This is a genomic window from Pseudomonas palmensis (assembly GCF_017848315.1).
GTDB classification, from domain to species: domain Bacteria; phylum Pseudomonadota; class Gammaproteobacteria; order Pseudomonadales; family Pseudomonadaceae; genus Aquipseudomonas; species Aquipseudomonas palmensis.
This window is the reverse complement of record NZ_JAFKEC010000039.1, coordinates 1-49140: the sequence shown is the minus strand read 5'-3', so window position 1 is coordinate 49140 and position 49140 is coordinate 1. Positions and strand designations below refer to the sequence as shown.

At 66.2% G+C, this 49140-nt stretch carries 35 protein-coding genes, 1 tRNA gene, 2 rRNA genes and 1 pseudogene; 28 read left to right on the top strand and 11 right to left on the bottom strand.

The genetic code is table 11. From position 1 onward, the window contains the following. Nucleotides 1-192: 192 nt before the first annotated feature. Nucleotides 193-308: ribosomal RNA gene (gene rrf / locus JZZ72_RS18970) — 5S ribosomal RNA — on the top strand. A 110-nt stretch (nucleotides 309-418) separates the two neighbouring features. Further along, nucleotides 419-534 (top strand): 5S ribosomal RNA (gene rrf, locus JZZ72_RS18965). A 140-nt stretch (nucleotides 535-674) separates the two neighbouring features. Here the strand turns inward: rrf (JZZ72_RS18965) and JZZ72_RS18960 are convergent. The 5 genes from JZZ72_RS18960 to JZZ72_RS18940 all read right to left on the bottom strand — a co-directional run bounded on the left by JZZ72_RS18960 (nucleotide 675) and on the right by JZZ72_RS18940 (nucleotide 6777). Continuing rightward, on the bottom strand, nucleotides 675-1853 hold the full coding sequence (locus JZZ72_RS18960) for a PepSY-associated TM helix domain-containing protein (protein WP_043861335.1): 1179 nt from the start codon (nucleotides 1851-1853) through the stop codon (nucleotides 675-677). Nucleotides 1854-1939: 86 nt separating this feature from the next. Further along, nucleotides 1940-4444: a TonB-dependent siderophore receptor gene (locus tag JZZ72_RS18955; RefSeq protein WP_054915877.1), complete on the bottom strand. Its 2505-nt coding sequence runs from the start codon at nucleotides 4442-4444 to the stop codon at nucleotides 1940-1942. A gap of 92 nt (nucleotides 4445-4536) precedes the next feature. Then, nucleotides 4537-5505, bottom strand: coding sequence for a FecR domain-containing protein (locus JZZ72_RS18950; protein ID WP_210014896.1), 969 nt, complete (start codon nucleotides 5503-5505; stop codon nucleotides 4537-4539). Next, nucleotides 5495-5992, bottom strand: coding sequence for a sigma-70 family RNA polymerase sigma factor (locus tag JZZ72_RS18945; RefSeq protein ID WP_054915945.1), 498 nt, complete (start codon nucleotides 5990-5992; stop codon nucleotides 5495-5497). The genes JZZ72_RS18950 and JZZ72_RS18945 overlap by 11 nt, the downstream gene beginning before the upstream one ends. Before the next feature lie 95 nt (nucleotides 5993-6087). Beyond that, nucleotides 6088-6777, bottom strand: a complete 690-nt coding sequence (locus tag JZZ72_RS18940; RefSeq protein ID WP_043861332.1) for a GntR family transcriptional regulator — start codon at nucleotides 6775-6777, stop codon at nucleotides 6088-6090. Between the two features lie 211 nt (nucleotides 6778-6988). Between JZZ72_RS18940 and lapG the strand changes: the two genes are divergently transcribed. Together lapG and lapD are read left to right on the top strand one after the other, a co-directional pair. Beyond that, the gene (gene lapG, locus JZZ72_RS18935) at nucleotides 6989-7681 is read left to right on the top strand and encodes a cysteine protease LapG (RefSeq protein ID WP_043861331.1); all 693 of its coding nucleotides are present in this window, start codon (nucleotides 6989-6991) and stop codon (nucleotides 7679-7681) included. Between the two features lie 9 nt (nucleotides 7682-7690). Then, a complete protein-coding gene (gene lapD, locus JZZ72_RS18930; RefSeq protein WP_210014895.1) occupies nucleotides 7691-9628 on the top strand; it encodes a cyclic di-GMP receptor LapD in 1938 nt (645 codons plus the stop codon). A gap of 75 nt (nucleotides 9629-9703) precedes the next feature. Here the strand turns inward: lapD and JZZ72_RS18925 are convergent. After that, nucleotides 9704-10014, bottom strand: a pseudogene (locus JZZ72_RS18925) (tryptophan synthase subunit beta). A gap of 168 nt (nucleotides 10015-10182) precedes the next feature. On the opposite strand from JZZ72_RS18925, the gene JZZ72_RS18920 reads away from it, so the two are divergent. The 12 genes from JZZ72_RS18920 to JZZ72_RS18865 all read left to right on the top strand — a co-directional run bounded on the left by JZZ72_RS18920 (nucleotide 10183) and on the right by JZZ72_RS18865 (nucleotide 21122). Beyond that, nucleotides 10183-11082, top strand: a complete 900-nt coding sequence (locus JZZ72_RS18920; RefSeq protein WP_043861328.1) for a TauD/TfdA dioxygenase family protein — start codon at nucleotides 10183-10185, stop codon at nucleotides 11080-11082. A 20-nt stretch (nucleotides 11083-11102) separates the two neighbouring features. Next, nucleotides 11103-12122, top strand: a complete 1020-nt coding sequence (locus JZZ72_RS18915; RefSeq protein ID WP_078481728.1) for an ABC transporter substrate-binding protein — start codon at nucleotides 11103-11105, stop codon at nucleotides 12120-12122. Nucleotides 12123-12126: 4 nt separating this feature from the next. Next, on the top strand, nucleotides 12127-12990 hold the full coding sequence (locus JZZ72_RS18910; RefSeq protein WP_043861326.1) for an ABC transporter ATP-binding protein: 864 nt from the start codon (nucleotides 12127-12129) through the stop codon (nucleotides 12988-12990). 15 nt (nucleotides 12991-13005) lie between these two features. Further along, nucleotides 13006-13875 carry an ABC transporter permease gene (locus JZZ72_RS18905; protein WP_054915880.1) on the top strand — a complete coding sequence of 290 codons (870 nt, stop codon included), beginning with the start codon at nucleotides 13006-13008 and terminating at the stop codon, nucleotides 13873-13875. 90 nt (nucleotides 13876-13965) lie between these two features. After that, complete coding sequence (locus JZZ72_RS18900) at nucleotides 13966-14778, top strand: tetratricopeptide repeat protein (protein ID WP_088513902.1); 813 nt, start codon at nucleotides 13966-13968, stop codon at nucleotides 14776-14778. 97 nt (nucleotides 14779-14875) lie between these two features. After that, entirely contained in the window at nucleotides 14876-15328 is a 453-nt protein-coding gene (locus JZZ72_RS18895) for a MarR family winged helix-turn-helix transcriptional regulator (protein WP_043861339.1), read from the top strand. Then, nucleotides 15325-17415, top strand: a complete 2091-nt coding sequence (locus JZZ72_RS18890) for an FUSC family protein (RefSeq protein ID WP_210014894.1) — start codon at nucleotides 15325-15327, stop codon at nucleotides 17413-17415. Before JZZ72_RS18895 ends, JZZ72_RS18890 begins: the two co-directional genes overlap by 4 nt. Then, nucleotides 17412-17624, top strand: coding sequence for a DUF1656 domain-containing protein (locus JZZ72_RS18885; RefSeq protein ID WP_043861322.1), 213 nt, complete (start codon nucleotides 17412-17414; stop codon nucleotides 17622-17624). Before JZZ72_RS18890 ends, JZZ72_RS18885 begins: the two co-directional genes overlap by 4 nt. Continuing rightward, on the top strand, nucleotides 17621-18496 hold the full coding sequence (locus tag JZZ72_RS18880; RefSeq protein ID WP_054915882.1) for an efflux RND transporter periplasmic adaptor subunit: 876 nt from the start codon (nucleotides 17621-17623) through the stop codon (nucleotides 18494-18496). The genes JZZ72_RS18885 and JZZ72_RS18880 overlap by 4 nt, the downstream gene beginning before the upstream one ends. Beyond that, nucleotides 18493-19893: an efflux transporter outer membrane subunit gene (locus JZZ72_RS18875; RefSeq protein WP_043861320.1), complete on the top strand. Its 1401-nt coding sequence runs from the start codon at nucleotides 18493-18495 to the stop codon at nucleotides 19891-19893. The genes JZZ72_RS18880 and JZZ72_RS18875 overlap by 4 nt, the downstream gene beginning before the upstream one ends. A 278-nt stretch (nucleotides 19894-20171) precedes the next feature. After that, nucleotides 20172-20414, top strand: a complete 243-nt coding sequence (locus JZZ72_RS18870; RefSeq protein ID WP_043861319.1) for a DUF2789 domain-containing protein — start codon at nucleotides 20172-20174, stop codon at nucleotides 20412-20414. A gap of 69 nt (nucleotides 20415-20483) precedes the next feature. Continuing rightward, the gene (locus JZZ72_RS18865) at nucleotides 20484-21122 is read left to right on the top strand and encodes a hypothetical protein (RefSeq protein ID WP_054915884.1); all 639 of its coding nucleotides are present in this window, start codon (nucleotides 20484-20486) and stop codon (nucleotides 21120-21122) included. A gap of 3 nt (nucleotides 21123-21125) precedes the next feature. Here the strand turns inward: JZZ72_RS18865 and JZZ72_RS18860 are convergent, their stop codons facing one another. Both JZZ72_RS18860 and JZZ72_RS18855 read right to left on the bottom strand, forming a co-directional pair. Beyond that, nucleotides 21126-21566 carry a CBS domain-containing protein gene (locus JZZ72_RS18860; RefSeq protein WP_043861317.1) on the bottom strand — a complete coding sequence of 147 codons (441 nt, stop codon included), beginning with the start codon at nucleotides 21564-21566 and terminating at the stop codon, nucleotides 21126-21128. A 104-nt stretch (nucleotides 21567-21670) separates the two neighbouring features. Next, entirely contained in the window at nucleotides 21671-22297 is a 627-nt protein-coding gene (locus tag JZZ72_RS18855; protein WP_043861316.1) for a LysE family translocator, read from the bottom strand. A 124-nt stretch (nucleotides 22298-22421) separates the two neighbouring features. On the opposite strand from JZZ72_RS18855, the gene JZZ72_RS18850 reads away from it, so the two are divergent. From JZZ72_RS18850 to JZZ72_RS18815, 8 genes are all read left to right on the top strand, one after another. Further along, a complete protein-coding gene (locus JZZ72_RS18850; RefSeq protein ID WP_043861315.1) occupies nucleotides 22422-23840 on the top strand; it encodes an aminotransferase-like domain-containing protein in 1419 nt (472 codons plus the stop codon). A gap of 58 nt (nucleotides 23841-23898) precedes the next feature. Continuing rightward, complete coding sequence (locus JZZ72_RS18845) at nucleotides 23899-25896, top strand: TonB-dependent receptor family protein (RefSeq protein ID WP_078481732.1); 1998 nt, start codon at nucleotides 23899-23901, stop codon at nucleotides 25894-25896. 330 nt (nucleotides 25897-26226) lie between these two features. Then, nucleotides 26227-27996 (top strand): ShlB/FhaC/HecB family hemolysin secretion/activation protein, encoded by a 1770-nt coding sequence (locus tag JZZ72_RS18840; protein ID WP_210014893.1) that lies wholly within the window; start codon nucleotides 26227-26229, stop codon nucleotides 27994-27996. Nucleotides 27997-28004: 8 nt separating this feature from the next. After that, nucleotides 28005-28523, top strand: a complete 519-nt coding sequence (locus tag JZZ72_RS18835; protein WP_210014892.1) for a toxin-activating lysine-acyltransferase — start codon at nucleotides 28005-28007, stop codon at nucleotides 28521-28523. A gap of 40 nt (nucleotides 28524-28563) precedes the next feature. Further along, a complete protein-coding gene (locus JZZ72_RS18830) occupies nucleotides 28564-37644 on the top strand; it encodes a hemagglutinin repeat-containing protein (protein ID WP_210014891.1) in 9081 nt (3026 codons plus the stop codon). Further along, complete coding sequence (locus JZZ72_RS18825) at nucleotides 37644-38258, top strand: GAD-like domain-containing protein (RefSeq protein WP_043861310.1); 615 nt, start codon at nucleotides 37644-37646, stop codon at nucleotides 38256-38258. The genes JZZ72_RS18830 and JZZ72_RS18825 overlap by 1 nt, the downstream gene beginning before the upstream one ends. Nucleotides 38259-38262: 4 nt before the next feature. Further along, nucleotides 38263-38880 carry a hypothetical protein gene (locus JZZ72_RS18820; RefSeq protein WP_043861309.1) on the top strand — a complete coding sequence of 206 codons (618 nt, stop codon included), beginning with the start codon at nucleotides 38263-38265 and terminating at the stop codon, nucleotides 38878-38880. Nucleotides 38881-39011: 131 nt separating this feature from the next. After that, a complete protein-coding gene (locus JZZ72_RS18815; RefSeq protein ID WP_210014890.1) occupies nucleotides 39012-39917 on the top strand; it encodes a hypothetical protein in 906 nt (301 codons plus the stop codon). A 69-nt stretch (nucleotides 39918-39986) separates the two neighbouring features. Here the strand turns inward: JZZ72_RS18815 and JZZ72_RS18810 are convergent. Continuing rightward, a tRNA-Arg gene (locus JZZ72_RS18810) sits at nucleotides 39987-40063 on the bottom strand. A gap of 262 nt (nucleotides 40064-40325) precedes the next feature. Here JZZ72_RS18810 and gabD point away from each other — a divergent pair. From gabD to JZZ72_RS18795, 3 genes are all read left to right on the top strand, one after another. After that, nucleotides 40326-41768, top strand: coding sequence for an NADP-dependent succinate-semialdehyde dehydrogenase (gene gabD / locus JZZ72_RS18805; RefSeq protein WP_043861307.1), 1443 nt, complete (start codon nucleotides 40326-40328; stop codon nucleotides 41766-41768). Between the two features lie 182 nt (nucleotides 41769-41950). Next, a complete protein-coding gene (gene gabT, locus JZZ72_RS18800) occupies nucleotides 41951-43231 on the top strand; it encodes a 4-aminobutyrate--2-oxoglutarate transaminase (RefSeq protein ID WP_054915891.1) in 1281 nt (426 codons plus the stop codon). 136 nt (nucleotides 43232-43367) lie between these two features. Then, nucleotides 43368-44570: a response regulator gene (locus tag JZZ72_RS18795; protein ID WP_043861305.1), complete on the top strand. Its 1203-nt coding sequence runs from the start codon at nucleotides 43368-43370 to the stop codon at nucleotides 44568-44570. A gap of 97 nt (nucleotides 44571-44667) precedes the next feature. Here the strand turns inward: JZZ72_RS18795 and JZZ72_RS18790 are convergent, their stop codons facing one another. Beyond that, the gene (locus JZZ72_RS18790) at nucleotides 44668-45657 is read right to left on the bottom strand and encodes a sensor domain-containing diguanylate cyclase (protein ID WP_058541701.1); all 990 of its coding nucleotides are present in this window, start codon (nucleotides 45655-45657) and stop codon (nucleotides 44668-44670) included. 150 nt (nucleotides 45658-45807) lie between these two features. Next, nucleotides 45808-46992, bottom strand: coding sequence for a delta-9 fatty acid desaturase DesA (gene desA, locus JZZ72_RS18785; RefSeq protein WP_043861303.1), 1185 nt, complete (start codon nucleotides 46990-46992; stop codon nucleotides 45808-45810). A 150-nt stretch (nucleotides 46993-47142) separates the two neighbouring features. Between desA and dibA the strand changes: the two genes are divergently transcribed. Beyond that, complete coding sequence (gene dibA, locus JZZ72_RS18780; protein ID WP_043861302.1) at nucleotides 47143-49038, top strand: phosphodiesterase DibA; 1896 nt, start codon at nucleotides 47143-47145, stop codon at nucleotides 49036-49038. The last annotated feature ends 102 nt before the right edge of the window (nucleotides 49039-49140 follow it).

The following is a 49140-nucleotide window of genomic DNA, read 5'->3' as shown; positions in this document are numbered from 1 at the left end:
AGCGCTGTGAGGCGTTGAGCTAACCAATACTAATTGCCCGTGAGGCTTGACCATATAACACCCAAGCAATTTGCGTCGAACGACCAGATTGCGGTGTTGTGAAGACACAGTAAGCCGAAGATTTGTACCTCACGAACATCACATACCCGATTCGCTGGAGTGTCTGAACAAGACCTTCTGGCAACAGAATTTCTTGACGACCATAGAGCATTGGAACCACCTGATCCCATCCCGAACTCAGTAGTGAAACGATGCATCGCCGATGGTAGTGTGGGGTTTCCCCATGTGAGAGTAGGTCATCGTCAAGATTAAATTCCGAAACCCCTATCTGCATCTGCAGGTAGGGGTTTTGTCTTTAGAGTAGAAGCATCAAGAATTCGCCGGCACGTCGCAATGTACGGGCCAGCACACAGAATTTCTTGACGACCATAGAGCATTGGAACCACCTGATCCCATCCCGAACTCAGCAGTGAAACGATGCATCGCCGATGGTAGTGTGGGGTTTCCCCATGTGAGAGTAGGTCATCGTCAAGATTCAATTCCAGAACCCCTGTCTGCGTTGCAGACAGGGGTTTTGTCTTTTCAGGGGCTAGGGTAGCGGGTTGTTCCTGCCACCCTCTGCACCGGCCAGGCCGGCCCCTGCACACAATGGGCTGCAGGAGCCGACCTTCAGTCTATGCAGTGCGCCGAGCCCGGCTACTGCGCCGCGCCAGCAACTTGCGCCACCAGATATACACCCCTGTCACCGACAGCACCGCAATCACTACCCCCAGCACCGCGATCATCACCTGGCCTGTAGTGCCGAGGATCCTGCCGCCATGTATGGGTAGTTGCAGCCGGTAGAAGCGTTCCCCCAGGGTGCCCTGGCCAGCGATCTCCTGCCCCAGCAGGCGCCCGTCGGTGCCATGGAAGAACAACCACGACTTGCCCTGGGCATCGGTGTCGTGCTGTCCGAAACCGGCGCCATAGAAGTTGTACTCGAAGCTGTAGTACAACTCGCCGATCGGCGCCGTCAGCCCCAGCCGCTGGCCCTCCTGCTGCGCCAGCTGATGGGCTTGATGCCATGTCAGCTGGGTCTGCCCCAGTTCTTCTCTGGGCAGCCTGCCACGGGCCTCATAGACGCTTGGTTCCACCGGCGAGAACAGCGACACCGCCGGCTTGAACACCTGGCTGGGCAGGTTCATCGCCACACTGCTGACGGCCACCGGCAACAGCAGCAGCCACAGCCACAAGCCCCCAGCCCTGTGGATATCCATGTTCAGTCGATACGCATGCCCGCCCTTGATCTTCCAGGCCGTGCTCCATTTGCGCCAGAACGGACGACCACGGGGCAGGGTCAGCAGCAGGGCGATGAAGCAGTCGAGCACCCACAGGATCGCCACCACGCCCATCAGCCACAGCCCCCAGTTGCCCGGCAGGGTCAGGTTGTAGTGCAGCTCGAGGACGAACGGCATGAAGTTCTCCCGCGAGAAACAGCACTCGCCCCAGTAGCGCTGGCCCAACGTCTGGCCGCTGACCGGGTCGAGGTAGAACACCGTGTTCTTCTCGGCATACGGCTTGTCGGTGGCCGGGTCGTTGCGCGGCACCATCGCCAGCAACGCCGAATGGCCGGGCTCGTCGGGGTATTCCATGTACCACACCTGCAGGCGCGGGTGTTCGGCCTGCACCTTGTCCACCAGGTTGCCGGGGTCCTGGCGGGGGCCTTGCGCCGGGGCTTCATAGAACGAAGGGTTCAGCCATTCGTCGATCTCGTGGTTGAACGCCAGCACGCTCCCGGTGAGCCCTGCCAGGGCAAGGAACAGCGCGGTGGCCAGGCCGATATAGCGGTGCAGCAATACGTAGAGGTGGCGCATATAAAGGGATTCCAGATCAGGTCGCCAGATGCGACAAAGCCAGCGCCTGGAATCAGGCACTGGCTTTGCGGCTCACGGGGGTGTGGTCAGAACTGATAGCTGACCGTGGCGCTGACATTGCGCTCTTCACCCATGTAGCAGTAGTTCAGGCTCGCGCACGAGGCGATGTAGCTCTCGTTGGTGAGGTTGTTGGCATTGAGCCGCACATCCACGCCCTTGAGCCCGACCTTGCCCAGGTCGTAGCCCACCGACGCATCGAACAGGGTGTACGACGGTACCTTCATGGTGTTTTCCGCATCCACCCAGCTGTAGCCCACGTAACGCACGCCACCGCCTACGCGCACACCGTCCAGCACCCCCTGGCGGAAGTTGTAGTCCGCCCACAGCGAGGCCATGTGCTTTGGCGCCTGGGTTGGCGAGTTGCCCTTGTTGTCGAGTGTGCTGCCAGCCAGGGTGCTCGGCATCGTCTTGCTGTACTCGATGTCGGTGAAGGTGTAGCTGCCCAGCACCTTGAGGTTCTCGCTCAACTGCATGTGCGCTTCCAGCTCCAGACCCTGGGAGCGTACCTGCCCGACCGGGTAGTAGAAGTCGTCCTGCGGCTGTTTGGTGGCCAGGTTCTCCTGCTCGATGCGGAACACCGAGGCGGTGAACAGGTTGTCGGTGCCCGGCGGCTGGTACTTGATACCGGCCTCCCACTGGGTGCCTTCGGTCGGTGCCAGCGGGTTGCCGGCGGCATCGGCGTAGGAGTTGGGGTTAAACGACTCCGAATAGCTCAGGTAAGGCGCAATACCGTTGTCGAACAGGTACAGCACGCCCGCGCGGCCGGTGAGCTTGGTGCGGTCATCGCTGATCTTGGTGCCCAGTGGGCGGGTAGGCTCGGCGATACGATTCTCATCCGAGGTCTTCACCCAGTCCTGCCGCAGCCCCAGCGAGAAGCGCCACTTGTCCAGCTCGATCAGGTCCTGGGCGTAGATGCCGGTCTGCTGCAGGCGCCGGGTGTAGCTGGTCGGTGCGTAATAGGTGATCTGCGAATTGCCGTACTGCGGGTTGAACGCATCGATCGACGCCAGGCCGCCGCTGCTCCAGTCCACCACGGTCTTGCGTCGCTGGTAGTCCAGGCCCACCAGCGTGGTGTGCTTGGCCGCGCCGGTGAAGTACTCGGCCTGCAGCATGTTGTCGATGATGTAGGAGTGCAGTTTCTCGTCGGCACCGGTGTAGTAGCGGTTCAGCTTGTTGCTGGTGGGCGACTCGTAGCCCCAGGCGTACACCTGGTCCATCTTCACCGTCGAGTCCAGGTAGCGGAAGTTCTGGCGTGCGGTGAACACGTCGTTGAAGCGATGCTCGAACTGGTAGCCGAACGATTGCTGATTGCGCTCGTAGCTGTCGATGCCCGGCTCGCCCTCGAAGAAGTGTTCCGAGATACGCTGGCCGTTGCGTTTGTGCAGCGCGCCATCGGCGGGCACGCCGGCGTGGTAGCCGCCTTCCGGATCGTTCTGCAGGTAGGCCTGCAAGGTCAGCGAGGTGTCCTCGGTGAAGTCGATGCTCAGGGTCGGCGCCAGCGCATAGCGCTTTTCTTCGTTGTGATCGAACTGGGTGTCGGACTGATGCGTCAGGCCGGTCAGGCGGTAGGCGATACGCTTGTCGTCGTCCAGCGGGCCGCTGAAGTCGAAGCCCACCCCACGCTGGCCCTGGGTGCCGACGGTAGCCTGCACCTGGCGGAAGGTCTCGTACAGTGGCTTCTTGGTGGTCAGTGCCACCAGGCCACCTGGCGAACTGCGGCCATACAGCACCGACGACGGACCTTTGAGAATATCCACGCGCTCGAGGAAGTACGGGTCGATCTGCATGGTGCTGAAGGTGCCGCTGTCACCCATCGACTTCAGGCCGTCGATGTAGATGTTGTCCACCGAGCCATCGTTGAAGCCGCGCATGGCCACATAGTCATAGCGGTGGGTCGCGCCATACGGGTTGGTCAGCACGCCCGGGGTGTAGCGCATGGTCTGCGAGACCGTCTGCGCGCCCTGGTCGTCCATCTGCTGGCGGGTTACCACAGACACCGACTGCGACGTCTCCAGCAGCGCGGTACTGGTCTTGGTCGCGATCTGGCTGTGGGTGGCGTTGTAGCCCTCCATGCTGCCCAGCGCGTTGCCCAGGGCAAAGCCACGCACGTCGGTGGTAGGCAATGCCAGTGCGGCGTCCTGCGGGGCCGCATGCAGCACATAACTGGTGCCATCCTGGCTCACCGCCTCCAGCCCCGTGCCATTGAGCAACTGGCGCAGCGCCTGGTCGGTGGCGTAGCTGCCCTGCAGGCCGGGCGACTGCGCGCCCTGGGTCATCTGCGGGGTGCTCGACAGCGTGATGCCGGCCTGGCGTGCGAACTGGTTCAGCACCTCGTCCAGCGAGCCGGCGGGGATGTTGTACTGCTGGCTGGCGCTGCCCGCAGGTTCGGCCATCACTACCATCGGCACGCTGGCCAGGCCCAGCGCGGTACCGAACAGTGCGGCGCGCACCGCCTTGCCCAGGCGTGAATCTAAGAGAGGTTGAAACTCATTACTGTCAGTGAGCCGCGGCTGGGCCAGGGTATCGCGCATGAAGAGCATCCGTAGGGTCGGTAAGGGCAGAAGGGAGTCGCTTACTGTCCTAGCCGGACGTGCCGACAAAACCCGCCAAAAAAATCAGCGCATCACGCCTGGCGTTCCAGGCGTACCCACCAGCGCGTGCGATAGCTGACATGCACCGGCAGGGTCTGCGGCAGCAGGTGCAGCAGCTTGTCGGTGTCTTCCAGGCGGAACACCCCGGACAGGCGCAGGTTGGCGATATCGTCGGAGCAGCTCAGGTAGCCGTGGCGGTAGCGCGCCACCTCGTCGATGAAGTCCCCCAGGCGCATGTTGCGCGTGACGATCAGGCCATCGGCCCAGGCACCGGGGTCCATGTTCTGCTGCGCCACGGGCGTGGCGCCCTGGGCATTCACCAGAAAGGCTTCGCCAGCAGCCACCCATTGCAGCCCGGCGGGGCCGGGGTGATGGATCGCCACCTTGCCCTGGCTGACCGTGACGCGGGTGCAGTCGCGCTCCTGACGCACCACGAAGCGCCCATCGAAGCCTTCGAGCAGCGCATCGCGGCTCTGCACCAGCAACGGCCGCCCAGCCGGGCCGAGCGGGTGTTCGGCGCAGGTCAGCATCAACTCCCCGTGCTTGAGGCGCACCAGGCGCTGGCGGCTGTCGAAGGCCAGGTCCGCGGCGGTATGGGTATTGAGATCGAGCAGGCTGCCATCGGGCAGGCGGATGCTGCGCCGCTCGCCGGTGGCCGTGGCGAAATCCGAGGTCCACGGGTCGAGCAGGCCAATGTCCTTGCTGACCCAGGCCGCTGAGCCAAGCATCACCACGCCGCCCAGCAGCTTCATGGCCTGGCGCCGGTGCAGCCGCTGCTGGCTGTTCTCCAGGGTCTGCAGGGCGACGACACCGGCGCCCGGCACCGCACGCAGGTTCATTTCCTGCTGCAGGCTGTGCACCCGTTGCCAGGCCAGTTCGTGCTCGTGGCTGGCGCTGCGCCACTGCTCGCACTGGGCCTGCAACTGCGGGCTGGCGCCGTTCTCGCGCACCCGCAGCATCCAGTGAATGGCCTGCTTGACCACGCGCGGGCTAGGGTTCATAGCGCAGCAGGTAGCAGTGATAGAGGGCGTCGGCCACATACCGCTCCACCGAGCGCAGCGAGATACCCATCTGCTCGGCGATCTGCTTGTGGCTCAACCCTTCGCACTGGGCCAGCAGGAACGCGGTGCGCACCTTGGGCCTGAGGCCGTCGAGCAGGCACGCAATGCGTTCCAGCAGTTCCAGCAGCAGCTCGCGGGTTTCCGCTGATGGCACCTCGGCCTCGGGCAGCTGCGCCAGGGCTTCGAGGTAGGCACGCTGCAGCTCTTCGCGGCGCCAGTGATCGATCACCAGCCCCCGTGCGATGGTACGCAGGAATGCGCGTGGTGCATTCAGCTCCAGTTGTTCGCGCCGCTGCAGCAGGCGCACGAAGGTGTCCTGGGCCAGGTCCGCGGCATCGGCCGCATTGCCCAGGCGGCAGCGCAGCCAGGTGTTCAGCCAGCTGTGGTGTTGCTGATAGAGCCTGTGCACAGAGTCGTGGGAGGACATGAAGGCGCGCTGCAACCAAGGTCATAAATGATAATTAGTCTCATTGTTATGGGGCCTTGCGCAATTTGCAACCACTGACCGACCCGGCGGCGCGTTCAGCCCTGCGGCTGGCTGGCCAGGTACTGCCTGATGGCCTGCATGCCCTTGTCCAGGTGCTGGGTCAGAAGCTGTACAGCTTCGTCCACCTGGCCGGCCTGGGCTGCGTCCACCAGCGCGATGTGATCGTCCTGGGTCAGCTTGCCCAGCCCCATCGACGACAGATGAAACCGCAGGAAGCGCGCCTCTTCGCTCAACTCGTTGTCGATCAGGCGCAGCAACTTCTGATTGGGCGCCTTGCGGTACAGGGCCATGTGCAACAGGCGGTTGAGCTGGCCCATTTCGGCGTGCCGGGTCTCGTTCTGCAGTTGCTCGATGTAGCCCCGGGCCAGGGCGATGTCCTCGGCGTCCAGCAGCGGGATCGACTGGCGCAGCGCCTCGCTCTCCAGGATCACCCGCAGCCCGTAGGAGTCCATCGCATCTTCGCTGATCAGCGGGGCCACCACCGCGCCCTTGTGCGCAACCACCTGCAGCAGCGACTGCGCCTCCAGCTGACGCAGGGCCTCGCGCACCGGCATGCGGCTGACCCCGAACAGCGTCGCCAGCTCCTGTTGGCGCAACGCCATGCCGGGTGCCAGGCGCCCGTCGAGGATGGCGCTGCGCAGGCGCTCTTCGATCACGCTGCGCGCCAGGTGAGCAGGCACCTGCTCGTCACCCAGAATGCTCAGGAGTTTGATTTTTTCGGCCACGCTGACTGCCCTGCTAGCAAAGATTGGATCCAATGACCCTAGTGATGACGGTTGCGCCTGTCAAATTCAGGCCGGCGCGGGCCTGCGGGCGTTCGCGGCGGCTATCCTGAATGAAGTCGCAGCGCTTTGGAAGCTTGCCGCCGTGCGCCATTGTCTTTTGCCCGCCCAGCCTGCACCATCGCGATTCCACGATCTGCATGGACCGCCGGCCTTGGCGATACGTTGGGCTTTGCCTCTGACCCCGCGCCGGGCTGGCCTGGCGCTGTTGCTCGGCTGCGTATTGCTGGGCAACCTGCGCGCGGACTGGGACTTTTCCCAGATCAGCCGCAAGGCCCAGGCCCTGTACGGCCCCCTTGGTGCCGGCCAGCAGCGTATCGATGCCTGGCAGCAGTTGCTTGCCACCCAGCGCCAGGGCAGCGAAGCCGAGCGCCTGCAGGTGGTCAACCAGTTCTTCAATCGCCAGTTGCGCTACGTCGAAGACCCCGAACTGTGGCAGCAGGCCGACTACTGGTCCACCCCGATCCAGTCACTGATCAAGGGCGCCGGCGACTGCGAAGACTACGCCATCGCCAAGTATTTCAGCCTGCGCCGCCTGGGTATCCCCAGCGAGAAACTGCGCATTACCTACGTCAAGGCGCTGCGCCAGAATCGCGCGCACATGGTCCTGACCTACTATTCCACTCCAGAGGCGATGCCGCTGGTGCTCGACAGCCTGATCGACACCATCGAGCCGGCCAGCCAGCGCACCGACCTGCTGCCGGTGTATGCCTTCAATGGCGAGGGCCTGTGGCTGACCGGGGCGGGTGGCAATCGCAAGGTCGGCGACAGCAAGCGCCTGTCGCGCTGGCAGGATCTGTTGAAGAAGATGCAGGCCGAGGGGTTTCCCACCGAGCCGGCTTACTGAGGATTGCGGATGTCACTGTTCAAGCAATTGTTGCTCGCCATCTGCCTGTTTCTGGTGGTCGCCTTCAGCGGCAGCTTCATGGTCGGCCTGGAAAGCTCGCGCAGCCAGTACGTCAATCAGCTGCGCGCGCATGCGCAGGACGCCGCCACCGCGCTGGCGCTGTCGCTCACGCCGAACATCGACGACCCGGCAATGGTCGAGCTGATGGTCAGCTCCATCTTCGACAGCGGCTACTACGCCAGCATCCGCGTGATCGACCTGGGCCCCAATGCCCTGCTGGTGGAGCGTCACGCCGAGCCGGACAGCAGCGGTGTGCCGGCCTGGTTCATCCGCCTGATCAACCTGGAGCCGGCCGGCGGCGATGCCATCGTCAGCCGCGGCTGGCAGCAGGCGGCGCGGGTCGAGGTGGTCAGCCACCCGATGTTCGCCCTGGCCAAGCTGTGGCGCAGCGCGCTCGGCAGCCTGGCCTGGCTGCTGGCCTGCGGGGTGGTCAGTGCACTGCTGGGGGCGCTGCTGCTGCGCCGTCAGCTGCGACCGCTGGACTACCTGGTGGCGCAGTCCCAGGCCATTGCGCGTCGCGAGTTCCTCAGTGCGCCGCGCCTGCCGCGCACCCCGGAGCTGCGCCGGGTGGTGCAGGCCATGAACCAGATGGTCGAGAAACTCAAGGCGCTGTTTCTCGAGGAGGCCCAGCGCAGTGAAGCCCTGCGCGCCGAGGCCTGGCAGGACAGCCTGACCGGCCTGGGCAACCGGCGCTTCTTCGAGATGCAGCTGTCTGCCCGGCTCAGCGCCCAGGACGAAAGCCCCGGCTACCTGATGCTGGTGCACGTGCAGGACCTGGCCGGGCTCAACCTGCGCCTGGGCGGCCAGCGCACCGATGCCCTGCTGCAGGCTCTTGCGCAGCAGGTGCAGCGGGTGTGCGCGCACTATCCCAAAACCCTCGATCTGATCGCCCGTAGCCGTGGCGGCGAGTTCGCCGTGCTGGCACCGGGGCTGGTGCATGACGAGGCCGTGCACCTGGCCCAGGAACTGGAGCAGACCCTGCACAGCCTGTACGACACCGGCGCTTCCGACCGTAACCCGGTGGCCTGGATCGGCCTGGCCCCCTACAGCCCGGGCGACGCCCCGCAGGCCCTGCTCGAGCGCTGCGACGAAGCCCTGGCCCAGGCGCAGAGCCAGCAGCTGCCGACGTGGGTCTGCCTGCCCGCGCACGCCCCGGCGCTGCTGGACCACGACTGGCATGCCCTGCTGCAACACGCCCTCGACCAGCGCCGCTTCGAGCTGTTCTTCCAGCCGGTGGTGGCGACGCACGAGCTGGGCCGCGTATTGCAGTACAAGGTGCTGTCGCGCCTGCCCGACGGGCATGGGCAAACCCTCCCCGCCGGGCGCTTCCTGCCCTGGCTCGAGCGTTTCGGCTGGTCGATCCGGCATGACCTGCTGATGCTCGAACAGGTGCTGGCCCACCTGCAGCGCCATGACCAGGCGCTGGCGCTGAACCTGTCGGCGGCCACCCTGGCCGCCCCCCAGGCGTTGCAGGCGGTGTACGAGCTGCTGGGGCGTCACGCGGTGCTGGGCCCGCGCCTGACCCTGGAGATCGGCGAAGAGCAGTTGCCCGACCAGGCCGCGCTCGAGCAGCTGGCACGGCAACTGGGCGCGTTGGGCTTCAAGCTGAGCCTGCAGCACTTTGGCGGGCGCTTCAGCATGATCGGCAACCTGGCGCACCTGGGCCTGGCGTACCTCAAGGTCGACGGCAGCTTCATCCGCGCCATCGATCAGGAGCCGCACAAGCGCCTGTTCATCGAGGCGATCCAGCGCGCAGCGCACAGCATCGACCTGCCATTGATTGCCGAGCGGGTGGAAACCGAAGGCGAACTGGAGGTGCTGCGCGACATGGGGATTTTCGGGGTGCAGGGGCGTTTGATCGGCGAGCCCCGGCCCTGGGCGCCGTAGTGGCTTCTTCGCCGGCCACGCCGGCGCCTGCAGGCGACGGTGACCCCGCAGGCGCCGGCCTGGCGGGCGAAGCTGCTAGATCAACGGCCGCTCCTCATCGATCAGCTTGTTCAAACCCCCATGGTCTGGCGCGCGCTCGAACGGCTGAGCAGCTTGGCCTGTGCGCTCGCCGGCAGGTCGGTGATGCTGATCACGCCCTTGCTGGTCAGTACCTCGATCAAGTCCTCCAGCACCCGGATCATGTCCAGGTCGCTCTGCTGCAGCTTCTTGGCAAACCAGGCCTGGGCCTCCGGCGAATCGTTGGGCAGCGCTTCGTTCTCCTCGGCAAAGGGCGTCGACTCCAACCGCACGATCTGCCCACGGGTGTCGCGTTGCACATAGAACATGGCTTTTCCCCCTGATGACATCTGCTTGATGGCCTCAGCAGCATAGGCCACGCGAGGCGGACAACCCTCTCTATGCTTATTCTCTAAAGGTATTTAAATTATTTTTCTTATGCATTTATATTTATTTCCACGCGCAGTTACCGACCCGACACGTGGGAGTGAAAAGATATGTCAGCGGCCCCTGGCGCCTTGTCGTACACCGACAGCGCCCAACCCCAAGCCTTCGAGATTCGTCCGTTTGCCGGTGCCGTGGGCGCCGAGATCATCGGCCTGGACCTGAGCCGTCCGGTCAACGCTGGCGATTTTGCGCGCATCCACCGCGCGCACCTGGACCACCATGTGGTGGTGTTCCGCGACCAGCGCATCACCCCCCAGCAGCAGATCGACTTCAGCCGCCGTTTCGGCGTGTTGCAGATCCACGTGCTCAAGCAGTTCCTGCTCGGCGGCCACCCCGAGATCCTGATCGTCTCCAACATCATCGAGAACGGCCAGAACATCGGCCTGGGCGATGCCGGCAAGTTCTGGCACTCGGACCTCTCCTACAAGGAACTGCCCAGCCTGGGCTCGATGCTGCATGCCCAGGAGCTGCCCAGCGAGGGCGGCGATACCCTGTTCGCCGACATGCACAAGGCCTGGGACCAGTTGCCCGCCCACCTGCGCGCCGCCGTCGAAGGCCGCAGCGCCGCGCACTCCTACACCGCGCGCTACAGCGAAACCAAGTTCGAAGGCAACTGGCGCCCCACGCTCACCGCCGAGCAACTGGCCCAGGTGCAGGAAGTGATCCACCCGGTGGTGCGTACCCACCCGGAAAACGGGCGCAAGGCGCTGTTCGTCAGCGAGGGCTTCACCACCCGCATCGTCGGCCTGCCCGAGGACGAAAGCCGCCAGATCCTGGCCGAGCTGTACGCCCACAGCGTGCTCGAACACAACATCTACCGCCACCAGTGGCAACCCCACGACCTGGTGTTCTGGGACAACCGCTCGCTGATCCACCTGGCCGCCGGCTGCCCCGCGCACCTGCGCCGCAAGCTGTACCGCACCACCATCCAGGGCGACGCCCCTTTCTGACCCGTCTTCAGGAGTACCGCATGCGCAACTCAATCAGCCGCCTGGCGGCCAGCATCGGCCTGGGCGTCAGCCTGCTCGCCGGCAGCCTCGTCGCCCCCGCCACGGCCCAGGCCGAAGGTGAAATCCGCATCGCCGAACAGTTCGGCATCGTCTACCTGCTGCTCAACGTGGTGCGCGACCAGCACCTGATCGAGAAGCACGGCAAGGCCCAGGGCATCGACATCAAGGTCGACTGGACCCAGCTCTCGGGCGGCGCCGCGATCAACGACGCGCTGCTGTCCGGCTCGGTGGACATCGCCGGTGCCGGCGTCGGCCCGCTGCTGACCATCTGGGACCGCACCTACGGCCGCCAGAACGTCAAGGCCGTGGCCTCGCTGGGCAACTTCCCGTACTACCTGGTCAGCAGCAACCCCAACGTCAAGACCATCGCCGACTTCACCGAAAAGGACCGCATCGCCCTGCCGGCGGTTGGCGTCTCGGTGCAGTCGCGCTTCCTGCAGTACGCCGCCGCCCAGCAGTGGGGCGACAAGGACTACGCGCGCCTGGACAAGTACACCCTGGCGGTCCCGCACCCCGACGCCACCGCCGCGCTGCTGGCCGGCGGCACCGAGCTCAATGCGCACTTCTCCAACCCGCCGTTCCAGGACCAGGCGCTGGCCAACAAGAATGTGCACGTGGTGCTCGACACCTACGACCTGCTCGGCCCCAACTCGCCCACCGTGCTGTTCGCCACCGAAAAATTCCGCAACGACAACCCCAAAACCTACCAGGCCTTCGTCGACGCCCTGGCCGAGGCGGCCGACTTCGCCCAGCACGACAAGGGCGCGGCGGCCGATACCTACATTCGCGTGACCAAGGCCAAGATCGACCGCGAGGCATTGCTCAAGATCATCGACAACCCGCAATACGAATTCAGCGTCACGCCGAAGAACACCTACAAGCTGGCCGACTTCATGTACCGCATCGGCGCGATCAAGCACAAACCCGAATCGTGGAAGGACTACTTCTTCCAGGACGCCAAGCCACTGCAGGGGAGCTGAGCGCATGACCGCCCGCTTGCCAGGCCACACGGCCAGCAACCTGAGCCCCGTGAGCGCACCGGCGCTGCTGCAGGTGGACAACCTCAGCCTCGAATACCGCACCGCCCAGCGCGTGGTGCGGGCCACCCACCAGGTCAGCTTCGAAGTGGACAAGGCCGACCGTTTCGTCCTGCTCGGCCCCTCAGGTTGCGGCAAGTCGACCTTGCTCAAGGCCGTGGCCGGCTTCATCGAGCCCCGTGAGGGCGCGATCCGCCTGCAGGGCCAGCCGGTGCACGGGCCGGGCCCGGACCGCATCGTGGTGTTCCAGGAGTTCGACCAGCTGCCGCCGTGGAAAACCGTCAGGCAGAACGTGATGTTCCCGCTGCTGGCCTCCGGCACGCTCAAGCGCGCCGAGGCCGAACAGCGCGCCCTGCATTACCTGGACAAGGTCGGCCTGGCGGCATTTGCCGATGCGTACCCGCACACCCTCTCCGGCGGCATGAAGGCGCGCGTGGCCATCGCCAGGGCGCTGGCCATGCAGCCCAAGATCCTGCTCATGGACGAACCCTTTGCCGCCCTCGACGCGTTGACCCGGCGCAAGATGCAGGAAGAACTGCTGCTGTTGTGGGAGGAGGTGCGCTTCACCCTGCTGTTCGTCACCCACTCCATCGAGGAGGCGCTGGTGGTGGGCAACCGCATCCTGCTGCTGTCGCCGCACCCGGGGCGCGTGCGCGCCGAGATCCACAGCCACCAGTACGACCTGCACAGCCTGGGCGCTGCCGACTTCCAGGCCAGCGCGCGGCGCATCCATCGTCTGCTGTTCGACGATGATGCCGCCGCCGAGCAGGACGCCGCCCTGGATTTCACCGACATCCGCATCGCCTACTGACCGGGAGCCCCACCGATGACCACCTCTGCACCGGCTCCGCGTCAGGAGTACGAAGTCACCCTTGAACCCCTGCTCAGCGTACCGCTGGAACGCGAGCTGCCCCTGGGCCAGCGCCTGTGGCAACAGGGCTGGCTGCGCAAGAGCCTGATCCTGATCCTGCTGGCGCTGGCCTGGGAAGCCGTGGCGCGCTATCAGGGCAACGACCTGTTGCTGCCCAGCTTCCTGCAAACCGCCGCGGCGCTGTACGACGGCCTGCTCAGCGGCGAACTGCCGGCCAAGGTCGGGGTGTCGCTGGTGGTGCTGCTCAAGGGCTACCTGCTGGGCATCGTGCTGGCCTTCGGGCTCACCAGCCTGGCCGTGTCGACCCAGATCGGCCGCGACCTGCTCAGCAGCCTGACCTCGATGTTCAACCCGCTGCCGGCCATTGCCCTGCTGCCGCTGGCGCTGCTGTGGTTCGGTCTGGGCGACAACAGCCTGATCTTCGTGCTGGTGCACTCGGTGCTGTGGGCGCTGGCGCTCAACACCTATGCCGGCTTCATGGGTGTGTCCGAAACCCTGCGCATGGCCGGGCGCAACTACGGGCTGCGCGGCTTGCGTCTGGTGGTGCACATCCTGATTCCGGCGGCGCTGCCGTCGATCCTGTCGGGGCTCAAGATCGGCTGGGCGTTCGCCTGGCGCACCCTGATCGCCGCCGAACTGGTGTTCGGTGCCACCAGCGGCAAGGGCGGGCTGGGCTGGTACATCTTCCAGAACCGCAACGAGCTGTACACCGACAAGGTGTTCGCCGGCCTGGCCGTGGTGATCCTCATCGGCCTGCTGGTCGAGAGCCTGGTGTTCAATACCCTCGAGCGCGTCACAGTACGGCGCTGGGGCATGCAGCGCTGAGCGCATCGGGGCGACAAAAGTGCGCGTCCTTGTCTAGGCTTGCCTCACAGGGTGGCATGGGCCACCCACCGGTCAGTCAGGGATGAACCGTTGTCTGCTGCCAGCACCATCTACCCACTGCTCGCGCGGCTGTTGCCCAGGGTGATCGCCCCCGATCCGGGCGGGCAGACCCAGCGCCACACGGCCGGCATCGGCATGCCGGCCCAGCGTGCGGTGCTCGGCAGGGGCTTCTGCCTGGTCAACCGCCTGGACGAAGCCGTCGACCTGCAGGCGGTGTATGCCGACCTGCGCCAGCAGGCCCTGGATGGCAGCGTGGTGGCTCTCAACGACCTCGGCTGGGTATGGCTCAACGGCAAGTACTGGCGTGCCGAACCGGCCCTGGCCGGGCGCCTGCTGCGCATGGCGGCGCTGCAGGGCAGTGCGGTGGCCTGGTACAACCTGGGCCAGCAGCACTATTTCGGCAAGGGCGTGACCATCGCCTACGCCAGCGCCGCCGAGTGCTACCGGCAGGCCTTCGAGCGCGGCCTGGACGAAGCCGCCGCGGCGCTGGGCGACCTCTACGAAGAAGAGATCTGCGATACCCACCTGCAAACCTGGCAGGTCGATCCGCAGCGCGCCTACGACTGGTTCATGCAGGGCGCCCAGCGCGGCGATGGGCGCTGCCGGTTCGAGATCGGCTACCGCCTCCTGCATGGCCAGCAGGTGCGGGCCGATGCCAGGCTCGCCGTGTACTGGCTGGAGCTGGCGGCCGCAGCGGGGGTGATGCCGGCGGCCGAGGAACTGGCCATGCATTTCAGCGTGGCCGGCAACCCCATGCGCTATCTGTTCTGGCGCGACCGGGCGATCAGCCTGGGCAGCCCGCGGGCGCTGACCCTGAAACACGAAGACCAGTACCGGCGCTGACCTCGGCCGACGGATGCCGCATTGCCGCTATTGACGCCCGGGGCGTTGATCGAAGAACATTGATAGTTAGCAAACTATGAATCTCGACACCTTGCCCATGAATCTTGATGCACTGCAACTGAACATCAGCAGCGGCATGGTCGCGGCCAGCCGTCACTGGCGGCGCATCTGCCAGGCCACGCTGGTCGGCTACGGCATCTCCGAAGCCTGCGCGGTACCACTGCTGATGATCGTGCGCCTGGGCGACGGCGTGCACCAGGTGGCGGTGGCCCAGGCCGCAGGGCTTGAAAGCCCGTCGCTGGTACGCCTGCTCGACCAGCTGTGCAGCGCCGGTTTCGTATGCCGCAGCGAAGCCCCCGGTGACCGCCGCGCCAAGGCCCTGAGCCTGACCCCGCGCGGGCGCGAGCTGGCCGAGGCGATCGAGGCCGAGCTGGTGCGCCTGCGCCGCCAGGTGCTGCACGACATCCCGCCCGCCGACCTCGAAGCGGCGCTGCGTGTGGTGCGCGCCTTCGAAGACGCCGCGCAGCGCTCGCCGGGCGTGCCTTCATGAAGGACTTCTTCAGCTCCATGCCGCCGGCGCGGGACTGGTTCTACGGCGTGCGCACCTTCGCCGCGTCGATGATCGCCCTGTACATCGCCCTGCTCATGCAACTGCCGCGCCCCTACTGGGCGATGGCCACGGTCTACATCGTCTCCAGCCCGTTCGTCGGGCCCACCAGCTCCAAGGCCCTGTACCGCGCCCTGGGTACACTGCTGGGCGCGGCGGGGGCGGTGTTCCTGGTGCCGCTGCTGGTACAGACCCCGTTGCTGCTCACCTGCGCCATCGCCCTGTGGACCGGCACCCTGCTGTTTCTCTCGCTGCACCTGCGCACCGCCAACAGCTACGCGCTGATGCTGGCCGGCTACACCCTGCCGATGATCGCCCTGCCGGTGGTGGACAACCCGCTGGCGGTATTCGACATCGCCTCCTCGCGGGCCCAGGAAATCTGCCTGGGCATCGTCTGCGCGGCGGTGGTCGGGGCGATCTTCTGGCCGCGCCGGCTCACCCCGGTGGTGGTCGGCGCCACCGGCAACTGGTTCGCCGAGGCGATCCGCTACTGCGACACCTTTCTTGCCCGCCAGGCCACGCCCGAAACCGTGGGCGGGCTGCGCGCCTCGATGGTCACCACCTTCAACTCGCTGGAGATGATGATCGGCCAGCTGTCCCACGAGGGCGCGCGGCCGCAGACGGTCAAGAATGCCCGCGAGCTGCGCGGGCGCATGATCCACCTGTTCCCGGTGATCGACGCCCTCGACGACGCGCTGCTGGCCCTCGAAGGCCGCGCCCCGGCCCAGGCGGCGCAACTGCAAGGCTTGCTGGAGCAGGCCCGCAGCTGGTTGCAGGCCAGCGCCGAAGACGCCTCGGTGGCGCGCTGGACGGCCCTGCGCGAGCAGCTCGAACGCCTGCAACCGAGTGTCGCCGCCCTCGACGAGCGCCCCGGCCTGCTGCTGTCCAATGCCCTCTACCGGCTAGGCGAATGGATCGACCTGTGGCAGGACTGCTGCAGCCTGCAGCACGCCATCCGCGACGAAGACCTGTCGCCCTGGCGCGCGGTGTACCGGCACTGGCGCCTGGGCCGCCTGACGCCGTTCTTCGACCGTGGGCTGATGCTCTACTCGGTGTTCTCCACCTTCACCGCGATCCTCGCCGCCACCGCGCTGTGGATACTGCTCGGCTGGCCCGACGGCGCCAGCGCCGTGATCCTCGCGGCGGTGGCGTGCAGTTTCTTCGCGGCCATGGACGATCCCGCGCCGCAGATCTACCGGTTCTTCTTCTGGACCACCCTGTCGGTGGTGTTCGCCAGCCTCTACCTGTTCCTGGTGCTGCCCAACCTGCATGACTTCCCGATGCTGGTACTGGCGTTCGCCGTGCCGTTCATCTGCGTCGGCACCCTCACCGTGCAGCCGCGCTTCTACCTGGGCACCTTGCTCACCATCGTCAACACCGCCTCGTTCATCAGCATCCAGGGCGCCTACGACGCGGACTTCCTGACCTTTGCCAACGCCAACCTGGCCGGCCCGGTGGGGTTGCTGTTCGCCTTCATCTGGACCCTGGTGGTGCGCCCGTTCGGCGTGGAGCTGGCGGCCAAGCGCCTGACCCGCTTCAGCTGGCACGACATCGTCGGCATGACCCGCCCGGCCAGCCTGGCCGAACACCGGCGCCTCGGCGTGCAGATGCTCGACCGCCTGATGCAGCACCTGCCGCGCCTGACCCAGACCGGCCAGGACACCAACAGCGCGCTGCGCGACCTGCGCGTGGGGCTCAACCTGCTCGACCTGCTGGCCTACATGCCACGGGCCACGCCGCCGGCACAGGCGGCGCTGGCGCAGGTGATCGCTGAGGTGGGTGCGCACTTTCAGGCGTGCCTCAAGGCCCGCCGCCGCCTGCATGCGCCGGCCGACCTGCTGCGCAGCATGGAGCGTGCGCGGCATGCCCTGAACCTTGAGGCCATGGCCGACTGCGGGGAAACCCGCGTGCACCTGCTGCATGCCCTGAGCGGCCTGCGCCTGGCGCTGCTGCCGGGGGTGGAGGTGGTGCTGGAACCGTCCGACGATCAACCGCAACTGCCCTACGGCATCGATGGAGCCCCCCTGTGATCGGTGAACTGGATATCAGCGGGGTATTTCTGCCCACGCTGCTGGTGATGATGGTCTTCACCTATGTGCTGTTCCTGGGGGTGCACGCGGTACTCACGCGCCTGCACTTCTACCGCCTGGTCTGGCACCGGGCGCTGTTCAACGTTGCTCTCTACGCCGTGCTGCTGGGCACGGTCGACCACTTTTGCCGAAGCCTGATGCTGCCATGAAAAAACCTTTACTGACCCTGGGCCGCGTGGTCCTGACCCTGCTGGTGGTATCGCTGGCAACCGTGCTGGTGTGGCAGATGGTGCTGTACTACATGTTCGCCCCCTGGACCCGCGACGGCCACATCCGCGCCGACGTGATCCAGATCGCCCCCGATGTGTCCGGGCTGATCCAGCAGGTGTCGGTACGCGACAACCAGGTGGTCAAGCGCGGCGACGTGCTGTTCAGCATCGACCAGGACCGCTTTCACCTGGCCCTGCGCCAGGCCCAGGCGACCCTGGCCGAACGCCGTGAAACCCTGGCCCAGGCGCAGCGCGAGGCGCGCCGCAACCGTGGCCTGGGCAACCTGGTGGCGCAGGAGCAGCTCGAAGAAAGCCAGTCGCGCCAGGCCCGCGCGCAATCGGCCCTGGCCGAGGCGCAGGTGGCGGTGGACGCGGCGCAGCTGAACCTCGACCGTTCGGTGGTACGCAGCCCGGTCGACGGCTACCTCAACGACCGCGCCCCGCGCGCCCACGAGTTCGTCAGCGCCGGGCGCCCGGTGCTGTCGGTGGTCGACAGCAACTCCTACCACGTCGATGGCTATTTCGAAGAGACCAAGCTGGGCGGCATCCATATCGGCCAGGCCGTGGATATCCGCGTGATGGGCGACGACGCGCGCCTGCGCGGTCGCGTGCAGAGCATCGCCGCAGGCATCGAGGACCGTGACCGCAGCAGTGGCGCCAACCTGCTGCCCAACGTCAACCCGGCCTTCAGCTGGGTGCGCCTGGCACAGCGCATACCGGTGCGCATCGCATTCGACGAGGTGCCGGAAAACTTTCGCATGATCGCCGGGCGTACTGCCACGGTGTCGATCATCGAGGATGCCGCCCGATGAAACGCTTTGCGCTGCTGGGCGCAGGGTTGCTGCTGTCGGCCTGCCAGATGGTCGGGCCCGACTACAGCGTGCCCAAGGAGGCGGCGGTCAATCGCGGCGACCTGCAGGGCGCGCTGCGCAGCGACGCCGACAGCGTGGTCTCGGCACCGGTGCCCGCCAACTGGTGGCACCTCTACCAGGACCCGCGCCTCGACGCGCTGGTCAACCAGGCGCTGGCCGCCAACACCGAACTGCGCGTGGCCGCGGCGAACATCGCGCGGGCGCGGGCACAGGTCGAGGAGGCCGAGGCCCAGGGCGGGTTCAATGGCGGGGTCAAGCTGGGTGCGCAGCGCCTGCAGGAGTCCGGCGAAGCCTTTCTGCAACCCGACAAGGTGCCGGTGGCCAACATCGGCGAGGCGATCCTCAGCGCCTCGTACCAGTTCGACCTGTGGGGCACGCTCAAGCGCGGCGTCGAGGCCGCCCAGGCCCACGCCGACGCCACCCAGGCTGCCGCCGACACCGCCCGCATCACCCTGGTGGCGGATGTGGTGCGGGCCTACACCCAGGTGTGCGCGGCCAACGAGGAATACCACATCGCACGGGCCTCGCTGGACCTGCAGGAGCAGAGCGTGACCCTCACCCAGCGCCTGCGCGATGCCGGGCGCGGTGACGAAACCCAGGTGACGCGCACCGAGACCCAGTTCAAGTCGCTGCGCGCCGAACTGCCGCGTTACCAGGCCATGCGCGAGGCGGGCCTGTACACCTTGTCGATGCTGCTGGCCAAGCCGGTCGAGCAACTGCCGGCGGGTACCGCGCACTGCGCCGAGCTGCCGCACATCGCGCAACGTGTGCCGGTGGGCGATGGCGCCGCGCTGCTCAAGCGCCGCCCCGACATCCGCCAGGCCGAACGCAGCCTGGCGGCGGCCACTGCCGGCATCGGCGTGGCCACCGGGCAACTGTACCCGGACATCAGCATCGGCGCGCAGGTGGGCACCATCGGCATCCTCGAGAACCTGGGCAAGCCGGCGACCAACCGCTGGGGCTTTGGTCCGCTGCTGACCTGGACCGTGCCCACCAATGGTTCGCGGGCACGCATTCGCCAGGCCGAGGCCTCGACCCAGGCGGCGCTGGCGCATTTCGACGGGGTGGTGCTCAACGCCATCCGCGAGACCCAGACCAGCCTGGCGCAGTACAGCGCGCTGCTTGACCGGCGCGACGCGCTGGCCGAGGCCGAGCGCTCGGCGCAACTGGCGGCCGACCAGACCCACCGGTTCTTCAAGGCCGGGCGTGAATCGTTCCTGGCCGACCTGCAGGCCACGCGCACCTACACCGACATGCGTGCGCAGCTGGCGGCGGCCAATACCCAGGTCGCGATGGGGCAGATCGGCTTGTTCCTGGCGCTGGGCGGCGGCTGGTAGCAACCGCTATCTTGCAAGGCCATTCTGGCCCGCTCCCACATGGGCAGCGGTGATCCTTGTGGGAGCGGGCTTGACCCGCGATTGGGCCGCAAAGCGGCCCCCACCCACCCTTGAGCGACGCCATCGGCATCGGAACGTCTGCATGTACCGCAACTGCAGCGACTAAACTCCAGCGGTCGGGACCGGCGGTGAAATTAAACGCCAACCCGACTGACCTCGAACGACCTGTGCGCTGTCTACCCCATTCAACCCGGCCTGACGTCCAGAAGGAGTGACCCATGGAAGCACCTACCCACAGCTTTAGCGCCCTGTTCAAGCAGCTTGGCCTGCCCGATGATCCCAAAGGCATCGACCAGTTCATCACCAGCCACTCGCCGCTCAAGGGCGACATCAAGCTGGTGGATGCGCCGTTCTGGACGCCGGCACAGCGCGAATTCCTCAAGGAGGCGATTCTGGAGGATGCCGACTGGGCCGTTCAGTTCGACCAGCTCAACGAGGCGCTGCGCAATCCCCGCAAATAAGCGCTGAGCGGCACCTGTACCTGCAGTTGGCGTTGCTATGCTCAGAAAAACAATAAGGGGATGGCGCCAATGAAAGATCCCTACGCACCCGGCTTCTGGGCGGCCGTGACCGCCCTGGGCCTGCTGAGCACCGGCTATTTCTACGGCGTTCGCCAGCTCTACCAGCTGGTGGAGGCCATGCACTTCATGTACGCGGCCGCCGCCGTGATTGCGGCGCTGGCCCTCACGGCCCTGGCCTGGAGCAGCTGGCAGCAGCTCAAGGTGCGCAAGCGCCAGCTAGAGCAGGGCCGCACCCTGGTGGCCATCTGGAACACCAAGGTTGCCCTGCGCCGGGTCGAAACCGTATTCGACCGCTACTTCTGGGGCAGCTACTGGCAGCCGGGGCGCACTTTTCAGGAAGTGATGGGCGAGCTTGAAGGCACCCCGCTCGAACAGAGCCTCGAAGCCCTCAAGCGCCAGTGCCAGCAGCTCGACCAGCAGACCCGCGGGCGCCACCGCTACTGGCTGAACAACGCCCGCGAACTTTCCAGCGTGGCCACGGCCATGGCCCGCGAACGCTACCAGCTCGACCTGTGCGACTCGCAGCAGAGTGCCGGGCGCGGCAGCGCCGTGCTCAACCGCGATCTCGAAGTGCTGGTGTACACCTGGTCGGCGCGCCTGCGCAGCTTCGACCACCAGCTCGACGAGCTGGAGGGCGAATACCGCTGAGGTTCATTCGCCGCGGATGTACTGCTCCAGTTGCAGGATCAGGTTGGCCTGTTCGGCAATCGCCGCCTTGACCAGGTCGCCAATCGACAGCAGACCGATCAGTTGGCCGTTCTCCACCACCGGCAGATGGCGCAGATGGCTGTTGGTCATCAGGTTCATGCACACCTCCACGCTCTGGTGCGGGTCTACCGTGACCACCGGTGCGCTCATGATGTCGCGTACCGGCGTGCCCACCGACGAACGCCCCTTGAGCACCATCTTGCGGGCGTAGTCACGCTCGCTGATGATCCCGACCACCTGGCCGTCATCGACCACCGGCAAGGCGCCGACGTTCTTCTCGCCCATCACCATCAGCGCCTCGAGCACCGTCTGGTGCGACCTGATGGTGTGTACCGCATGGTGTTTTTCTTCTTTGGTATTGAGCAGCTCTTTCACGGTTTTCATGTGCAGCCTCGGCGGTGGATAAGCGGCGATGCCTATCCCCTAAGAATCGTGCACGGATGCCCACTCGGCAAGGTTGAAAACGCCATGGGGCCGATTGAAAAACGTCATGCTCCGTCGAAACCGCGCATCAGCATCAACGCCACGCCTGTCAGCAGCACCGCCGTGGCCCGTTGCAGCAGGCGCCGACGCGCCGGCTGCTGCAGCACATGACGGATGCGCTGGCCGAAATAGCAGTACAGGCAGCCGCTGGCAAACTGCAGCAGCAGGAAGGTCAGGCCGAGCACGGCGATGTCGCGGGTGTGGCTGGCAAACTGCGGGAACACCGCGCTGAACATCAGGATGCTCTTGGGGTTGGACAGCCCGGTCAGCAGGCCCCTGGCGAACAGCGCCCGGAAACCCTCCAGCGCCGGCCCGCCGCTATCGCCCAGCGCCAGCCCGGTACTGGTCCACTGCCGCCAGGCCAGGTACAGCACATACGCGACCCCCAGGGCCTGGATCAGCTGGCGCACCAGCGGGTAGCCCTGGATCAGCGCCGAAAAGCCCAGTGCAAACACCAGAATCGACAGCAGGTAGGCCACGCTGGCGCCCAGTTGCGCCGGCAGCGACTGGCGCAGGCCGGCCTTGAGGCCCAGGCTCAGCAACAGCAGGGTCATCGGCCCGGGGCTGAAGGTCATGCTGGCGCAGAACACCACGAAGTAACCGAAAGAGGAGGGCGTCAGGCCGAGGCTCATGGGGCAGTGCTCACAGTGCAAAGGCCGCAGTCTAGAGCGCGGGCCACGCTGCGGGCAGGCCAAGCAGCGGGCAATCGCGCCCGACTTTACTGGTAGGATTACCGGTAAACCTGTGGAGACCTGCATGCTGCCCGTCATCGAGTTCTGCCCCGGAACACCCAAGGTCCAGCAGATCGCCGAAGCCTGGGCGCGTGCCATCGAGGCCGGCGAGCTGCCGGCGGGCAGTCGCCTGCCGCCGGTGCGCGAACTGACCGCGCAACTGGGCGTGAGCAAGTTCACCGTGATCGAAGCGCTGGACCGCCTGCGTGCCCGCAACCTGATCACCTCCAGCCAGGGCCGCGGGCACTTTGTCGCCAGCCGTCACGCGCCGAGGGTGCCGGGGGGCGACACCGACTGGCTGCCGCAGGACCTGGCCAGCGTGCTGCGCCGCTCACTGCTGGCCGATGACAACAGCCTGCGCCCCGGCAGCGGGCACCTGCCGCCCGACTGGCTGGAGCCCGGCAACCTGCGCCAGGCATTGCGCGCCGTGGCCCGCTCCACGCGCCTGCGCATTGGCGGCTACGGTACGCCGGCCGGTTACCTGGCGCTGCGCCAGACCCTGCAGACGCGCCTGCTCGGCCAGGGCATCGCCGCGCCGCTGGAGCAGATCGTCACCACCAGCAACACCGTGCAGGCGCTGGACATGCTGCTGCGGGTGATGCTGCGCCCGGGCGATTGCGTGGTGCTCGACAGCCCGTGCTATTTCAACTTCCACGCCAACCTGGCCCTGCACGGCGCGCGCATCGTCACCGTGCAGCGCACCGCCGAGGGCCTCGACCTGGCGCGTTTCGAACAGCTGCTGGCGCAGCACCGGCCCAGGCTGTACCTGACCACCAGCGTGCTGCACAACCCCACCGGGCACTCGTTCACTGCGGGCCAGGCGTTCGCGCTGTTGCAGCTGGCGCGTCAGTACGACTGCCATGTCATCGAGGATGACCTCTACGCCGACCTGCACCCGCAGGCGCCGGCCCGCCTGGCGGCGCTGGCGGGCCTGGAGCAGGTGACGTACCTGTCCGGGTTCTCCAAGACCCTCAGTGCCAACGCCCGGGTCAGCTATGTGGTGGCCGCGCCGCAACTGGCCGCCAGCCTCACCCACATGAAGCTGATGAGCGGCGGCATTACCTCCGAACTGCTGGAGCAGGTGGTCGACCAGCTGCTCACCGATGGCAGTTACGACAAGCACCGCAAGCGCCTGCAACTGCGCCTGCAGGAGGCGGCCGGGCGCGTCGAGCAGCGCCTGCGGGCGCTGGGCTGCGAGCCGCTGCAGGGGTATGCCGGCGGCCTGTTCATCTGGGTGCGGCTGCCCCCCGGTTGCGACGCCCAGGCCCTGGCCCGTGCAGGCCTGGCGCGGGATGTGCTGCTGGGGCCGGGCAGCCTGTTCGGCCCCGAGCCCGGCCTGTTGCAGTGCATGCGCTTCAACGTCGCCTGCAGCGACGACCCGCAGCTATGGTCGGAGCTGGCGGTACTATTGGACAGTTTTGCCGACCCGGCATCTGCGTTATAACGAACCCCCAAAAACGTCGGCACAGTGTGTAGCCGGCGGCCACCTTCAAGGAGTCACCATGTTGCCAAGGCGGCCCACCGTCCTCACCTTCCTGTTGCTTGGCGCGGGCTCCGCGAGCGCCGACAGTGTCGACCTGGCGCCGCTGGAAGTTACCTCCACCCGCGTGACCTCCGAATGGTTGCAGACCCCGGCCGCCGTCAGCTCGGTGAGCGTCGCCGACAAGCCCGGCGAACAGATGCTGACCCTCGACAGCCTGCTGATGGCGGTGCCCGGTGCGGTGCCGCAAAGCCGCTACAACATGGCCCAGGGCATGCGCCTGTCGATTCGCGGCTTTGGTGCCCGCTCCAGCTTCGGCATGCGCGGCATCCGCGTACTGGTCGACGGCGTGCCGTTGACCATGCCCGATGGCCAGACCGAGATGGACGGTGTCGACTTGAGCCTGGTGGAAAACATCGAAGTGATCCGCGGCTCGGCTTCCACCCTGTACGGCAACGGTGCCGGCGGCGTACTGGCGATCACCACCCGCGAGCCCTCGCTGGAGCCGCGCACCCTCGTGGACGTGGGTGGCGGTGCCGACGGCTATCGCCGCGTGCGTGCCGAAACCAGTGGCACCTCCGGCAACCTTGGCGGGTTGCTGGCGCTCAACGTCACCAACATGGACGGCTACCGCGATCACGCCGCCTCCGAAGCGCGCAATCTCACCGGCAAGCTGCGCTGGCAGGCCGATGCCGGCGTGCTGGGGGTAACCTTCCAGGCCCTCGACAACCGCTCCGAAGACCCTGGCGCCCTGACCCTCGCGCAGGTGCGCGACAAGCGCAGCCAGGCGCGCCCGCAGAGCCTGCTGTTCGACTCCGACGAACAGATGAACCAGCAACGCCTGGCGGTCAACTGGACCAGCCAGCTGAGCGACACCGACAGCTACCAGCTGCGTACCTGGCTGGGCCGGCGTGACTTCGGCAACCGGCTGCCGCTGCGCGCGGGCGGGCAGACCACCTACGAACGCCTGTTTGCCGGTGTCGGCGGGCAGTACACGCACCTGGCCAACTGGTTCGGCCTGGGTCATCAGCTCACCACCGGCATCGACATCGAGCAGCAGCGCGACGACCGCGAGCGGCACAACAACGAAGTCGGTGGTCACACCGGCAACCTCACCCTGCGCCAACGCGAAAAGGCCGGTGGCTATGGGCTGTACGTGCAGGACAGCATCGACCTCACCGAGCGTCTGCAACTGACCCTGGGCGGACGCTATGACGCCACGCGCCAGTCGGTCGACGACCGCTTCCCGAGCGACGGCGACGCCTCCGATGCGCAGCGTTTCGAAGACTTCAACTACAGTGCCGGCCTGAGCTACCGCCTTACCGAGCACACCATGGCGTATGCGCGGGTGGCCACCTCGTTCGAGACCCCCACCCTCAACGAACTGAGCAACCCGACCGCAGGCGGCTTCAACACCGGGCTGCAACCGGCGCGGGCGCTGACCCGCGAGCTGGGTGTGAAGGGCGAGTGGGACGACCTGCGCCTGGAGGCGGTGGTGTACAGCATCCTGCTCAAGGACGAACTGGTGGCGCAGAGCACCGACCGCGGCAACACCTACAGCAACGCCGGCAAATCGCGGCGTGACGGCTTCGAGTTGAGTGGCGAATACCGCCCTGTGGATAACTGGCGCCTGTCGATGGCCTACAGCTACAACGACTACCACTACACCCGTTTCGAGGGCTATGACGACAACCGTCTGCCGGGCATTCCCCGGCAGACCTTGTTCACCGAGGTGGGCTACGAGTCGGATGCGTTCTATGCACGGGTCAACATGAACGCCTATGGCCCGCAGTATGCGGACAACGCCAATGAGGCGCGGGTGGCGGGCAATGCCTTGTTCAACCTGCGCGTGGGCACGGTACTCAAGCTTCAGGGCCAGGAGCTGGAACCGTACGTGGGTGTGGATAACCTGACTGACCGGCGTTACTACGACAACCTGCGCATCAACGACACAGGCGCCCGTTACTACGAGCCGGGCCCAGGTCGGACCTTGTACGCGGGCATCCGCGCGAGCTTCTGAAGACCTGACACCGAGCGAACAAGGCTGGCAACGCCGATCCTGCAGGCCATGGCGCGTTGCAATCGATGCAGGAGCCGGCCTTGCCGGCGAAGCGCCGCGCGGCTGGCACCTTGTGAGGTCGCATCTGTTGCCATCCCCTGCAAAACCTTGAACCCCATCACGTTTCCCACACCCCGTTGCAACTTTCTCGCGATATCCCCGTCAGAGCGGTGCGGAAGAGGTTGTAGGACAAATCACCGTCCCTCACAGCAGGCTTGAACATTCAGCCGCGCACAACGCTCCGCCCCCCGATAACACTCCCCCTAGAATTCCGGCCCACAAGGATGTGCCATGCTGCCGATCGCCCATTGCCGGGCGTTGACGACACGTGTTGCCCACTGCTTCGTCAGCACCTCGCGCCCCACTCCCGCTGCACTGCTGCTGGCCCTCGCTGCCTGGGCCGCCGGTGCCGGCACCGCCGCACACGCCGCCGACCCGAATGCCGAGCTGCTGCGCCAGCGCGACCGCGAGCGGGTGCAGCGCGAGCAGCTCGAAGCACGCCCCGACGTGCGCCTCGAAGCACCGCTGGCCGATGAAGGCGACGGCCGCCTGCCCGCCAACGAAACCCCGTGCTTCCCCATCCGCCAACTGCGCCTGGTGGGTGATGCGGCCGAGCGCTTCCAGTGGGCGCTGCGCGCCGCCAACCCCAAGAATGACCCGGCCACCGGGCGCTGCCTGGGCAGCGCCGGCATCAACCTGACCATGAAGCGCATCCAGAACGCGATCATCGAAAAAGGCTACGTCACCACCCGCGTGCTGGCCCAGGCCCAGGACCTCAACAGCGGCGAACTGACCCTGACCCTGATTCCCGGGCGTATCCGCGACATCCGCTTCGCCGAAGGCACCAGCTCGCGCGCCAATGCCTGGAACGCGCTGCCGGCGCACTCGGGCGACCTGCTCAACCTGCGCGACATCGAACAGGCCCTGGAGAACTTCAAGCGCGTACCCACCGCCGAAGCCGACATCCAGATCGCCCCGGCCCAGGCCCGCGACGCCGGCCCCGGCGAGAGCGACATCGTGATCGCCTGGCGCCAGGCCTTCCCGGCGCGGCTCAGCCTGTCTGTGGATAACTCCGGCAGCAAGACCACCGGCAAGTACCAGGGCAACCTGGCGTTGTCGCTGGACAACATCCTCTCGCTCAACGACCTGTTCTACGCCAGCGCCACCCACGACCTGGGCGGCGGCGAGTCGGGCAATCGCGGCTCCAAGGGCAACACGCTGCACTACTCGCTGCCGTTCGGCTACTGGCTGCTGGGCTTCACCACCAGCGAGTACGACTACCACCAGCAGGTGGCCGGCGAGAACGAGACCTACCAGTACCGCGGCGAAACCCGCAACAACGAGCTGCGCCTGTCGCGCCTGCTGTACCGCGATGCGGTGCGCAAGACCACGGCCTGGGGCAGCCTGTGGACGCGTACCTCGGAAAACTTCATCGACGACACTGAAATCCAGCTGCAGCGCCGGCGCATGGCCGGCTGGGAAGCCGGCCTGAGCCACCGCGAATTCATCGGCGCCTCCACCCTCGACCTGAGCGCGGGCTACCGCCGCGGCACCGGTGCCCACGGCGCACTGCAGGCGCCAGAAGAACTCACCGGCGAAGGCACCTCGCGCTCCAAGATCATCAGTGCCGATGCCCAGCTGCAGGTGCCCTTCATCGCCTACAACCAGCGTATGCGCTACATCGGTGGCTGGCGCGCGCAGTGGAACCGCTCGGCGCTGGTGCCGCAGGACCGCTTCTCCATCGGCGGGCGCTACACCGTGCGCGGCTTCGACGGCGAGAACATCCTCTCGGCCGAACGCGGCTGGACCCTGCGCAACGAGATCGGCCTGGCCCTGGGCGATACCGGCCAGGAGCTGTACACCGGCGTCGACTACGGCGAAGTCAGTGGCCACTCCAGCGAGTACCTGGTGGGCAAGCGCCTGGCCGGTGCCGTGGTAGGGGTGCGCGGCGGCTACAAGGCGCTGTCGTATGACTGGTCCTGGGGTACGCCGCTGAAGAAGCCCGACGGTTTCGAAACGGCCAACATCACCAGTGCCTTCACTGTCTCTTTGTCGTTCTGAGGCCCGCCATGCGTATCGATCGCTTCGACATCATCGCCCCCGGGCTCTTCGACGAGCCCTGGAACGAGGCCACCGTGCTGGGCTCGGCCACCTGGCTGTGGATGCACTCCACAGCTCACCGCGACGCACCGCTGCACAGCCTGGCCACCCTGTTGCTGCCGGCGCTCAAGCACCGCCAGTTCGTGCTCGGCAGCGAGGCCGGCAAGCCGGTGTTCTACCTGTCCTGGCTCAACCTCGACGGCGCCGCCGAGCAGCGCTACATCGAGCGCTCGCCTGTCGAGATGGCCGATGCCGACTGGAACAGCGGCGAACGCCTGTGGATAAACGACTTCGTCGCCCCGTTCGGGCATGCGGCAACGCTGGCGCGCCTGGTGCAGCGCCAGCTGTTCCCCAACAGCTGCATGCGCGCCCTCGACCACCAGGGCGAAGTGCGCGGCCTGCGGGTCAAGACGCACCTGGGGATCGGCGTGATTCCCGAACAGGCCAAGGCCTGGTTTGCCGCTCACCCGCTGGAACTCACAGCGTAACCCTGACTTCTGGCGGTCTGGCACCGCAAATGGAATTGCAATGAACAAGCATCTCTACCGTATCGTTTTCAACAAGGCTCGCGGGCTGCTGATGGTGGTCGCCGAGAACGTCGCCAGCCAGGGCAAGGCGCCGGGCACCACCACCGGGCCCGTGGCCGGCTCGGCCGGCACACTGGCCGAACTGGGCCGCCTGCGTTTCGCAATGATGCTCGCCCTCGGCCTGGTGGCGCTGGACGCTGCACCTTCCTGGGCCGCCGGGGTGGTTGCCGATGGACGTGCGCCAGCAGCCCAGCGCCCGAACGTGGGCCAGAGTGCCAACGGCACGCCGCAGGTGAACATCACCGCCCCCAGCGCCGCCGGCGTGTCGCGCAATACCTACAGCCAGTTCGACGTGGACAAGCGCGGGGTCATCCTCAACAACGGCGTCAAGGCCAGCCAGACCCAGCTGGGTGGCTGGATCCAGGGCAACGGCAACCTGAGCAAGGGCAGTGCGCGGGTGATCCTCAACGAGGTCAACGCCAGCAACCCCAGCCAGTTGCGCGGCTATGTGGAGGTGGCCGGTCAACGCGCCCAGGTGGTGATCGCCAACCCGGCCGGCGTCACCTGCGACGGCTGCGGCTTCATCAACGCCAACCGTGCCACCCTGACCACCGGCCAGGCGCAGCTTGAGAACGGCCGCATCACCGGCTACCAGGTCAAGGGCGGTACCCTCAGCATCCAGGGCAAGGGCCTGGACAGCGCCGACGCCGACTACACCGACCTGATCGCGCAGAGCGTGCAGGTCAACGCCGGCATCTGGGCCAAGGACCTGAAAGTCACCGCCGGGCGCAACCAGGTCAACGCCGATAACACCCGCGCAACCCGGCTGGCAGGCAGCGACGAGGAGGCCCCCGCAGTCGCCATCGACGTGGCCAAGCTCGGCGGCATGTACGCCGGCAAGATCATGCTGGTGGGCACCGAGGGCGGTGTGGGCGTGCGCAACGCCGGCACGATCGGTGCCGGCGCCGGCGAAGTGGTGATCAGCGCCGACGGCAAGCTGCTCAATAGCGGCACCCTCAGCAGTGCCGGCGCCACCCGCGTCGCCGCCAAGGGCGGTGTCGACAACAGCGGCACGGTCTATGCCAAGGGCGACCTGCAGCTGAGCAGCGCCGGCGACCTGAACAACAGCGGCACCCTGGCCAGCCAGGCCAATGTCGAACTCAAGGCGACCGGCGCGCAGTCGACCATCACCAGCAGCAAGGGCTCGGCACTGGCTGCCGGGCTGGACGAGAGCGGCAAGCTGGGCAAGGCCGGCAACCTGACCCTCACCGCGCAGCGCGTGCAGGCCCACGGCGAACACCTGGCCGGCGGCGACCTGCAGGTCAGTGCAGGCGACGTCGACCTGAGCGCCAGCCGTAACGTGGCCGGCAACATCACCCTCACCGGCGGCGACATCAACCTCGCCAACGCCAGCGTCGATGCCAGCAAGACCCTCAGTGCCACCGCCCGCCAGACCCTGCGCAGCGACGCCGCCAAGGTGGTGGCGGGCAACCTGCAAGTACGCGCCGGCGAGCTGTCGAACGTGGGCGGCGAGCTGACCCAGAGCGGCAAGGGCAGCACCTCGATCAAGGTCGACGGCACCCTCGACAACCGCAGTGGCCGCATCGCCAGCAACGCGACCCATGCCACGCTCAGCGCCGCCACCGTGGTCAACACCCAGGGCCGCGTCGAGCATGCCGGCGCCGGCACCCTGCAGTTGTCTGCCACGACGCTCGACAGCGCGCAGGGCACGCTGGTCAGCACCGGCACCCTGCAGCTCAAGGCCGGCCAGGTTCAGCTCGACGCCGGCGTGGCTCAGGGCAAGGACGTATCGATCGAGGCCGACACCCTGTCCAACCGCGGCGGCAAGGTCCTGGCCACCCAGGGCGGCAGCCTTGCGGTCACCACCCAGGGCCTGCTCGACAACACCGGCGGCACCCTTGCGGCCAGCGGCAACGGCGTGTTCAACGCCGGCACGCTGGACAACCGCAGCGGCACCGTGAGCGCCGGCGGCACACTGTTTGCGGGCGCTGGCGAGCTGTTCAACACCGCCGGCACCTTCGCCGCGATCCGCCAGATGACGCTGACTGCGGCGCACCTGAACAACAGCGGCGGTACGGTCGGCTCGGTACAGGGCGCCCTGCTGCTGACTGCCCGCGACAGCCAGCTGGGCAACGTGGGCGGGCGCCTGGAAGCGGCGGGCGACATCGTGGTGAACGCTCAGGGTATCGACAACAGTGGCGGCGTGATCAGCGGCCTGGCACTCAACCTGAACAGCAATGGCCAACTGCTGCAGAACGCCCAGGGCACCCTGGATGCGCGCAGCACCCTGGACCTGCGCAGCGGGCGCCTGGAAAACGCCGGCGGGCTGATCCAGTCCCAGGGCAGGCTGTACATCGATACCGGCGAACAGGCACTGGTCAACCTCGACGATGGCAGCGGCAAGGGCATCATCAGCCAGGGTGCGCTGGAGATTCACAGCGCGCACCTGAGCAACGCCGGCGGTTACGTCTCGGCCAAGGGCGCGATGCAACTGCTGGCCGCCGACGTGACCAACGCCGGCGGGCGCATCGTCGGCGCCGACAGTGTGCAGGTGCAGGGCCTGCGGCTGAACAACCAGGCCGGGCAGATCCAGGCGCTGGGCGCCATCGACGTGGCCTCGGCCGAACGGGTGGACAACCAGGGCGGCCTGATCCGCTCCGCCGGTTTGCTGCATGTGTCGACCGGCACCCTCGCCAACAACGCCACCCAGGCCGACAACCAGGGCCTGCAAGGGCACGCCCTGCGCCTTGAGTCCGACGTGCTGGGCAACCAGGCCGGTGTGATTCGCGCCGACACCACGCTGGACATCGGCGTCAGCCAACTGCTGGACAACGCGGGCGGGCTGATCAGCTCCAGCCAGCACCTGAACATTACCGACCGTGACCCCGCTGCGCGCCGCCAGAGCATCAGCAACCTCGACGGGCGCCTGCTGGCCGGCCAGTCGCTGAGCCTGAACGCCGCCTACTACAGTGGCAACGGTCAGGCCGTGAGCCTGGGCGACCTGACCCTGCGCCTGCTCGCAGGCCTTGAGCTCAGTGGCCTGCTGCAGGCCAACGGCACCCTCGACGTGCAGACCGGCGGTGCGCTGAACAACAGCGGCAAGCTGCTGGCCGGCCGCTCCATGCTGCTCGACGCCAGTACCCTGGACAACCGCGCCGAGGGTGAAATCAGTGCCGACCAGGTGCGCATCACTGCCCACCAGAGCCTGACCAACCGTGGCCTGATCGACGGCCAGAAGGTACGCCTGCAAACCGGCGTGCTGTACAACCTGGGCACCGGTCGCATCTACGGCGACCAGCTGGGCATCGCTGCCGGCACCCTGGTCAACGCCAACGAGGGCGACCGCTCCGGTGCCATCGCCGCCCGTGCGCGCCTGGACATCGGCGCCACGCAGATCGACAACAGCGAAGCGGCGCTGATCTTCAGTGCCGGCGACATGGCCATCGGCGCCACGCTGGATGACGCCGACCACGCCAGCGGCCGCGCCGCGCTGCTGACCAACGCCAGTGCCACCATCGAGTCGCTGGGGCACATGGCGCTGGACGTGCAGACCCTGCGCAACCTCAACAACCACTTCAGCACCCGCGACGTGGAAATCAGCCGCCAGAGCTTCCAGGAATTCCAGCTGGCCGGCTCGCCCAACCGCTACCAGGCCGACCAGGTCACGTTCCGCCACAACGAAGTGCAGTACCTGATCACCCCCGAGGGCCAGAAGGACAACTGGAACCGCTACGACGTGACCCGCGTGGTGCGCGAAACCCAGATCGCCACCTCGGCGCCGGGGCAGATCCTGGCCGGCGGCAACCTGGTCATCAACGCCGGCGAAGTGCTCAACGACAAGAGCCGGATCATCGCCGGCGGCCTGCTGCAGGGCGCCATCGGCAGCCTGGTGAACACCGAGTTCAAGGGCCAGCAGGTCACCACCGACAGCGGCACGGTGACCAACTTCTACCGTATCCAGCGCAAGGGCCGCGACCGCCAGGGCGCCCGCGTGGCCGGTTATGTGCCCGCGCCGCTGATCCAGGAAATCTCGCTGCAGCCCACCGTATGGCAGGAGCTGGCCGCCATCACCGGCAGCGGCACCCAGCTCGGCGGCCATGCCAGCCAGCTGAGCGACCAGCAGGCCGCCGGCGCCGGCGCGGTGGACAGCGCCGCCGCCAATGCCTACCAGGTGGCGCCGATCATCGAGGTGGCGGCGCAGGCCGGGCTCGATGCCGAAGGCGTCGGCGAGCAGATCCGCACCGGCGGCCCGGTGCTGACCCTGCCGAGCAACAGCCTGTTCGACAGCAACCCGCAGGCGGTGCGCAATTATCTGGTGGAGACCGACCCGCGCTTTGCCGGCTACCGCAACTGGCTGTCGTCCGACTACATGCTGCAACAGCTGCACCTGGACCCGGGGCAAACCCTGCAACGCCTGGGCGACGGCTTCTACGAACAGAAGCTGATTCGCGAACAGGTCGCCCAGCTCACTGGCCGGCGCTTCATCGACGGCTATGCCAACGACGAGGAACAGTACCGCGCGCTGCTCGACAACGCGGTTACCGTGGCCAACACCTGGCAACTGGTGCCGGGTGTGGCGCTGAGCGCCGAGCAGATGGCCCAGCTGACCAGCGACATCGTGTGGCTGGTGGAAAAACAGGTGACCGTGGCCGGCGGCGAAACCCGCAGGGTGCTGGTGCCGCAGGTGTACGTGCGGGTGCAGCAGGGCGACCTCAACGGCGCGGGTGCGTTGATGGCCGGCCAGCAGCTCAAGCTCGACGTGAACGACACCCTGAGCAACAGCGGCAGCCTCGGCGGACGCAGCATCCTGGCGCTGACCGCGCAGAACGTGGAGAACCTCGGCGGGCGTATCCAGGCCGACAAGGTGTCGGTGCAGGCACGCGAGAACCTCGACAACCTCGGCGGCCTGATCGGCGCCGTGGACAGCCTGGCGATCAGCGCCGGCAACGACCTCAATGTCATCTCCAGCACCCATGACAGCAGCAGCGAGCAGGGCACGCGCAGCAACCTGTCGCGGGTGGCCGGGCTGTTCGTCAGCGGCGCCGGCGGCACGCTCACGGCCTCGGCCGGCAACGACATCAACCTGGCCGGTGCCCAGGTGGTCAACGCCGGTGCCAACGGCAGCACGCAACTGGTGGCCGGCAACAACCTGAACCTGACCACTGTCACCGAGTCGCACCAGCAGTCGATCACCTGGAACAGCAGCAACTGGCGCAAGGACGCCAGCCGGACCGAGGTGGGCAGCAATGTGCAGGGCACCGGCGACGTCAGCCTCAAGGCCGGTCAGGACATCAACCTGCGCGCCAGCCAGGCCAGCAGCGAGCAGGGCATGGTGATGGCCGACGCCGGCCGCGACGTGAACCTGATGGCCGGGCAGAACTACCAGTTCGCCGACGAGGCGCACAAGGTCACTGGCGGCAACGGCATGTTCTCCAAGACCACCAGAACCACCCGTGACACGCTCAGCGAAACCACCGCCCAGGGCTCGACCCTAAGCGGCGAGCACACCTACGTGCAGGGCGGGCGCGACATCAACCTGCAGGGCGCCAACGTGGTGTCCAGCCAGCAGACCATCCTGGTGGCAGGCAACGACGTCAACATCGCGGCGGCCAGCGACAGCCGCAGCGAGCGCCACGACAAGACCGAGAAGACCAGCGGCCTGTTCAGCGGTGGTGGCATCGCCGTGACCGTCGGCACCCAGGAGCAGCGGGTCAAGGACATGACCACCAGCACCACCGCGGTGGCCAGCACCGTCGGCTCCACCGAAGGCGACGTGCTGATCGAGGCCGGCAAAAGCTATCGCCAGGTCGGCAGCCAGGTCATGGCGCCCAAGGGCGACGTGGATATCCGTGCCGAGAAGATCGCCATCGTCGAGGCGCGCAACACCAGCGAGCGTGAGCGCCAGACCCTGTTCAAGCAGACCGGCGTGTCGCTGACCCTGACCAACCCGGTGATCAGCGCCATCCAGACCACCCAGCAGATGAAGCAGGCCTCGGACAAGACCGAAGACGGGCGCATGAAGGCGCTGGCCGCGGCCACCGCGGCACTGGCGGCCAACAACGCGGCCACCGCGGTGGCCACCGATCCGGGTTCGGCGGGCGGGATCAACCTGAGCCTGTCGCTGGGCACCAAGAAGAACCAGAGCACCACCGAGCAGCACAGCGATACCGCTGCCGGCTCGACCATCGTCGCCGGCAACGACGTGCGCCTGATCGCCACCGGCGCCGACGAGGACAGCACCCTCACCGTGCGCGGCAGCCAGATCAAGGCCGGCAACAATGCCAGCCTGCTGGCCGACGGCGACATCAACCTGCTGGCCGCCACCAACACCAGCACCCAGCAGACCGACAGCACCGGCAGCAGTGCCAGCGTCGGTATCGGCCTGTCGCTGGGCGGCACGCGCAACGGCTTCACCCTCGACCTCGGGGTGTCGGGCAATCGCGGCGAAGCCGATGGCGAGGACCTCACCCATACCAACACCCATATCGATGCCGGCAACCAGCTGGTCATGGTTTCGGGCGGCGACACCAACCTCAAGGGCGCGGTGGTCAGCGGCAAGCAGGTGGTGATGGACGTGGGCGGCAACCTCAACATCGAGAGCCTGCAGGACACCAGCACCTACACCGTGGACGAGAAGAGCCTGGGCGTGGGTATCAGCCTGTGCATTCCGCCGTTCTGCTATGGCATGAGCTCGGTCAGTGGTGCCAGCGGCAGCTTCGGCGCCACCGACATCGACTCCAGGTACGCCAGCGTCACCGAGCAGTCGGGGATCAAGGCCGGCGACGGCGGCTTCGATATCTACGTGGCCGGCAACACCGACCTGGTGGGCGCAGTGATCGCCAGCAGCGACAAGGCCGTGCAGGACGGCAGCAACCGCCTGGTCACCGCCAGCCTGACCAGCCGCGACATCAAGAACGAGGCCGAGTACAAGGGCAGCAGCCTGAGCCTAGGCGGCGGTTACCGCGAGGTCGGCAAGGACCAGCAGGGCAACGCCACCAGCGGCGCCACGCAAACCCCTGGCACCGACCTTGCGAAAAACGAGAACGACATCGGTGTGAGCATGCCGATCGCCATCAGTGCCAGCGATAGCGCCAGCAGCGTGACCCGCAGCGGTATCAGTGGTGGCAGTATCGTCATCACCGATGCGGCCGAGCAGCACAAACGCACCGGCAAGAGCGTGGACGAGGCCATAGCCAGCCTCAACCGCGACGTGTCCAGCGACCGCGATGGCAGCAATGCGCTGAAGCCGATCTTCAACGAGGAGCAGATTCGCGCCGGGTTCGAGATCGTCGGCGCGTTCGCCAACGAGGCGGGCACCCTGCTCAACAACAAGGCCAAGGAAGTCGACGCCAAGCGTAACCAGGCCAAGGAGGCCGAAGCCAAGGCCGCCAACCCGGAACTGGGCGACGGCGAGCGTACTGCCTTGCTGCTGGCGGCCAGTGACCTGCGCCATCAGGCCGACGGCATTGCCGAAAACTGGGGCGCCGGCGGCACCTACCGGCAGATCACCACCGCGCTGGTGGGCGCGGCCAGCGGCAACATCAGCGCCGGCAACACGGCGTTCATGCAGGGCCTGGTGGTCAACTACGTGCAGCAGCAGGGCGCGGGCTATATCGGCGAGCTGGTGGCCAACGGCAGCCTTATCGAAGGCTCGCCGGTACACGCGGCGCTGCACGGCATCCTCGCCTGCGCGGGCGCGGCGGCCAGCAGCCAGAGTTGTGGCAGCGGTGCGGCCGGGGCGGCGGCATCGAGCGTGCTCACCGGGTTGTTCTCCGAAGCCAGCCCCAACGAGTCCGAGGCGCAACGTGAAGCCAAGCGCAACCTGATCACCAGCCTGGTCACCGGGCTGGCCGCCAGCACCGGCCTGGATGCCGCCACCGCCAACACCGCCGCTGGCGCCGCCACCGACAACAACTGGCTGGCCACCCAGCAACTGGTGCAGGCCAAGAAGGAGCTCAAGGAAGCCGAGGGCCTGGCGGACGAGCTCAAGGTCATTGCCAAGTGGGGCTTCATCAGCAAGAAGCAGGACCTGCTGACCCAGGTTGGCGTGGGGCGTGGCCTGGTCGAGGCCGGCATCAACGATATCGAGGGGCTGGCGCAGTTCATCGCGCACCCTATCGATGGCCTCAAGGGCATCAAGGAACTGATTTCCAACCAGGAGGCGCGCGACAAGCTGGGCGCCGATGTGGTGGATGAACTCAACGCCAAGATCGACCGCGTGACCCTGGCGCTGGAGGTGGGCGGTGACGAGCACGCCATGCAACTGGGGCGTGACCTGGGCGAGATCGTGTGGCAGGCCGGCAGCATTGCCACCGGCGTGGGCGGCGCGGCCAAGGCCGGCGTGACGCTGGCCAAGACCGGCATCAAGATGGGCCGGGCGGGTCTGGAAAAAATGGCCGCCAAGGCCGAAGTGCTGGTCAAGGAAGCGCCGGTGGCCAAGGTCGAGCTGCCCCCTGCCGGCAAGCCGGCGGCGGGTGCGGGCACCGTGGCCACCGTCGAGCGCCTGGACGAACTGCCCGTGAAGCAGTTCAACCCCTATGACAACCCGCGCTACAAGGAGATGACGCCCACCGAGCAGCAGGCGTACCTCAAGGAATACAACAAGCAGTTGCAGGCCCAGCAGGACGCCATCAACAACATGACCGCCGACGAGTTCAAGTTCGCCCGCGAGGCGTTCGACAGCACCGGGCGCAACCCCGACGCGGTGGCGCTGCAGCGCAAGTTCGGCCGCGAATTCGAGCGCAGCGTGGCGGAGAACATCCAGAAGGGCCTGGTCAACAACGGTGTCGACCCCAAGGTTGCGGCGCAGATGGCCAAGGCACGGGCCAAGGAAATCAAGTCGAACCTGGCCGCACTGCACGAGCCCGACATGGTGGCTGGCGGGTGGGTAAAACCCGACCCTGTTAGAATGGGCAATTCGAACGTCAACTCGTCGATCGGCGCCAGCTGGTCGAGCCGGCTGCCGCTGTTGGACGAGACCGTGCGCAAGGCGGTGGAGGCGGGCAACGGCAGTGCCAAATTGAACATCAGGTTAGAGCTAGCCAGGGGAGCCAGTCAGTGATGAAGGACGCATTTCTCGAGATGTTTATCGAGGCCATGGGCGAACCTGCCCATCAGCGGCCCGTGCCGGCCGAAAGCATCGCGCAGTACCGTGGCCGCCTGCCGGACAAACTGCTGGAGTACTGGCAGGAGCAGGGGTGGGGCAGCTATGCCGACGGCCTGTTCTGGCTGGTCAACCCGCACGACTACCAGCACCTGCTGGACATGTGGCTGCAAGGCACCGAGTTCGAGAAGCTGGACACCTACCATGTGATCGGCCGCACGGCCTTTGGCGACCTCTATGCATGGGGCGAGACCTATGGCCGCAAGCTGATCGTGCTGTGTGCGTACAACCGCGTGTACGCCATGAGCAGCGAAAAGAACGTGCCCTGCAGCAACCCGGACCTGGAGCTGCAGTCGTTCCTGTCGATGGTCGAGCGCGAGGACTTCGACATGGAGGACGCCGATGGCGAGTTCCTGTTCGAGCGTGCGCTGCAGGCCCTGGGCCCGCTGGGCGAGCAGGAGCTGTACGGCTTCGAGCCCGCGCTGGTGATGGGCGGCAAGGCGGTGCTGGGCAACCTGCGCAAGCTGCAGCTGGATGTGCACCTGACGATTCTTCGCCAGTTCGGTCGCTGAGCGCATGACCCTGCTCGATGACTGGATAGCGTGCCGCGAAGGTCGCGTCGTGCTCGACAGCTCGCATTTTCTCGGCTTGTTCAAGGAGCATGGCAGCGACGCGGAGCTGGCGCAGATCTTTGCCGGCTTTGCCCAGGCCGATGCCTTGCAGGCGCGGGCGCAGCAGGTGCTGGCGGCAGGTTCGCTGGACAGCAGCCTGTACCTGTTGCCGCAGCGCGGCTGCGATGAAGGCCGGCTCAAGGCCGCGGCGCTGGCCTGGTGGAACGAACAGGCACGGTACTGCCTGTCCACCCAGGGGCCGTGGCCGGAGCAGGCCCACTGGCAGCCTGTGGTCGAGGTGGTAAGCCGCGAGGTGGCGTTGAAGGCGTTGCAGAGCGATGCGCCGAATGCCTGGGTGTTCGAGCATTTCGCCGACACGGTCATCGAGGACGTGCGTGACAGCCAACTGCCGATGTACGCGCTGCTCGAAGCGTTGTACGGGATTGCCGCTGACTATTACCTGGCGTGGTACATCGCGGCGCCGCTGCTGGCGCTGGAGGTGGATTTTGCGCGTTATTTCGAGCTGTGGCGGCTGGGGGGCATGAGCGTGGTGCTGCAGGACCGGCTGCTGGTGGCCGGTTGACAGGTATCAGCAGAGCCGGCATCGACGGCGAACAGGCCCGCACCGCCTGCCAAAACCTCCGGCACTGCCTGTAGACTCTCCAGCGCCCCGCACCTGTGCGGTTGATCGATCAAGCGTTGAGAGGATAGAGAATGAGTCTCTGGGATGACCTGAAAAAGAAAGCCGTCGACGCCAACCCCGAGCTTGCCGCCAAGGCGGCCCAGGCGCTGACCAAGGCCAGGGAACTGGCCGTGGAGGCCGGGCAGAAGGCCGCGCCGGTGCTCAAGGAGGCCAGCGAAAAGGCCGCTGCCTACGCCCAGGAGAAAACCCCGATCCTCAAGGCCCAGGCGCTCAAGGCCATCGACGACGCCAAGGTGCGCCGCGCCGAGCTCAAGGAGCGCGCCAGGCACGACAAGGCCGCGTGCGAGGAAATGGTGCGCACCATGTATGACATCAGCCTGTCGCCCGACGACCCCAATTTCATCGACGAGCCGTTCAACCACTACGATCGGCAGTTGCATTTCTTCGTGGTCACCGGCGAGATTCTCGACACCCAGAAGCGCAACCAGACCCACCTCAGCGTCAGCCACTCGCACCATTCCGGCGGCGGCTACATGATCGACGGCTACGGCTCCATCGGCGGCAGTTCGTCGTCGATGCACGTGAGCAGCCACAACATCCAGGAGCATGAGTTCTGGGTGAAGCTGCGCGATGGCAGGGAAGCGTGTTTCCAGTTCGCCGACAGTGCCGTGCGCATCCGCACCGGGCAGACAGTGAGCATGCTGTTCGCCCGCCCTGCCGACACCCAGACCGGGCAGATGGTGGCGCTGTACAACCACAGCTCGCAGGAAAACCATGTGATCGCCGGGCCGGCCGCGATCAACCAGATATTCAACCTGTATACCGTCGAGCCCGGGCTGTTCAACGGCAACGAAGTGACCACCCGGCGCAACCGCCTGCTGCAGGAGCTGGATCGGCGGCTGGGGCAGTTGGCCAGGTACTCGGCATTGCATGGCAACAGCCAGGGGCAGCTGATAGAGGGCGAGCGCACGGTCTGAGCCCGGCCTGCCCCTTTTGCGCGCCCATGAAAAAAGGCCCGGGTTTTCACCTGGGCCTTTTGTCGTAGATGGCGCACTCGGCGGGATTCGAACCCACGACCCCTGCCTTCGGAGGGCAGTACTCTATCCAGCTGAGCTACGAGTGCAACGCGGGCGCCATGATACCCATCTGCACCCTTGGCGTCCATCGCCAGTAATGTTGTATTCGATTCCGAACACTCGCTGGCGCAAAAGTGACGTTGATCTGAAATTTCAGGGTCTGCTAGGCTTTTTGTTCTTTTTTTCGAACACCCTATTGTCCTTTGTTCCCGTTGATCCTAGGATTCGTTTGAGATTTCAAACGCTCTCCTTTTTCTACAAATCAATAATTCGCCCTGTGTTCGCACGGTGCAGTTAAGGAAGCCCGACATGCAGCTCAAAGACGCCCAGTTGTTCCGCCAGCAAGCCTTCGTCAACGGAGAGTGGCTGGACGCGGACAACGGTCAGACGATCCAGGTGACCAACCCGGCCACCGGTGAAGTGCTCGGCACCGTGCCTAAAATGGGCGCCGCCGAAACCCGTCGCGCCATCGAGGCCGCCGACAAGGCTCTGCCGGCCTGGCGCGCACTGACCGCCAAGGAGCGTGCTGGCAAGCTGCGCCGCTGGTTCGAACTGATGATCGAGCACCAGGACGACCTGGCCCGCCTGATGACCTCCGAGCAGGGCAAGCCATTGGCCGAAGCCAAGGGCGAAATCGCCTATGCCGCCTCGTTCATCGAGTGGTTCGCCGAAGAAGCCAAGCGTGTCTATGGCGACACCATCCCGGGCCACCAGCCCGACAAGCGCCTGATCGTGATCAAGCAGCCGATCGGCGTTACCGCGGCAATCACCCCGTGGAACTTCCCGGCTGCGATGATCACCCGCAAGGCCGGCCCGGCCCTGGCCGCTGGCTGCACCATGGTGCTCAAGCCCGCTTCGCAGACCCCGTACTCGGCCCTGGCCCTGGTCGAGCTGGCCACCCGTGCCGGCATCCCGGCTGGCGTGCTGAGCGTGGTCACCGGCAGCGCCGGCGACATCGGCAGCGAACTGACCGGCAACCCGATCGTGCGCAAGCTGTCCTTCACCGGCTCGACCGAAATCGGTCGCCAGCTGATGGCCGAATGCGCCAAGGACATCAAGAAGGTTTCCTTGGAGCTGGGCGGCAACGCTCCGTTCATCGTGTTCGACGACGCCGACCTGGACAAGGCCGTCGAGGGCGCGATCATCTCCAAGTACCGCAACAACGGCCAGACCTGCGTCTGCGCCAACCGTATCTACGTGCAGGACGGCGTCTACGACGTGTTCGCCGAGAAGCTCAAGGCGGCAGTCGCCAAGCTCAAGATCGGCAACGGCCTGGAAGACGGCACCACCACCGGCCCGCTGATCGACGGCAAGGCCGTGGCCAAGGTGCAGGAGCACATCGCTGACGCGGTGAGCAAGGGCGCCAAGGTACTGAGCGGCGGCAAGCTGATCGAAGGCAACTTCTTCGAGCCGACCATCCTCGTCGACGTGCCGAAAAGCGCCGCCGTGGCCAAGGAAGAAACCTTCGGCCCACTGGCTCCGCTGTTCCGCTTCAAGGACGAGGCCGAAGTCATCGCCATGTCCAACGACACCGAATTCGGCCTGGCCTCGTACTTCTATGCCCGTGACATGAGCCGTGTGTTCCGTGTCGCCGAAGCCCTGGAATACGGCATGGTCGGCATCAACACCGGCCTGATCTCCAACGAGGTCGCGCCGTTCGGTGGTATCAAGGCCTCGGGCCTGGGCCGCGAAGGCTCCAAGTACGGCATCGAGGACTACCTCGAAATCAAATACCTGTGCATCAGCGTCTGATCGCAGCGTAAGGCTTTACCTCTGCCAGCGGGGCGCGAGAGCGCCGTCCCGCTGGCCTTTTTTACACCGTGACATCCGGCCGCCTGGGCCCCTGCAGCAGTCGATCAACGCATGCTGCTGCAGTCGAATACCGGCCGCCCCGATCGAATCGCGCCACCTGCGTGTGGCGAAATGAGGACATTATGAGCAAGACCAACGAATCCCTGATGCAACGCCGTGTAGCCGCCGTCCCACGTGGCGTCGGCCAGATCCACCCGATCTTCGCCGAGTCGGCCAAGAACGCCACCGTGACTGACGTCGAAGGCCGCGAGTTCATCGACTTCGCCGGCGGTATCGCGGTACTCAACACCGGTCACGTGCATCCGAAAATCATCGCTGCCGTTGAAGCTCAACTGCACAAGCTGACCCACACCTGCTTCCAGGTACTGGCCTACGAGCCGTATGTCGAAGTGTGCGAAAAGATCAACGCGCTGATCCCGGGTGATTTCGCCAAGAAAACCCTGCTGGTCACCACCGGTTCCGAAGCCGTTGAAAACGCCATCAAGATCGCCCGTGCCGCCACCGGCCGTGCCGGCGTGATCGCCTTCACCGGCGCCTACCACGGTCGCACCATGATGACCCTGGGCCTGACCGGCAAGGTCGTACCGTACTCGGCCGGCATGGGCCTGATGCCAGGCGGCATCTTCCGCGCCATCTACCCGAACGAACTGCACGGTGTGAGCATCGACGACTCGATCGCTTCGATCGAGCGCATCTTCAAGAACGACGCCGAAGCCAAGGATATCGCTGCGATCATCCTGGAGCCGGTCCAGGGCGAAGGCGGTTTCTACGTCGCGCCTAAAGAGTTCATGAAGCGTCTGCGCGCCCTGTGCGACCAGCACGGCATCCTGCTGATCGCCGACGAAGTACAGACCGGCGCTGGCCGTACCGGTACCTTCTTCGCCATGGAACAGATGGGCGTCGCGCCTGACCTGACCACCTTCGCCAAATCCATCGCTGGCGGCTTCCCGCTGGCCGGTGTGTGCGGCAAGGCCGAGTACATGGACGCCATCGCTCCAGGCGGCCTGGGCGGCACCTACGCCGGTAGCCCGATCGCCTGCGCCGCGGCCCTGGCCGTGATGGAAGTGTTCGAAGAAGAAAAACTGCTGGACCGCAGCAAGGCAGTCGGCGAGCGTCTGGTCACTGGCCTGCGCAAGATCCAGGACAAGCACCCGATCATCGGTGACGTGCGTGCCCTGGGCTCGATGATCGCGGTCGAGGTGTTCGACAAGGCCGGTTCCCACACCCCTAACCCGACTGCCGTTGCAGCCGTCGTGGCCAAGGCGCGTGACAAGGGCCTGATCCTGCTGTCGTGCGGTACCTACGGCAACGTGCTGCGCATCCTGGTTCCGCTGACTTCGCCTGACGAGCAGCTGGACAAGGGCCTGGCCATCATCGAAGAGTGCTTCGCCGAACTGGCGTAAGTGTGACGCGATAGGAAAAAACCCGCCTCGGCGGGTTTTTTTTCGCCCAAAGCCCGACAAGGGCGCTAAGGTTTGCACAGGAGCTACCTTGGAAGACGCCCTGGATGGCGTGCATCGAGATGTCAGGAGAAGCCCGATGACCGTTTCAAACCCACCCACCGCACCCTGTGTGCTGATTGCCGAAGGCGACCCGTGGGTGCGTGACATGCTCAAGGACATGCTGCTCAGCGTGCGCTGCGATGCCCGCCTGCACGTCTGTGCCAATGGCCACGAGGCGCTGTCCGCGCTGGCCAGCCAACCCGATCTGATCATCGCCGCCCGCGAGCTGCCCGGCATCGACGGCCTGGACCTGCTGCGCAGCGTGCGCGCCAAGCGCCGCAGCTTGCCGTTCATCCTGATCAGCAGCCGCAGCGATGTGGCCAGCGTGCGCGAGGCGCTGCCGCTGGCGCCCACGGCGTACCTGAGCAAGCCGCTCAATGCCGAGCTGCTGCGCCAGCGCCTGGAGGAGCAACTGCTTGGTGCCGGCGAGGCGGTGGCCTGCCCGGTGCCGGCATTGCGCCCGGGCATCACCTTGTCGCGGTTTCTCGAAGACCACCGCAGCACCGCCGATGGCGGGCCGTTGCTGGCTGATGTGAAGCAGGCGATCAAGCACGCGCTCAACCCCGAGGGGCTCAACCTCAAGGCACTGGAAGAAGAGATCCGCAACGACCCGCAGATCACCGCGGTGCTGATCGCTGCGGCCAACAGCGCGGCGCTGCATCGTGACGGTGCGGTGCAGACCCTGCTGCAGGCGTTGAACAAGCTGGGCACCACCCAGAGCATGAACCTGATAATGGGCCTGGCACTCAAGCGCAGCGCCAGGCTCAGCGACCCGTTGCTGTCACGCCATGCCGAGCATTTCTGGGGCCTGTCGCTGCACACGGCCGAGTATGCCGCCAGCCTGGCGCGGTCGATGGAGCTGGACCAGGAGCGTTGCTACTGTGCCGGCTTGCTGCATTGCCTGGGCGACCTGGCGTTGCTGCGCTGCCTGCAGGAGTGGAGCCTGGCCGGGGGCGAGCTGGACGAGGACGCGGTGCAGTTGTCGTTGAACGAGTATGGCGCTGCGTACGGCTCGGCGCTGCGTACCCGCTGGCGCTTGCCGCTGGAGCTGCGCGAACTGATTGCCTCGGTGTATCAGTTGGGGGGCGGGGTGTACTCGCGGGAGAACCTGATCTTGAACCTGGCCGGGCAGCTGGCGCGGCTGCCGGCCGAGCAGGGCCTGGAGCAGTTGGCCGAGAGCAAGACGGCGCGCCTGCTGAGGGTGGGGTTGGCGCAGCTGGAGCTGCTGCGCAAGGCCTGAGACCGCAATCGCGGGTCAAGCCCGCTCCCACAGGGCCCTGGTAAACCTGTGGAAGCGGGCTTGGCCCGCGATGGGGCCGGCTCAGGCGCCGGACGTTTCAGCCCCTGACAATCTGGTTCTTGCCCTGCCGCTTGGCCTGATACATCGCCGCATCCGCCCGTGCGAACAGGCTGTCGAGCACTTCATCCTCCTCATCGATGCCGGTCAGCCCCTGGCTCACCGTCACCCCGAACACTTGTTCGTCCTGGCTGAAGCTAAGGCGCTGGATCTCGCGCTGCAGACGCTGCGCCACCTGCAGCGCCAGCTCCGGCGTGCACCCGGGAAACACCGCCGCGAACTCTTCGCCGCCAATGCGCCCGAACAGGTCGCCACGGCGCAGCACCGCCTTGCCGCTGTCGGCGATGCGTTGCAGCACCTGATCACCCGTCTGGTGCCCGTAGGTGTCGTTGACCTGCTTGAAGTCATCGATGTCCAGCAGCAGGAACGCCATCGGCGCCTGCTCCTGGCGTGCCTTTTCGAAGGTGTGGTGCGCGCATTCGAAAAAGTGCCGGCGGTTGCTGCTCTGGGTCAGCACGTCGGTGGTGGCCAGGCGCTGCAACTCGCCTTCGAGCTGCTTCTTTTCGGTGATGTCCTCGGCCATGCCGACCACGATCACGCCCTGTGCGCTGTCGGCCTGCTGGTTGATGAAGCACTTGTCGCTGAGCCAGCGCACCTGCCCGTCGGCGGCGATGATGCGGTACTCGCGGTCTTCCACCGCGCCCTTGACCAGCACCTCGGCCAGGCTGCGTTCGGCGTACTCCAGGTCGTCGGGGTAGATGCTGTCGCGCCACTCGTTGTGATCGGCCAGCAGCAGACCGGCCGAGCGCCCGAAAATCCGCTCGTAGGCCGGGCTCACGTACAGCACGCGCCGGGTTTCCCAATCCATGGCCCAAAGCACCGCGTTGACACTGTCCAGCAGCGAGCTGAACAGCTGCTCGCGCTCGCTCAGGCGCGCGACTTCACCCTGGGCATGCAGCAGGGCCAGCAAGGTGTGCGCGGGATGCGACGGTGGGCTGAACGACGGGGACGGCGGGTTCTTGTTGACCATGTGCACGAAGCGTCTCGAAAAGCGGAATCGAAAGGCGAAGGGCGTGCGGCCTGACACGGCCCGCCACGCGGGCGATATGCCAGTCAGAGTGAAAATCGAAGGGAGAGTTCCTCAGGCGCGCCCCAGGACGGGGCGCACCGATCAACGGCGTCAGGCCAGGGCAGGGCGCAGCGAGTAGGTCTTGAGCTGTGCGGCGAAGTCGCGCAGCGACTGGATACCGCTGGCCTCGGCCTCGTGCACCCAGTCCTTCATCGCGGCCAGCATGTCGTGGCCGTTGGCGCTGGTGCGTGCCCAGATCTGCTGCAGGGCCAGGCGCTTCTCGTAGATGGTCTTGAGTGCCTGGCTGTGCGCCAGCATCGACTCGATGCGCTGGTGGTGGCGGTCTTCGAGCAGGCTCGGCTCACGCGAAAGCAGGCGCTTGGCGCGGCGGAACTGGTGGCGCACCGAGTCGTCCACGCGCATCAGCTCCTGTTTGACCAGCGGCGCGATCACCAGCTTGCGGTACTGTGCCATGATCTGGAAGCGGTTGTTGAGGATCGCCATGGCGGTGTCCATGTCTAGCTGGCCCTTGCCCTCGACGCGGTGCGCGATGGGTGCCACGCGCTGCACCTTGGCCAGGCGCAGCCAGGTGAACAGCTTGATCCACGCCCAGCCCATGTCGAACTCCCAGCGCCTGACCGAAAGCTTGGCCGAGTTGGGGTAGGTGTGGTGGTTGTTGTGCAGCTCTTCGCCGCCGATGATGATGCCCCACGGCACCAGGTTGGTGGCGGCATCGCGGCATTCGAAGTTGCGGTAGCCCACCGCGTGGCCCAGGCCGTTGACCACGCCGGCGGCCCAGAACGGAATCCACATCATCTGCACTGCCCAGATGGTGATGCCGATGGTGCCGAACAGCAGCACGTCGATCAGCGCCATCAGCGCGATGCCGCCCAGCTTGTAGCGCGAGTACAGGTTGCGTTCGATCCAGTCCTCGGGGCAGTTCTTGCCGTAGATGCGCAGGGTCTCGGGGTTCTGCGCCTCTTCGCGGTACAGCTCGGCACCCTTGCGCAGCACCGTGGACAGGCCCTTGATGACCGGGCTGTGCGGGTCGTCGACGGTTTCGCACTTGGCGTGGTGCTTGCGGTGGATGGCGGTCCATTCGCGGGTGTTCTGCGCCGTGGTCAGCCACAGCCAGAAGCGGAAGAAGTGCTTGAGCCCGGCATTGAGCTCCAGGGAGCGGTGCGCGGAATAGCGGTGCAGATAAACCGTGACCGCGACGATCGTCACGTGGGTCATCAGCAGGGTGACGGCCAGCAGTTGCCAGGCTGACAGGTCGAGAAAACCGTTGTACCACATAGGCGGGTGGGCCCTCGTAAAGCGAAAGAAACAGCGCAAAGTATTATCCCTACCCTACTAAATAAAACCAGTCGGCGTTTTAGATAGGAGGTCACGGGATATTTCTACCCCTATAATGGCCATCATTTTGCCCTGGGTTCCAGCGACTCTATGTCTGTATCCGTTCGAGACGCCCTGCGTATGTCCGCGCTGTATCTGGTGCTGTCGGTCATGTGGTTGGTGCTGTCTGATCAAATACTGAGCAATCTTTTCGATGATCCCGCCCAGTTGGCACGCTGGGAGCTGATCAACGCCTACGCGTGGATGGGCTGCAGCGCTGCGCTGATCTTCGTGTCGCGCTGGCGCCTGCTCAATTTCATCGGCGTGGGCGCGCGCCTGCGCCGCGAGGACCGCGAGCGCCTGCGCATGGCCGCGGCGGTGTTCGACAGCACCCTCGAAGGGGTGCTGGTGAGCGACCGCGACGGCCTGATCGTGCACGTCAACCGGGCGTTCATGCAGATCACCGGCTACCAGAAGGACGAGGTGCTGGGCCAGCGCCCGAGCAAGTTCAAGTCGGGCCGCCACGACACCGCGTTCTACCAGCAGATATTCGCCACCCTGGCCGAGAAGGGCGAATGGAGCGGCGAAATCTGGAACCGGCGCAAGAACGGCGAGATCTACCCGCAGTGGCAGACCATCTGCGCCATTCACGACGACAGCGGTCAGCTGACCCACTACGTGGCGGTGTTCAGCGACATCAGCGCGATCAAGCACACCGAGCGCGAGCTGGCGCACCTGGTGCACCACGACCCGCTCACCGACCTGCCCAACCGCCTGCTGTTCAACGACCGGGTCAAGCAGACCCTGGCTGCGGCCCAGGCCAACAAGCGCGGCTGTGCCCTGTTGCTGCTGGACCTGGACCACTTCCAGAGCATCAACGACAGCCTCGGCCACAACACCGGCGACCAGTTGCTCAAGGCCGTGAGCGAACGCCTGCTGGCCCAGCTGGGCACTGGCATGACCCTGGCGCGGCTGGGCGGCGACGAGTTTGCCGTGCTGTCCGAGAACTGCGCCCAGGTCGGCCAGGCCGCTGCCCTGGCGCAAGGCATCATCGATTGCCTCAAGGAGCCGTTCGAGCTCGACCACCATCGCCTGTTCACCAGCGTCAGCATCGGCATCAGCCTGTTCCCCAGCGATGCGCTGAGCGCCGAGCAATTGCTGCGCAACGCCGACTCGGCGCTGTTCAAGGCCAAGGGCAATGGCCGCTCGGGGTACGCCCTGTACACCGAGGAGCTGACCGCCCATGCCCAGCAGCGGGTCGAGACGGCCGGCGAGTTGCGCCGGGCCCTGGAGCAGCAGGAGCTGCGGGTGTACTACCAGCCGGTGCACGACCTGCTCACCGGTGCCATGATCGGCGTCGAGGCACTGGTGCGCTGGCAGCACCCCGAGCGCGGGCTGGTGCCGCCGGGCGAGTTCATCCCGATTGCCGAACGCACCGGGCTGATTGCCGAGATCGACACCTGGGTGATGCGCCAGGCCTGCCAGCAGATGGTGCAGTGGCAGGCCGAGGGCAAGGCCCTGAGGTTTGTCGCGGTCAACGTGTCCAGCCGCCTGTTCGGCAAGCGCAGCCTGTACCAACTGGTGGCCCAGGTGCTGCACGACACCGGGTTGGACCCGGCGCGGCTGGAGGTCGAGGTGACCGAAAGCGCGGTGATGGAAGACCCCGAGGTGGCGCTGGAGCAGTTGCACCGCCTGCGCGAGCTGGGCCTGCAACTGGCCATCGACGATTTCGGTACCGGTTACTCCTCGCTGCTGCGGCTCAAGCGCCTGCCGGTGCAGAAGCTCAAGATCGACCAGGGCTTCGTGGCGGGCCTGCCCCATGACGATGATGACGTCGCCATCGTGCGGGTGATCATCGCCCTGGCGCGCAGCATGGGCATGCAGATCCAGGCCGAGGGCATCGAAGAGGCCGAGCAGGCGCGCTTCCTGCTGGAGCAGCAGTGCGACATGGGCCAGGGCTACTGGTACGGTCGACCGGTACCGGCGCAGCAACTGCGCTGGTCCTGAGGGCCCTTTCGCGGGTCAAGCCCGCTCCTACAGGGGCCGGTGGAGAACCTTGTGGGAGCGGGCTTGACCCGCGATGGGCTGCAAAGCAGCCCGCCTCTACAC

What these genes read in the sequence shown, in the direction of transcription:
- JZZ72_RS18865 (WP_054915884.1), top strand. Translation starts at nt 20,484, where the DNA reads ATGAAAGATCCCTACGCACCCGGCTTCTGGGCGGCCGTGACCGCCCTG.
- JZZ72_RS18955 (WP_054915877.1), bottom strand. Translation starts at nt 4,444, where the DNA reads ATGCGCGATACCCTGGCCCAGCCGCGGCTCACTGACAGTAATGAGTTT.
- JZZ72_RS18960 (WP_043861335.1), bottom strand. Translation starts at nt 1,853, where the DNA reads ATGCGCCACCTCTACGTATTGCTGCACCGCTATATCGGCCTGGCCACC.
- JZZ72_RS18945 (WP_054915945.1), bottom strand. Translation starts at nt 5,992, where the DNA reads ATGTCCTCCCACGACTCTGTGCACAGGCTCTATCAGCAACACCACAGC.
- gabD (WP_043861307.1), top strand. Translation starts at nt 40,326, where the DNA reads ATGCAGCTCAAAGACGCCCAGTTGTTCCGCCAGCAAGCCTTCGTCAAC.
- JZZ72_RS18910 (WP_043861326.1), top strand. Translation starts at nt 12,127, where the DNA reads ATGACCGCCCGCTTGCCAGGCCACACGGCCAGCAACCTGAGCCCCGTG.
- JZZ72_RS18905 (WP_054915880.1), top strand. Translation starts at nt 13,006, where the DNA reads ATGACCACCTCTGCACCGGCTCCGCGTCAGGAGTACGAAGTCACCCTT.
- JZZ72_RS18860 (WP_043861317.1), bottom strand. Translation starts at nt 21,566, where the DNA reads ATGAAAACCGTGAAAGAGCTGCTCAATACCAAAGAAGAAAAACACCAT.
- JZZ72_RS18915 (WP_078481728.1), top strand. Translation starts at nt 11,103, where the DNA reads ATGCGCAACTCAATCAGCCGCCTGGCGGCCAGCATCGGCCTGGGCGTC.
- JZZ72_RS18920 (WP_043861328.1), top strand. Translation starts at nt 10,183, where the DNA reads ATGTCAGCGGCCCCTGGCGCCTTGTCGTACACCGACAGCGCCCAACCC.
- JZZ72_RS18820 (WP_043861309.1), top strand. Translation starts at nt 38,263, where the DNA reads ATGACCCTGCTCGATGACTGGATAGCGTGCCGCGAAGGTCGCGTCGTG.
- JZZ72_RS18830 (WP_210014891.1), top strand. Translation starts at nt 28,564, where the DNA reads ATGAACAAGCATCTCTACCGTATCGTTTTCAACAAGGCTCGCGGGCTG.
- JZZ72_RS18795 (WP_043861305.1), top strand. Translation starts at nt 43,368, where the DNA reads ATGACCGTTTCAAACCCACCCACCGCACCCTGTGTGCTGATTGCCGAA.
- JZZ72_RS18835 (WP_210014892.1), top strand. Translation starts at nt 28,005, where the DNA reads ATGCGTATCGATCGCTTCGACATCATCGCCCCCGGGCTCTTCGACGAG.
- JZZ72_RS18890 (WP_210014894.1), top strand. Translation starts at nt 15,325, where the DNA reads ATGAAGGACTTCTTCAGCTCCATGCCGCCGGCGCGGGACTGGTTCTAC.
- JZZ72_RS18895 (WP_043861339.1), top strand. Translation starts at nt 14,876, where the DNA reads ATGAATCTTGATGCACTGCAACTGAACATCAGCAGCGGCATGGTCGCG.
- lapD (WP_210014895.1), top strand. Translation starts at nt 7,691, where the DNA reads ATGTCACTGTTCAAGCAATTGTTGCTCGCCATCTGCCTGTTTCTGGTG.
- JZZ72_RS18815 (WP_210014890.1), top strand. Translation starts at nt 39,012, where the DNA reads ATGAGTCTCTGGGATGACCTGAAAAAGAAAGCCGTCGACGCCAACCCC.
- JZZ72_RS18950 (WP_210014896.1), bottom strand. Translation starts at nt 5,505, where the DNA reads ATGAACCCTAGCCCGCGCGTGGTCAAGCAGGCCATTCACTGGATGCTG.
- desA (WP_043861303.1), bottom strand. Translation starts at nt 46,992, where the DNA reads ATGTGGTACAACGGTTTTCTCGACCTGTCAGCCTGGCAACTGCTGGCC.
- JZZ72_RS18825 (WP_043861310.1), top strand. Translation starts at nt 37,644, where the DNA reads ATGAAGGACGCATTTCTCGAGATGTTTATCGAGGCCATGGGCGAACCT.
- JZZ72_RS18855 (WP_043861316.1), bottom strand. Translation starts at nt 22,297, where the DNA reads ATGAGCCTCGGCCTGACGCCCTCCTCTTTCGGTTACTTCGTGGTGTTC.
- JZZ72_RS18880 (WP_054915882.1), top strand. Translation starts at nt 17,621, where the DNA reads ATGAAAAAACCTTTACTGACCCTGGGCCGCGTGGTCCTGACCCTGCTG.
- JZZ72_RS18870 (WP_043861319.1), top strand. Translation starts at nt 20,172, where the DNA reads ATGGAAGCACCTACCCACAGCTTTAGCGCCCTGTTCAAGCAGCTTGGC.
- JZZ72_RS18840 (WP_210014893.1), top strand. Translation starts at nt 26,227, where the DNA reads ATGCTGCCGATCGCCCATTGCCGGGCGTTGACGACACGTGTTGCCCAC.
- gabT (WP_054915891.1), top strand. Translation starts at nt 41,951, where the DNA reads ATGAGCAAGACCAACGAATCCCTGATGCAACGCCGTGTAGCCGCCGTC.
- JZZ72_RS18850 (WP_043861315.1), top strand. Translation starts at nt 22,422, where the DNA reads ATGCTGCCCGTCATCGAGTTCTGCCCCGGAACACCCAAGGTCCAGCAG.
- JZZ72_RS18845 (WP_078481732.1), top strand. Translation starts at nt 23,899, where the DNA reads ATGTTGCCAAGGCGGCCCACCGTCCTCACCTTCCTGTTGCTTGGCGCG.
- dibA (WP_043861302.1), top strand. Translation starts at nt 47,143, where the DNA reads ATGTCTGTATCCGTTCGAGACGCCCTGCGTATGTCCGCGCTGTATCTG.
- JZZ72_RS18790 (WP_058541701.1), bottom strand. Translation starts at nt 45,657, where the DNA reads ATGGTCAACAAGAACCCGCCGTCCCCGTCGTTCAGCCCACCGTCGCAT.
- JZZ72_RS18875 (WP_043861320.1), top strand. Translation starts at nt 18,493, where the DNA reads ATGAAACGCTTTGCGCTGCTGGGCGCAGGGTTGCTGCTGTCGGCCTGC.